49 protein-coding genes (2 of these 49 cut by a window edge) are annotated in these 57,671 nt (G+C 61.0%); 10 read left to right on the top strand and 39 right to left on the bottom strand.

Going from position 1 to position 57,671, the window contains the following annotated elements; translation table 11 throughout:
- The 4 genes from fliD to BBI10_RS05025 form a co-directional block, all read right to left on the bottom strand.
- Positions 1-61, bottom strand: partial view of a flagellar filament capping protein FliD gene (gene fliD / locus BBI10_RS05040; protein WP_065987284.1) — the 5' end (the start) only. Its footprint begins 1,367 nt before the window's first position; 61 of the gene's 1,428 nt are visible here — the first part of the coding sequence; it begins with the start codon at positions 59-61; its stop codon lies off the left edge, out of view.
- Between the two features lie 77 nt (positions 62-138).
- The gene (locus tag BBI10_RS05035) at positions 139-528 is read right to left on the bottom strand and encodes a flagellar protein FlaG (protein ID WP_065987283.1); all 390 of its coding nucleotides are present in this window, start codon (positions 526-528) and stop codon (positions 139-141) included.
- 73 nt (positions 529-601) lie between these two features.
- The gene (locus tag BBI10_RS05030; RefSeq protein ID WP_065987282.1) at positions 602-1,453 is read right to left on the bottom strand and encodes a flagellin domain-containing protein; all 852 of its coding nucleotides are present in this window, start codon (positions 1,451-1,453) and stop codon (positions 602-604) included.
- 299 nt (positions 1,454-1,752) lie between these two features.
- On the bottom strand, positions 1,753-2,889 hold the full coding sequence (locus tag BBI10_RS05025) for a flagellin (protein ID WP_065987281.1): 1,137 nt from the start codon (positions 2,887-2,889) through the stop codon (positions 1,753-1,755).
- Between the two features lie 423 nt (positions 2,890-3,312).
- Between BBI10_RS05025 and BBI10_RS27110 the strand changes: the two genes are divergently transcribed.
- On the top strand, positions 3,313-3,708 hold the full coding sequence (locus BBI10_RS27110) for a hypothetical protein (protein ID WP_141695121.1): 396 nt from the start codon (positions 3,313-3,315) through the stop codon (positions 3,706-3,708).
- 118 nt (positions 3,709-3,826) lie between these two features.
- Here BBI10_RS27110 and BBI10_RS05020 read toward each other — a convergent pair whose 3' ends face one another.
- The 9 genes from BBI10_RS05020 to BBI10_RS04980 form a co-directional block, all read right to left on the bottom strand.
- Positions 3,827-4,087 (bottom strand): hypothetical protein, encoded by a 261-nt coding sequence (locus BBI10_RS05020; protein WP_065987280.1) that lies wholly within the window; start codon positions 4,085-4,087, stop codon positions 3,827-3,829.
- On the bottom strand, positions 4,084-5,379 hold the full coding sequence (locus BBI10_RS05015) for a motility associated factor glycosyltransferase family protein (protein WP_065987279.1): 1,296 nt from the start codon (positions 5,377-5,379) through the stop codon (positions 4,084-4,086). Before BBI10_RS05015 ends, BBI10_RS05020 begins: the two co-directional genes overlap by 4 nt.
- A gap of 101 nt (positions 5,380-5,480) precedes the next feature.
- On the bottom strand, positions 5,481-6,413 hold the full coding sequence (locus BBI10_RS05010) for a ketoacyl-ACP synthase III (protein ID WP_065987278.1): 933 nt from the start codon (positions 6,411-6,413) through the stop codon (positions 5,481-5,483).
- A gap of 873 nt (positions 6,414-7,286) precedes the next feature.
- Positions 7,287-8,339 carry a pseudaminic acid synthase gene (pseI, locus tag BBI10_RS05005; protein ID WP_065987277.1) on the bottom strand — a complete coding sequence of 351 codons (1,053 nt, stop codon included), beginning with the start codon at positions 8,337-8,339 and terminating at the stop codon, positions 7,287-7,289.
- Between the two features lie 70 nt (positions 8,340-8,409).
- On the bottom strand, positions 8,410-9,516 hold the full coding sequence (pseG, locus tag BBI10_RS05000) for a UDP-2,4-diacetamido-2,4,6-trideoxy-beta-L-altropyranose hydrolase (protein ID WP_244160313.1): 1,107 nt from the start codon (positions 9,514-9,516) through the stop codon (positions 8,410-8,412).
- The gene (gene pseF, locus BBI10_RS04995) at positions 9,513-10,211 is read right to left on the bottom strand and encodes a pseudaminic acid cytidylyltransferase (RefSeq protein WP_065987276.1); all 699 of its coding nucleotides are present in this window, start codon (positions 10,209-10,211) and stop codon (positions 9,513-9,515) included. Before pseF ends, pseG begins: the two co-directional genes overlap by 4 nt.
- Before the next feature lie 30 nt (positions 10,212-10,241).
- Entirely contained in the window at positions 10,242-11,420 is a 1,179-nt protein-coding gene (gene pseC / locus BBI10_RS04990) for a UDP-4-amino-4,6-dideoxy-N-acetyl-beta-L-altrosamine transaminase (protein WP_065987275.1), read from the bottom strand.
- Positions 11,417-12,418, bottom strand: coding sequence for a UDP-N-acetylglucosamine 4,6-dehydratase (inverting) (pseB, locus tag BBI10_RS04985; RefSeq protein ID WP_065987274.1), 1,002 nt, complete (start codon positions 12,416-12,418; stop codon positions 11,417-11,419). Before pseB ends, pseC begins: the two co-directional genes overlap by 4 nt.
- Before the next feature lie 25 nt (positions 12,419-12,443).
- Positions 12,444-15,338, bottom strand: coding sequence for a glycosyltransferase family 2 protein (locus BBI10_RS04980; protein ID WP_244160312.1), 2,895 nt, complete (start codon positions 15,336-15,338; stop codon positions 12,444-12,446).
- A gap of 14 nt (positions 15,339-15,352) precedes the next feature.
- Here BBI10_RS04980 and BBI10_RS27105 point away from each other — a divergent pair, with 14 nt between their 5' ends.
- On the top strand, positions 15,353-15,709 hold the full coding sequence (locus BBI10_RS27105) for a hypothetical protein (protein WP_141695120.1): 357 nt from the start codon (positions 15,353-15,355) through the stop codon (positions 15,707-15,709).
- A 55-nt stretch (positions 15,710-15,764) separates the two neighbouring features.
- Here BBI10_RS27105 and BBI10_RS04975 read toward each other — a convergent pair whose 3' ends face one another.
- From BBI10_RS04975 to BBI10_RS04940, 8 genes are all read right to left on the bottom strand, one after another.
- Positions 15,765-19,340, bottom strand: coding sequence for a glycosyltransferase (locus BBI10_RS04975; protein WP_065987272.1), 3,576 nt, complete (start codon positions 19,338-19,340; stop codon positions 15,765-15,767).
- Between the two features lie 120 nt (positions 19,341-19,460).
- Positions 19,461-21,050, bottom strand: coding sequence for a flagellar hook-associated protein 3 (locus BBI10_RS04970; RefSeq protein ID WP_065987271.1), 1,590 nt, complete (start codon positions 21,048-21,050; stop codon positions 19,461-19,463).
- 13 nt (positions 21,051-21,063) lie between these two features.
- The gene (gene flgK / locus BBI10_RS04965) at positions 21,064-23,106 is read right to left on the bottom strand and encodes a flagellar hook-associated protein FlgK (protein ID WP_065987270.1); all 2,043 of its coding nucleotides are present in this window, start codon (positions 23,104-23,106) and stop codon (positions 21,064-21,066) included.
- A gap of 10 nt (positions 23,107-23,116) precedes the next feature.
- Positions 23,117-24,424, bottom strand: coding sequence for a flagellar assembly peptidoglycan hydrolase FlgJ (gene flgJ, locus BBI10_RS04960; RefSeq protein ID WP_065987269.1), 1,308 nt, complete (start codon positions 24,422-24,424; stop codon positions 23,117-23,119).
- Positions 24,425-24,434: 10 nt separating this feature from the next.
- On the bottom strand, positions 24,435-25,544 hold the full coding sequence (locus BBI10_RS04955; protein ID WP_065987268.1) for a flagellar basal body P-ring protein FlgI: 1,110 nt from the start codon (positions 25,542-25,544) through the stop codon (positions 24,435-24,437).
- A gap of 13 nt (positions 25,545-25,557) precedes the next feature.
- Positions 25,558-26,271: a flagellar basal body L-ring protein FlgH gene (gene flgH, locus BBI10_RS04950; RefSeq protein ID WP_065987267.1), complete on the bottom strand. Its 714-nt coding sequence runs from the start codon at positions 26,269-26,271 to the stop codon at positions 25,558-25,560.
- A 97-nt stretch (positions 26,272-26,368) separates the two neighbouring features.
- Complete coding sequence (gene flgG / locus BBI10_RS04945) at positions 26,369-27,157, bottom strand: flagellar basal-body rod protein FlgG (RefSeq protein WP_065987266.1); 789 nt, start codon at positions 27,155-27,157, stop codon at positions 26,369-26,371.
- 47 nt (positions 27,158-27,204) lie between these two features.
- Positions 27,205-27,945: a flagellar basal body rod protein FlgF gene (locus tag BBI10_RS04940; RefSeq protein WP_065987265.1), complete on the bottom strand. Its 741-nt coding sequence runs from the start codon at positions 27,943-27,945 to the stop codon at positions 27,205-27,207.
- 271 nt (positions 27,946-28,216) lie between these two features.
- On the opposite strand from BBI10_RS04940, the gene BBI10_RS04935 reads away from it, so the two are divergent.
- Positions 28,217-28,396: a hypothetical protein gene (locus BBI10_RS04935; RefSeq protein ID WP_065987264.1), complete on the top strand. Its 180-nt coding sequence runs from the start codon at positions 28,217-28,219 to the stop codon at positions 28,394-28,396.
- Positions 28,397-28,588: 192 nt separating this feature from the next.
- Here the strand turns inward: BBI10_RS04935 and BBI10_RS04930 are convergent, their stop codons facing one another.
- From BBI10_RS04930 to BBI10_RS04895, 7 genes are all read right to left on the bottom strand, one after another.
- A complete protein-coding gene (locus BBI10_RS04930) occupies positions 28,589-30,325 on the bottom strand; it encodes a flagellar hook protein FlgE (RefSeq protein WP_065987263.1) in 1,737 nt (578 codons plus the stop codon).
- Positions 30,326-30,581: 256 nt separating this feature from the next.
- Positions 30,582-31,916: a flagellar hook protein FlgE gene (flgE, locus tag BBI10_RS04925; protein WP_065987262.1), complete on the bottom strand. Its 1,335-nt coding sequence runs from the start codon at positions 31,914-31,916 to the stop codon at positions 30,582-30,584.
- Between the two features lie 28 nt (positions 31,917-31,944).
- Positions 31,945-32,670, bottom strand: coding sequence for a flagellar hook assembly protein FlgD (locus BBI10_RS04920; protein ID WP_065987261.1), 726 nt, complete (start codon positions 32,668-32,670; stop codon positions 31,945-31,947).
- Between the two features lie 15 nt (positions 32,671-32,685).
- Positions 32,686-33,129, bottom strand: a complete 444-nt coding sequence (gene flgC / locus BBI10_RS04915; RefSeq protein WP_065987260.1) for a flagellar basal body rod protein FlgC — start codon at positions 33,127-33,129, stop codon at positions 32,686-32,688.
- Between the two features lie 3 nt (positions 33,130-33,132).
- The gene (flgB, locus tag BBI10_RS04910) at positions 33,133-33,540 is read right to left on the bottom strand and encodes a flagellar basal body rod protein FlgB (RefSeq protein WP_065987259.1); all 408 of its coding nucleotides are present in this window, start codon (positions 33,538-33,540) and stop codon (positions 33,133-33,135) included.
- Between the two features lie 1,142 nt (positions 33,541-34,682).
- The gene (cheR, locus tag BBI10_RS04900) at positions 34,683-35,510 is read right to left on the bottom strand and encodes a protein-glutamate O-methyltransferase CheR (protein ID WP_065987257.1); all 828 of its coding nucleotides are present in this window, start codon (positions 35,508-35,510) and stop codon (positions 34,683-34,685) included.
- A 44-nt stretch (positions 35,511-35,554) separates the two neighbouring features.
- Positions 35,555-36,487, bottom strand: a complete 933-nt coding sequence (locus tag BBI10_RS04895; RefSeq protein ID WP_065987256.1) for a chemotaxis protein CheV — start codon at positions 36,485-36,487, stop codon at positions 35,555-35,557.
- 73 nt (positions 36,488-36,560) lie between these two features.
- Between BBI10_RS04895 and flgA the strand changes: the two genes are divergently transcribed.
- The 4 genes from flgA (at position 36,561) to BBI10_RS04875 (ending at position 39,150) form a co-directional block, all read left to right on the top strand.
- Positions 36,561-37,322, top strand: a complete 762-nt coding sequence (gene flgA, locus BBI10_RS04890; RefSeq protein WP_083233028.1) for a flagellar basal body P-ring formation chaperone FlgA — start codon at positions 36,561-36,563, stop codon at positions 37,320-37,322.
- Positions 37,323-37,492: 170 nt separating this feature from the next.
- On the top strand, positions 37,493-37,810 hold the full coding sequence (gene flgM, locus BBI10_RS04885; RefSeq protein WP_065987255.1) for a flagellar biosynthesis anti-sigma factor FlgM: 318 nt from the start codon (positions 37,493-37,495) through the stop codon (positions 37,808-37,810).
- A 49-nt stretch (positions 37,811-37,859) separates the two neighbouring features.
- Complete coding sequence (locus BBI10_RS04880) at positions 37,860-38,327, top strand: flagella synthesis protein FlgN (protein WP_065987254.1); 468 nt, start codon at positions 37,860-37,862, stop codon at positions 38,325-38,327.
- Positions 38,328-38,409: 82 nt separating this feature from the next.
- Positions 38,410-39,150: a flagellar brake protein gene (locus tag BBI10_RS04875; RefSeq protein WP_141695117.1), complete on the top strand. Its 741-nt coding sequence runs from the start codon at positions 38,410-38,412 to the stop codon at positions 39,148-39,150.
- A gap of 251 nt (positions 39,151-39,401) precedes the next feature.
- Here the strand turns inward: BBI10_RS04875 and BBI10_RS04870 are convergent, their stop codons facing one another.
- Both BBI10_RS04870 and BBI10_RS04865 read right to left on the bottom strand, forming a co-directional pair.
- A complete protein-coding gene (locus BBI10_RS04870) occupies positions 39,402-40,880 on the bottom strand; it encodes an MFS transporter (protein WP_083233027.1) in 1,479 nt (492 codons plus the stop codon).
- A 54-nt stretch (positions 40,881-40,934) separates the two neighbouring features.
- Entirely contained in the window at positions 40,935-42,176 is a 1,242-nt protein-coding gene (locus BBI10_RS04865) for a glutamine synthetase family protein (protein ID WP_208600734.1), read from the bottom strand.
- 354 nt (positions 42,177-42,530) lie between these two features.
- Here BBI10_RS04865 and vioA point away from each other — a divergent pair, with 354 nt between their 5' ends.
- Both vioA and BBI10_RS04855 read left to right on the top strand, forming a co-directional pair.
- Positions 42,531-43,649 carry a dTDP-4-amino-4,6-dideoxy-D-glucose aminotransferase VioA gene (gene vioA / locus BBI10_RS04860; protein ID WP_065987252.1) on the top strand — a complete coding sequence of 373 codons (1,119 nt, stop codon included), beginning with the start codon at positions 42,531-42,533 and terminating at the stop codon, positions 43,647-43,649.
- A 77-nt stretch (positions 43,650-43,726) separates the two neighbouring features.
- Entirely contained in the window at positions 43,727-47,257 is a 3,531-nt protein-coding gene (locus BBI10_RS04855; protein ID WP_065987251.1) for a glycosyltransferase, read from the top strand.
- A 78-nt stretch (positions 47,258-47,335) separates the two neighbouring features.
- On the opposite strand, the gene BBI10_RS04850 is transcribed toward BBI10_RS04855, so the two are convergent.
- From BBI10_RS04850 to BBI10_RS04810, 9 genes are all read right to left on the bottom strand, one after another.
- A complete protein-coding gene (locus tag BBI10_RS04850; protein ID WP_065987250.1) occupies positions 47,336-48,355 on the bottom strand; it encodes a ketoacyl-ACP synthase III in 1,020 nt (339 codons plus the stop codon).
- A gap of 7 nt (positions 48,356-48,362) precedes the next feature.
- Entirely contained in the window at positions 48,363-49,004 is a 642-nt protein-coding gene (locus tag BBI10_RS04845) for an acetyltransferase (RefSeq protein ID WP_065987249.1), read from the bottom strand.
- Positions 49,001-49,762, bottom strand: coding sequence for an SDR family NAD(P)-dependent oxidoreductase (locus BBI10_RS04840; RefSeq protein ID WP_065987248.1), 762 nt, complete (start codon positions 49,760-49,762; stop codon positions 49,001-49,003). The genes BBI10_RS04845 and BBI10_RS04840 overlap by 4 nt, the downstream gene beginning before the upstream one ends.
- Positions 49,763-50,866, bottom strand: coding sequence for a ketoacyl-ACP synthase III (locus BBI10_RS04835; RefSeq protein WP_065987247.1), 1,104 nt, complete (start codon positions 50,864-50,866; stop codon positions 49,763-49,765).
- Positions 50,863-51,933, bottom strand: coding sequence for an aromatic ring-hydroxylating oxygenase subunit alpha (locus tag BBI10_RS04830; protein ID WP_065987246.1), 1,071 nt, complete (start codon positions 51,931-51,933; stop codon positions 50,863-50,865). Before BBI10_RS04830 ends, BBI10_RS04835 begins: the two co-directional genes overlap by 4 nt.
- Before the next feature lie 112 nt (positions 51,934-52,045).
- Positions 52,046-52,273, bottom strand: coding sequence for an acyl carrier protein (locus BBI10_RS04825; RefSeq protein ID WP_237254702.1), 228 nt, complete (start codon positions 52,271-52,273; stop codon positions 52,046-52,048).
- A gap of 355 nt (positions 52,274-52,628) precedes the next feature.
- The gene (locus BBI10_RS04820; RefSeq protein WP_065987245.1) at positions 52,629-53,339 is read right to left on the bottom strand and encodes a class I SAM-dependent methyltransferase; all 711 of its coding nucleotides are present in this window, start codon (positions 53,337-53,339) and stop codon (positions 52,629-52,631) included.
- Between the two features lie 134 nt (positions 53,340-53,473).
- Positions 53,474-54,322: a phytanoyl-CoA dioxygenase family protein gene (locus BBI10_RS04815; protein ID WP_208600733.1), complete on the bottom strand. Its 849-nt coding sequence runs from the start codon at positions 54,320-54,322 to the stop codon at positions 53,474-53,476.
- Positions 54,319-54,897 carry a class I SAM-dependent methyltransferase gene (locus BBI10_RS04810; RefSeq protein ID WP_065987244.1) on the bottom strand — a complete coding sequence of 193 codons (579 nt, stop codon included), beginning with the start codon at positions 54,895-54,897 and terminating at the stop codon, positions 54,319-54,321. The genes BBI10_RS04815 and BBI10_RS04810 overlap by 4 nt, the downstream gene beginning before the upstream one ends.
- 354 nt (positions 54,898-55,251) lie before the next feature.
- Here BBI10_RS04810 and BBI10_RS04805 point away from each other — a divergent pair, with 354 nt between their 5' ends.
- Positions 55,252-57,671 carry the 5' portion of a glycosyltransferase family 2 protein gene (locus BBI10_RS04805; RefSeq protein WP_065987243.1) on the top strand. The gene runs 1,135 nt beyond the window's last position, so 2,420 of the gene's 3,555 nt are visible here — the first part of the coding sequence; it begins with the start codon at positions 55,252-55,254; its stop codon lies off the right edge, out of view.

The following is a 57,671-nucleotide window of genomic DNA, read 5'->3' as shown; positions in this document are numbered from 1 at the left end:
CGATTTTGCTGATTTCCAGGCCCGAGCCGAGGCCGGTGGAGGGGGTGATTGGACTAGCCATGTGAGTCTCCTTTCAGTTGTAGTCGGCATTTTGACGAGCACGCCACACCGAAGTGCAGTGTTCACGTTTCATGCCATTTAAACTTTCGCTTCGAACAACAGGCTGTTTGCGTTCTTCAGACTGTCGGCGAGTTTCAACGCCTCAGCAGACGGCAGTTGCCGCACCACTTCTCCGGTTTCCGTGGCGATCACTTTCACTACCACTTTGCCGGACTTGTCGTCGATGGAGAATTCCAGGTTGCGATGAACCGACTGAAAAAACTTTTCCATTTGCTTGACGGCCGCTTGCAGCTCTTCGGTTTTCTTTTCCGGATCTGAGTCTTTACTTGTCGATGTGCCTGACGGCGATGACGCGGCCGGAGCAGGAACGACTTGAGGCGCCACGGCTGGCTTGTCAGCAGCCACAGGCACCGCGGGCAACGACTGGATCACTGGATAAGACACATTCATCCTGTTGCTTATGTCCATGTCCACTCACCTCTTGAAAGTAAAAAGCGGGAGAGCACGCAAGCATACTCCCCCGCCAAAACTCTAGCCGTTATTACTGAAGCAGTTTCAGAACAGCGGATGGCAGCTGGTTAGCCTGGGCCAGAACAGAGGTGGAAGCTTGTTGCAGAGTCTGTTGTTTGGTCAGGTTAGCGGTTTCAGCAGCGAAGTCGGTGTCTTGAATACGGCCCAGTGCAGCAGTGGCGTTTTCGTTAACGTTTTGCAGGTTGGAGATGGTGCTGGTCAGACGGTTCTGCGAAGCACCCAGGCTCGAACGGGTGCTGTTGATCGTTGCCAGAGCCGCGTCGATTGCCGAGATAGCGGCGTCAACGTTGGTGTGAGCAGTGGTGTTGTCGCCGCCGCTGATCGAGCTGCTGCCGCTGGAAACGCCCAGAGCCGATGCAGTGAAGCTGCCAGTCAGAACCAGGTCGATGTGGTTCGAGGTACCGGTGTTCGAGCCAACTTGCAGGGTTACGGTGCTAGCCGAGCCGTCCAGCAGGTTTTTGCCGTTCAGGTTGGTGGACTGAGCGATACGGGTCAGTTCGTCAGACATCTGACCGTATTCGGCGTTCAGCGAGGTACGGTCAGCAGTACCGTTCGTGTCGTTTCGGGACTGAACAGCCAGTTCACGCATACGCTGCAGAATGTTGGTCGATTCTTGCAGAGCGCCTTCAGCGGTCTGAGCGATCGAGATACCGTCGTTGGCGTTCTTGATGGCAACAGTCTGACCGCGGATTTGCGAAGTTTCGCGAGTTGCGATCTGCAGGCCGGCTGCGTCGTCTTTAGCGCTGTTGATTTTCAGACCGGAAGACAGACGAGTCATCGAAGTCGACAGTGCATCGGAAGCTTTGGACAGGTTCTTCTGAACAGCCAGGGAAGCTACGTTGGTGTTTACGCCTAAAGCCATGATGAATTCCTCGTGAGTTGTTTGCTGCGGCTATCCGGCCCTGGCAAGCGCCGGGTGTGGCCTAGAGAACCTACGTAATGTTTATCGTCGCGGTTGCCAGGAGCTTGAGGGCTTTTTCAAATTTATTTGCCACCAGAGCGCCACCCCCGCAGTTTGTTGTCCGGGGATACACAGCGTTTCGGCGCAACCCCTGGAAGCTTTAACCTGACCCGGCGATTTGTTAACCAGTTCTCAAAAACCCGGGCGCGCCCTGCGGCGCGCCCGGGTTTTGGTTGCTCCTATCTATAGAGGCATGTGGGTTATTGCAGCAGCTTGAGGACGGCTGCCGGTAATTGGTTGGCTTGGGCCAGGACTGCCGTGGAGGCTTGCTGGAGGGTTTGTTGTTTAGTCATCTCCGCGGTTTCTGCAGCGAAGTCGACGTCTTCGATCTGGCCTCGGGACGCGGTGGCGTTCTTGGTCATGTTCTGAAGATTTTCCATGGCGCTCATCATGCGATTCTGCTTTGCACCCAGATCGGCACGACCTGAGTTGATCAAACCAATAGCTTTATCAAGAATCTTGACGGTCTCCTCGATATTCTCTATTCGTGCGGGCTTATTGAGCGGATGAAGCTCATCTTTAGCTTGGGTGTCGGAAACCACTTTCTCCGCATCAGCCAGTACCTGTTTTGCGTCAGCCAGAGTTTTCCGGTCGGCATCGGAAGGCGCTGCGATGGCATCAAACGTTTGCTGTGCCGTCGCAAGGTCGATGGTGGCTTTATCCACAGCGTCAGTCATGACGGTAGTCACGGTATTGACGAGATTTCTGAATCCTGTGCCATCAATGGCCAGCGGAGTGTACTCACCTTTAAGCACAGCCTTGGAGCCCGTCGTTGTCGCGTCCGCAAGTACCTCAGCTCGACTCTCCAATGCTGAGAGAATTGACTCAGAGGAAAAATCATCGCTCAACGACAAGGTTATTTTTTCAGTGACGCCAACATTTGCGCCTATTTGGAAACTCAATTCCCCCGCGCTGCCATCCAGCAAATTAAGCTCGGCACCAAACGTAGTTCCCTTGGCTAGACGCGTGACCTCAGCGGTAAGCTGCTGAAATTCGGCATTTAAGGCGCTGCGTTCTTTAGGGCCTTTATCGCCGTTGGCGGCCTGCACCGCTAGATCTCGCATACGTTGAAGATTATTGAGCGATTTATCCATTGCCCCTTCAGCAGTTTGAATAATCGAAATCGCCGCCCCGGCATTGCGCGTCGCCACAGTAAGACCGCGAATCTGGGTGGTCAGACGCGTCGCAAGTTGCATACCCGCAGCATCGTCTTTTGCAGTATTTATCCGCAGCCCTGAAGACAGGCGGGTCATGGCGGTACTCAGTAAGTCCGAGGACCTGTTCAAGTTCCGCTGAACAGACAGCGACGCAATATTGGTATTTACGGTTAAAGCCATTTTTAGTTCCCTCGTTGATAGAAACGGAGAGTTCTCTGATATCGGGGAAGTCCATTTCTCCCGGAGAACCTACCTACTCGCTATCGACAAAGACATAAATCGCTTTAGCTCTAAAATTCGCGTTTCAGCAACTTTCGAAAATGCCATCACTACACATGTAGGGCAATTAATTACCTAAACGAAGGTAATCATAGTAAAAACTGTTTTTTGAATTTTTCTGATAAAAAAATCACAAGCCACTCAATTTGACTACCCACTGCAACCTGATCAAGTCAGTCCTGCTCCGGACAGTAAAAGTCTTCGAGAAATTTCCTACATTAGCTTGGGACATGCCTGTCTTCCCTTTTCAAAGCGAACACGCTTACGTCGAATGGTGGATTAAACATCTGCAAAAATAAAAACTAACGAACGGATTTGAAAACCATGAAACTAAAAAACTTATTTACCTTGACCGTACTGACTACATCTGTGCTCGGGGGAACTGCCAACGCAACTGATGTGGATGTCCATATTCAGAATCTTTCGACTGAAGTTATACAAACATCGGATTCTGGTTTTCCACGATACTTGGCGCCCGGTGAAAGCGGGACGGTCACTCTTAACTTCCCGAACACCGGCAGTTCTGTGAACTTCACCTATACGTCAGCATCGGGCAAGACTTGCAGTTTCAGGGGCGGACACCGTAGTTACGGTGACCGAGCGGAGAGAAAAGCAGATGCCGTTGGCTCTCAGAGCTACAACAACTGCGGGGCAATCGTTACCGCCCGAAAATGGTCAAGTCCATTCCATTATCGGCTGGGATTTTGGATGACCGATTGATACCCACTGAAGCGCTAGATAAGGAAATTGACGGCGTGTACATATAGCGTTCGATGAATCTACGACCAATGTCGCGATTTTTTTGCAGCATTGGTCGTAGGCTACAGCCACGGACGACTCAGACGTGACTCACTATTTCTACCAATTCGACCTGCAGCCAATCCGCCACCCCCAACCAATCCTGCCGCTCCTGGCACGCCAGAATCGCACTCAACACCCTCCCCCATTCAGCCTGTCTTTCCACAGAAGCCCCGTCCATCAGTGGCAGCGACCGGTCAATCAGTTCGACCATTTGCAAGGCCCCTTCAATATCGCGGCCCAGGCGGAACAGCTTCGCGCATTCGCGGGCTTCTTCTACGACGTGTTCAGGCAGGGTCATGGCGCGGTCCAGTCAGGGTCGAAGCTGGCGCCGGCGATCAGCGCACCGTCGCGGCTGGTGTTGAGGAACATGACCTCTGGGTGGCGGGCGATGAAGCGTTCGAGTTCGATGAGGTAGCTGCGGAAATTGAGCTGCGTCTTGACCTTTTGGCCCCGCCCGTCGCGCACCCAGTGTTTGGCGATGCTCAGGGCAGGCCCCAGGTCGCCGTCCTGCCAGCCGGTGTGGGTCTTGCCGCCGGGGAAGGCGAAGTCGGCGCCGAACAGGGTAATCCGCGCGGCGCCCATTTTGACGGCGAGATCGACGGCGGGATGAATGACGCTGCCGCCCACATGCAAGGTGGCCTTGGGGATCTGCTCCCGCAGCCGGGCATACAGCGGGCTGCTGGAATAGCCGACGTAGCGCGGGCCTTGCCATGCCCCCAGCATTCCCGCGTCTTGGCCCGGCACATAGACCAGCGCGATGTGCGCCGAATCCTCGGTGGGGAGATGCCGGGGGGTGATGCGGTGGTCGATGCTCACCACCACGTCCGGCCTGATGCCCTGGTTGCGCAGCGGCACATAGGCCGTGTCGACGCAGATAATCAGCGGCCGGTTGGCGCTGTTTGACGTGCTCAACAGGCGCGGCAAATGCTGTTGCAGACTTGGCCCCGTCGCGATGACGAACACGTCACACCCCGACTGCGTGGCAAACAACGCAGCGACATCGGTGTCCCGCTGCACAAGCGCCCTGCCCTGCTCCAGCAGGCGCGCGTTGTCGGGGGTGTCGGCGGCGAACGCCTGGTTGTTGAAGTTGACGTGTACTTCGCTGACCAGCCGATCGCGGATCCGCGCGCTGCTGTCGTCGGCCAGCACCAGTTCGGCCGGCAGTGCGAAGAATGGCAGCTGAATCTCGCTGCGGGCGTCGGCATAGGCGAGGCTCACGCGGGGGTCGGACAGCCAGTCATCCTGTTCCAGCAGTTGCAGCACCAGGGCAAACAACGCGCCGTTGAGGATGTGGACGTGCAGCGTTTGCAGAGAGGGTTCGGCCAGCAATACCCGCTGCAGATCGCCGAGGGCGGTGCCGTAAAGATGAACGACGGGGCTGTTGGCGGGGAGGCTTTGCGCCTGGGTTTGCGCTTCGGCGAGGCGATCATGGCGGCTGGTGAGCTGAATGCCGCCAATGCTGAGGGTCGATTGTCGGCCTTCGATCAACTGCGCGGGAATGGATTCGACGTTTTCGGCCCGCAACCGCTGGGCCACGTCAGGCCAGCGCTGTTCGATCACGGCGAGGTTGTGCTGGAGAATCTCGCTCATGATGGCAATCCTTTTCCTGGGGGAAGTGCAGAAAGCAAAACGGCGACCTGAGTCATCAGCGTCGCCGTTGTGCAGGCTGGAGGCAGCCCGGTGATTCGCTGTCAGGGACGATAAAGGATCGCCGAGCCCCACGACAAGCCCACGCCGAAACCGCTGACCGCGATGCGCTTCCAGGTGGCGTTCATGACGTGTTTTTCCAGCAGCAGCGGAATGCTGGACGACACCGTGTTGCCGGTCTCGAGCATGTCCTTGACGAACTTCTCCGGCGACTTGCCGTCCTCGAACCGACGGGCGACCGCATCGACGATGGCCGCGCTGCCCTGGTGAATGCAGAACGCATCGACGTCGGAGGATTGCAGGCCGGAGTCTTCGAGCAATTCGTTGAGGTGCGAGGGCACTTTGACCAGCGCGAAGTTGAACACCTGACGCCCGTTCATGTAGAACGCGCCGTCGGTCGTCTTGAGGAACTCTGCGCCGGAGCCGTCGGTGCCAAACTTGGATTTGCCCAACTGCCACGGGGCGTCGTCGCTCATCCAAGTGGCGGTGGAGGCGTCGCCGAAGAGCATGGTGGTGTTGCGGTCTTCCGGGTCGACGATCTTCGAATACGGGTCGGCGGTGACCAGCAGGCCGTTTTTCAGGCCGGTCGCTTCCATGAAGCCTTTCAGCGCATAGATGCCGTAGACGTAGCCCGAGCAACCCAGGGAAATGTCGAACGCGGCGACGTGGGTCGGCAGGCCGAGTTTGTGTTGAACGATGGCGGCCGTGTGCGGCAGGCCTTCTTCGTCACCGTTTTGGGTGACGACGATCAGTGCGTCGATGGCGTCCCGCGAGAGACCGGGGTTGTTGGCGAACAGCTGGTTGACCGCTTCGACGCACAGGTCCGAGGTTTCCTGGGTGTCGTCTTTGCGCGGCAGAAAAGCAGAACCGATCTTGCCAAGGATGAAGTCTTCATCCTTTCCGAATTTGGCACCCTGGGCGTAATTGTCGACGCCGACCGTGGGCACATAACTCGCTATGCTCTTGATGCCAATCATCATGGCTTCCCAATAAAAAACTGCTGAACATCACCCGGCGCGGTTAGGCGGGGCGTTGAAAATCCGGGGCTTGCGGCCTGAAAAAAAGGCAACGTACAGGTCAGGGCGACACCAGAATCGCTCTGGAATCAGCCCGAGGACGTCACGGACCGCCAACACGATACAGTGAAGATGCCCGTTATGACCCACAGGTCACCAAAAGTTTTACAAGCTTTTAGCTGACCGACGGGTGCCGCGCAACATCAGATCGCTGCTCAGACAGGTGATTGACATGAAGATGTCACAGGAATGTGGCGTGTGGTCGAGCTTCAACGCGCTGTTTAGTAGGACCGGCTTTAGCCGGGAAGAGGCCCTGATATGCACCGTCATTTTTGCGGTGTGACGCCTGCCGTCTTCCCGGCTAAAGCCGGTCCTACAGTGGTGCTCACCGCCAATCTCACTGGCTGCACGCGTGCTTTAGTGGGACTGGCTTTAGCCGGGAAGAGGCCCTTATATGCACCCTAGATTTTCGCGGTGTGACGAATGCCGTCTTCCCGGAGAACGCCGGTCCTACATTCGTGTTCACCGCCAATCTCACTGGCTGCACGCGTGCTTCAGTGGGATTGGCTTTAGCCGGGAAGAGGCCCTGATATGCACCGTCATTTTTGCGGTGTGACGCCTGCCGTCTTCCCGGCTAAAGCCGGTCCTACATTCGTGTTCACAACCAATCTCACTGACTGCACGCGTGCTTTAGTGAGACCGGCTTCAGCCGGGAAGAGGCCATTACATGCACCCTCGATTTTGCGGTGTAGCGTATGCCGTCTTCCCGGCTAAAGCCGGTCCCACATTCGTGCTCACAGCGCAATTCCCAAGTGATGCCGGTCCAGCCTTCACTCAACCCACCACATCCCAACTCAACGCGGTCCCGCGGTTCAGTGCGTGTCGGGCTTTGCTCCCCAGCACGGCATCGATGTGTTTGGGCGCCAAACCGAGGCCGGGGCGGATGGCGCGGATGTTGTCCGGGCTGAAAGCCTCGCCCTCGGCGATGTCTCGCACCACGTACAACGAGCGGCGGTATTGCAGCGATTTCTGTTCGGCTTCGGTCGCGCCGTACTGCACGTGGCCCATGCCTTGCCAGGCCCGCTCGGTTTCGATGACCAGGCTGGCCATTTCCGCCGGTTCCAGGGAAAAACTGGCGTCGACCCCGCCATCAGCGCGGTCGAGGGTGAAGTGTTTTTCGATCACCGTCGCACCCATGGCCACTGCCGCCACCGACACGCCGACGCCCATGGTGTGATCCGACAACCCCACCTGGCAGCCAAATAAGCCGGCCATGTGCGGAATCGTGCGCACGTGGCTGTTGGCCGGGGTCGCCGGGTAGGTGCTGGTGCATTTCAGCAGCACCAGATCCTTGCAGCCTGCGGCCCGCGCCGCGCGCACGCTCTCATCCAGCTCGGCGATGCTGGCCATGCCGGTGGAAATGATCATCGGCTTGCCGATCGCCGCCACTTTGCGGATCAGCGGGATGTCGGTGTTTTCAAAGCTGGCGATCTTGTAGGCCGGCACGTCGAGGCTTTCGAGAAAGTCCACGGCGGACTCATCAAAGGGCGTGGAAAACGCCAGCAGCCCCAACTCTTTGGCCCGGGCGAAGATCGGCGCGTGCCACTCCCACGGCGTGTGCGCCTGTTCATACAGCGCATACAGCGAGGTCCCGGCCCACAAACTGTTGGGGTCCTTGATGAAGAACTCACCCTCGGCGATGTCCAGGGTCATGGTATCGGCGGTGTAGGTTTGCAGTTTGAGGGCATGGGCGCCCGCCCTGGCCGCCGCCTCGACGATGCGCAACGCTTGATCCAGCGACTGGTTATGGTTGCCGCTCATCTCGGCGATGATGAACGGCGGCGCGTCGGGGCCGATGGTTCGGGAACCGATCTTGAAAGAAGTCATCGTTGCTCACTCGTTGCAGTGACGTCGGTCGGCCCAAGGCCGGACGATAAAAATAGGAACGGGCAGCGGCTCATGCGCCCTGCCGCGTTACGGCGGTAGCTGGACTGTCTGGGTTGACCAGGGCCGCCAATGCATCAGCGATGCGCCGGGCACCACGGCCATCCACCAACAACCTCGACTGTTCGGCGAAGGACCGGCGTAAAGCGGCATCACCCCACAGCTGCCCGATCGCATCACGCAAACGCCCGGCCTCAAGCTGCACATGGGGCCCGAGGTACACATGCACACCGGCCTCGGCCAGCAATTGCGCATTGAGCTGCTGATTGTTCGCCACCGAAATACAGATCGTCGGCAAACCCAACGCCGCGCGCTCCCAGGTGGTGCCGCCGCCGGCGCCGATAAACAGATCGGCCGCCTGCATCAGCGCGAAAAAATCACCGGTCAGCGTGTGCAAATGCCACTCAGGCCGAGAGGCTGCGAGATCGCTCATCGCCGCCCAGTGGGGGTTGTGCAAACCGGCGACGAAATCCACCTGCAGATCATCGAAGCCTTGAAGCGCCAGCATCGTGGCGTACACCTGCCCGGCCGCATCGAAGCCACCGAAGTTGACCAGCACCCGTTCGACACGCGGCTTGATCGCGATGGGGTCGCACTGAAACTCGTCGCGCAGCAGGGCAAATCGCGGCCCCAGAAACGCCTGGCACTCACGGTCGATCCAGGGGGCGTAGGGCTGATTCAGCGCCTGCGCGCTGTAATTCTGGTCGAGCAACACTTCAACCGAATGGGGCCGGTTGGCCAAGTCGTCGATCGCCATCACTCGATCGGCGAGACCGCGCGCCGCCGTTTCCCAGCGTGCATCCAGACCGTAATGATCAACGATCAGCCAGTCAAAGAGGGGCTCATCCTCAAGCTCTTCGGCCAGGGCAGACAGGTCCGCCTGCCAAGGCAACGCTGCTTCGATGTCCTGGTCTTCCTGCGCGCCATAGCGTGCCGGCAGGGCGTAGGCAACATAGCCCTGATCCGCCAGCCGCTGAAGCAGATGCCCCGGCAATTCGCGGCAGGCAAAGCGCACATCGGCGCCATCTGCACGCAGCGTGTTGGCGAGCGTGAGGCAGCGGGCGATGTGGCCGCTGCCGATGGTCACCGAGGCGTCGGCGCGGATCAGTACGCGCATCATTGCAGCTCCCCACCGGCCTTGAGCGCGGCGTACAGGTATTCCGCGCGCAACCAGTCTTCCGGGCTGTCGATGTCCTGCACCAGATGCCGGGGCAGAATCACCGGCAGGCTGAGCTCGGAAAACACCGTGTCGCCACGCCGCCAGGCGTCGCTGCGGCCCCAGTAGAACTGGCCGGCGTCCTGATAGGCGACGGGCAGATCCTGGGAACGCACGCTGCGAAATTCCGGGTGCATCGCGCACAGGCTGCCGTCGCTGTCGATCAACAACGCACGCTGCACCGGGAAGCCGAAGCTGCACACCGAGAACGCATAGGATTTTGCCGCATCGGCTTCGAGTACTTCCAAGCCATGACGCAAATAACGCGCCTGCAACAGCGGCGCGGTGGCGTAGAGGCAGCAAGCGTAATCAAAGTGCTGATCAAGTGCGCAAAGCGCGTGTTGAATCACTGCCGCCGTGCCAGTGAAAGCGTCGGCCAGGTCCGCCGGGCGCATGAACGGCACGTCAGCGCCACAATCGCGGGCAACATCAGCGATTTCTTCGTCGTCGGTGCTGACCACGATCTGATCAAACACCCCGCTCGCCCGCGCAGCACGAATGGAATACGCGATCATCGGCTCGCCGTTGAACAGCTTGATGTTCTTGCGCGGGATGCGCTGACTGCCGCCCCGTGCGGGGATGATGGCGACGGCGCTCATGCTCGTGGGCCTGTCATGGGTTCGTTCGCATCAAGTGGCCGCCGGGCGCGTTTCGCCGAGCAAACGGTGAAGCTGTTCAACAACGTCATCCTGCTGCGCTTCGGTCATCGCCGGGTACAGCGGCAGGCTGATGGCTTGGGCGTAATAAGCCTCGGCTTCGGGGAAATCACCCGGGTTGAAACCCAGGTCGCGGTAATAGGGCTGCAGATGGACCGGGATGTAGTGCACGTTCACGCCGATGCCTGCCCCGCGCAAGCCTTCGAAGACTTGCCCATGGCTCAACGCAAGCAGGTCGGTCTGCAGGCGCACGACGTACAAGTGCCACGCGGAATCGGCCTCAGCCTGAAGGGTCGGCAAGGTCAGCGGCAGGTCGGCCAGCAGCGTCTGATAGCGCGCCACCAACTGCCGACGCCGGCCCAGAAAACCGTCGAGTTTGTTCAGCTGCGACAGCCCCAGTGCCGCCTGCATGTCGGTCATGCGGTAATTGAAGCCCAGCTCGACTTGCTGGTAATACCAGGGGCCGTGGCTGGGCTCGTCCATCTGCCCCGGGTCACGGGTCATGCCGTGGCTGCGCAGGCGGCGCAAATGTTCGGCCAGTTCAGGGCGATTGGTCAGCACCATGCCGCCTTCGCCGGTGGTGACGATCTTCACCGGATGAAAGCTGAACACCGTCATGTCGGCGAATTCGCCGCAACCTACCGGGCGCCCCGCATAGTCCGCGCCCACCGCGTGGGAGGCGTCTTCGATCACCACAAAACCGTAACGCCGGGCCAGTTCGCCGATGGCGCGCATGTCGCAGCTCTGGCCGGAAAACGCCACCGCCACCAGCACCTTGGGCAGCGTGCCGTTGGATGCCGCCACTTCAAGCTTGCGCGCGAGGGCGTCGGTGTCGAGGTTCCAGGTCAGCGGGTCGATGTCGACAAAATCCACATCGGCGCCGCAATAGCGCCCGCAATTGGCCGAGGCCAGAAACGTATTCGGGCTGGTCCACAGCCAGTCGCCCTGCCCCAGTCCCGCCGCCAGACAGGCAATGTGCAGCGCCGCCGTGGCGTTGCACACGGCCACCGCGAAACCGGCTTCACAGCGCTCGGCCATGGCCGCTTCGAAGCGTTCGAGGGTTGGGCCCTGGGTCAGCCAGTCCGATTTCAACACCTCGACAACGGCGTCGATGTCGGCCTGATCAACGCTCTGCCTGCCGTACGGAATCATGGCTGGACGTCAACGTGCAGCTCGCCGATCTGGCGGATCGACAGGAAGTCCGGGTTGGTGTCGGAGCGGTACTCGAAGTCGTCGTGAACCGCTTTGCCCTGCGCGCCGGTGGCGTCGACGGCGAAGTCGGTGTCGACGTTGTTGAAGCGAATCGACGGCACGATGGTGTAGTGGTCGTCGAATTCCAGGGTCATGCGCGCGTCGTCCTGGGGCACCATCAGCTCGTGGAGTTTTTCCCCGGGACGGATGCCGACGATCTTGTGCGGCAGGTCGGGGGCCATGGCCTGGGCCAGATCGACGATGCGCACCGACGGAATCTTCGGCACGAACACTTCGCCGCCGTGCATGCGCTCGAAGCTCTGCATGACGAAATCCACACCGTGGTCGAGGGTGATCCAGAACCGCGTCATGCGCGGGTCGGTGATCGGCAATTCAGCCGCCCCACCCGCCAGCAGCTTGTTGAAGAACGGCACGATCGAGCCGCGGGAGCCGGCCACGTTGCCGTATCGCACCACGGAAAAACGCGTCTGCTCCTCGCCGCCGATGTTGTTGGCGGCGACGAACAGTTTGTCCGACAGCAGCTTGGTGGCGCCGTACAGATTGATCGGGCTGGCGGCCTTGTCGGTCGACAGCGCGACGACCTTCTTCACGCCGTTGGCGATGGCCGCCGAGATGATGTTTTCGGCGCCATTGACGTTGGTGCGGATGAACTCGGTCGGGTTGTATTCCGCCGCCGGCACATGCTTGAGCGCCGCCGCGTGGACCACGTAATCGATGCCGCGCATGCCCTGCTGCAAGCGATCGGCATCGCGCACGTCGCCGAGGAAATAGCGCATGCAGGGCGCGTTGAATTCCTGCTGCATTTCGTACTGCTTGAGTTCATCGCGGGAGAACACCACCACGCGCCGGGGCTGATAACGCGCCAGCAGCGTGCGGATGAACATGCGGCCGAACGAGCCGGTCGCGCCTGAGATGAACACTGATTTGCCGTTGAACATGACGTAGTCCTTTAACCCGGAGGCCTTAAGCGAGCAGCTCGGCCCAACTGGAACCGTCGGCCTGAGCGAGGGTGAAGCCCTTGCCGGTCAGTTGCAGATTTTTGTTGTACGCCAGGTCGTGCGCAAACGCCCCGGACCATTTGTCTTGCAGCGCGGCCAGCGCCTGTGGCGCGTCGGGCAATGCGCCCGAATGCACGAACTGCACGTGAGGCGTCCACACCGTCAGGTACCCGGCCTGGGCCACCTTCAGGCACAGGTCCACATCGGCGAAGGCGTCGGCAAAATGCCCTTGATCCAGGCCGCCGACGTCATCGAACAGCGCCGAGCGCACCATCAGGCAGGCGTCGGACACCGCCGAATAATTCTGATCCAGCAACAGTCGGCTCATGTAGCCCGCGGCGTCTTTCGCTTCGCCGATGAAGGCCGAACCCACACCGCCGTCCATGCCGAGGATCAAACCGGCCTGACTGACCGTGCCGTTGCGTTCGATCAACTTGGCGCCAACCACGCCGACTTCCGGGCGCATCGCCTGATTGAGCAAGGCGTCGATCCAGTTCGGGCTGATGACTTCACCGTGGGCCGAGAGCAGCGCCAGGTATTCGCCGGTGGCCTGTTCGCGCAGGGCGTTGACCCGCGCTGAATGACTCAACGGTTGATCCATGGCGATCACCCGCACGCGACCTTTGTGCTGGCGACCCAGCCATTCGCTGAGCTCCGCCGAGACACTGTGATCGTCCGCGATCAGCACTTCGTAATTCGCGTAGCGCGTGCGCAACAGGACACTCGCCAGGCAACGCTGCAGCACGGGCAGGTCGTCAACGCCATGGACGACGATCGACACCAGCGGGCGCTGGATGTGGCGGTAGTCGATGCGCCAGGTACCCGGTGCTGCCGGACTGATCTGGGCTTTGAAGCCGCGATTGTTCAGGTGCCGGGTCAGCGCCAGGCGTTGCTGGGCGTTTTCTTCCAGCGGTTGCGCGTCGGTGACCAGCAGCGGCTCGTCCAGATGCGCCAGCCAGCCCATGCCGCCCTGCTCGATGATGCGCAGCAGGAGTTCGAATTCGGCGGCCTGGGCGAAGTCGGCGGAGTAACCGCCGGCCTCAACCAGCACGTCGCGGCGGACCAGCCAGTGGCGGGACATCAGCGTCGGGTTGCTCAGCAACAGGTCGAGGTTGAAGCCCGGGCGCATGACGTGGGTCAGCGCACCGCTGGCCTCACGTTGAACTTCATCGGCGAACACCGCGCGGCAGTCAGGCGCGGCCTGCAGTTCCAGCGAGGCGCGCAGCAGGCCGCCGGCGGTGAACGCATCACCGACTTCGGCCAGCATCAGCCAGTTGCAGGTGGATTGGCGGGCGATCTGATTGACCTTGTCGACCCAGTTGCTCTTGCTGACCTTGACGAAATGCAGGGTGTTTTGCGCGCTGGTCGCCGCCGGTGGCTCGCCGCTGGTGAACACCACGACCTTGAAGGTCTTGCAGTGGCCTTCGACCAGGCTGTCCAGGGTGACCTGGAGTTTGTTCATGTCATCGTCGAGGTCCAGCAACAGAATGCCGAACTGCGGTCCGCCGCCGAGGCTGTCGATGCGGCTGAGGATGGCTCGTGCGTCGCTCGGGCTCGGCTGGCGTGCGTCGAGCCACTGCAACAGCTGACCCGATGGCATGTTGGCGAGGGTCACGCGATGGTCCTGGCGCTGGACCGAATTGAGGCGCTGCAACCAGCGCGACATTTCCAGCGCTTCTTCGGGGTCACCCTGGCGCGCCATGAGACCGGCGAGGGGCTCGACGATGTACGGGTTGAAGATGTTCAGGGCCATCGCTTCCCACATCCGGTTGGCGATGGTTTCGGGGTTGTCGTTGCCGTGGCTGCGCAGCAGCACTTCGTGCTGAACCCAGGTCCCTTCGAGCTGTTCCATCTGCAGCTTGCCGGCCGGCAGCGCGTGGATCAGAAACTCGATCTCGGTCAGCACGTCGAAGAAGGCCTGGTTGTAAAACGGCATTTCGACGAACTGACGGGGACCGAACTGGCGGTCTGCGGGTTTGAACACATCGTTCCAGCGCGACACCACGATGCTGGTCAGGCCCAGGGAACGCTGGTCTTCGAGACAGGCCTGCAGGGCGGCGTAGGCCTTTTTGACCTGCTCGATGCCGTCGGCTGCATTCAGCTCACCGTGGGTGGTGATCAGGGCTGCCAGAAAACTGGCGAATTCGTGGCGCTCGAGGACAGCTGACGGATCGCTGTCACTGAGCTTTTTCAGCATGTGAGTCGGGCGGTCGGAGAGCCGGTGGTTGAGCTCGCGGACCACGTAGGGGATCGGCAGGGTCCGCGCCTTGGCGGCCGAGAGCAGGAAGTAGGCGTGACCGAACTCTTGCAGCTCGCCACTGACGCCTTGGGGCAGCGCGGCGAACCATTGTTGTAGCAGCGCCGTGCGAGTGACGGCGTAGAACGGCGGAATGTAGTGGTCCATGAAGCTCAGGACGCGCTCGCCGCGGTTGTCGGCGGCGAAGTCTTCCTGGCCCTTTTTGTCGCGGCGGAAGTATTCGACCTTGTCGCCGTGGGCCTGGTACATCAGGCAATAGCCGTGGCAGAGGCCGTAGTCCGGGTGGGTCGCCAGAAATTCCACCGACTGGGCCAGCGCGTCATGCATCAGAAAATCTTCGTCGCCCACGAACGCCATGAACGGCGTGGTCACTTGGGTCACGCCATGGACGATCCTGCTCAGGACACCGGTCTCGGCGAACTGCGGCACGTGGCGGTAATCCACCTGCGGGAACAGCGCGGCGATGTCGGCGGCTGACTGCTGCGAAGCATCCAGCACCAGCACGTGGGCCGACGAGGAGCTGTAGTACTGCAATGTCCGGCGCAGGAGTGCGGGCCGGTCATGGGTGAGGACCACAAGCGTCAGTTGGGCATCGAGCGGCATGGTGTTTCCCGGAGATGAATGAGGGTGCATTACGTTTTCCCTGTGATGCGGCCAAGCGTCAAAAAGATGATCAATGGCGATATCGGGGAGACGAAGCAGGAAGCACGCCAACTCTGGATGGCGGGAACTGCGCGCAACGGGCAGGATGGGCTTTAGCCGGGAAGGAGGCTGGCGATGATGCGGCGGACACCGGTCATGTGGGAGTGAGCTTGCTCACGAAGGAGACATCTCTACCGATGGATATTCGGCGGATGTGCCGGCTTATTCGCGAGCAAGCTCGCTCCCACAAGTTCTTGACCTGCCGGAAGATCGGCGACGTCTGGATGTTCGACAAGCGCTGGGGCCGTCCTGGCGTCACGCCGCGGGATTGAGGGTGCACATGCAGGCCCCTACCCTGCTGAAGCCGGTCCCACTAAAACAGCGCAGTTAATCCGCCAGCCAGCCGTTGACCCAGTGCTGAAGGTTGTCGCCGCGCAGGACGTAGTCGCGCATGACCACTTCTTTCAGCTCATCGCCCATGCGGTAGCTGGCGTCGGGGTCGGCCAGGTGCATGCGGATCGCTTCGAGCCATTCGGCGGTGCTGTTGGTCATAACACGAGTACATGGCAGGTAGCCGTCGTAGGCCCGGGTGTCGGTGCAGATCACCGGGTAGCCGCAGGCGCCGTATTCCAGCAGGCGCAGGTTGCTCTTGCAGTCGTTGAAAATGTGGTGCTCCAGCGGCGCCAGCGCGAGGTCGAGGTTCAACGCCGCCAGTTTCGCCGGATAGGCCAGCAAGCCCACGGACGGATGGAACTCGTGCACGTACGGGCGCAACGACTCGGGGCACATGCCGAAGAACACCCACTCGACCTGATCGGCGAGCTCGCGCACGACCTCGGCGATGATCTCCAGATCCCCGGCATGGCTGGTCCCGCCGCCCCAACCGACCCGAGGCTTTTTCGAAGTGCGGCGCTGGCTGCGCAGGCCGGTCCAGAGTTGCGACGCCAGCATGTTCGGCACCACGCGGATGTCGTGGTGCATCCCCGACAGTGCATCGGCCAGCGTCACCGTCGAGACCACCACCCGATCACAGAGGCTGATGCCCAGACGCACCATCGCTTCCATGTTCGATGGCATGCTGCGCAGATGGCCGTTCTTTTTCGGCACGCTGATCACGTAGTCGTCCAGCTCGTAGATGCGCCGGGCGTTGGAGTATGCCTTGAGGCTGGCGACCTGATCGATGGAATTCTGGCTGTAGCGGCACTGCACAATGATCACGTCCGGCGACTGACGCTCCAGCTCGATGATCGACGGCAGGTCGTAGCTCATACGTCCGCCGATTCGGCCGTCGGCCTCCAGTTCCAGAAACGGCTGGGACACGCGGTAGTGACCCACCGCCGTGCTGTTGACCGGGATCGCCAGCACATTGGGCAAACGTCGCGATGAATAAGGGTTCCAGCCTTTCTTCAGGCCGGGTTCCAGGCTGTAGAACGAACCGGTCAGGCGCAGGTTGGGGTTGTAGGCCGGGTCACGGGCGAGGATCGGCAGCCAGCGTTTGTAGAAGGCATGCTGATCGTCGACCTGGGATTGTTTATCGCGCAGCTGTTCCGCCGGCGTCGAGGCGCCGATCGCCAACACCGCACGGGGTGCCCAGACCACCAGATGACCGGACTCCCGTACGCGCAGGCAGAAATCCACTTCGCTCAGGCTGCCGCTGAACTCGTCGCCGTTCAGGCCGCCGAGCTGCTCGAACAACGCGCGCCGCACCAGCAGACAGTGCCCGCCCACCGCGCTCAAGTCCTGGGCCGCCTGCAACCGCAGCAGATGACCGGGCGCGTGCAGTGGCTCGCCAAAAAACGCAGGGCCGGCCGGGCCGTGGTAACCCAGAATCAGCCCGGCCTGGAGAATGTAGCCTTCGGGGGTGAACAGCTTGGCGCCGACCACGCCCACTTCTTCGCGCCGCCCGTGATTGACCAGTTCGCCCAGCCACGCGGAATCGGCGACCACCGCATACACACTGAGCATCAGCAAGTGCTCGCCCCGGGCATGGCCAGCGGCGAAGTTGCGCACGTCGGCGCCATTGCCCTGCCCTTCGTAATGCAGGACGCGCAGGGTGTCGCCACCGATCTGCTGCATGTCCGCCAGCCAGGACCGAGCCTCCGGCTGTTGACTGGCGCAGTCGACGATCAGCACTTCGAAATGATCGTAAGGGGTCTTCGACAGCAGCGACTCGACGCAGCGCTGCAACGCCGCCAACTGGTCCTGATGGACGATGATGATCGAGACGAGCGGACGCGCGTCACTCAGGTATTCCACGTGATTGAGCCACTGCCCTTCCACCTCGTGCAGCTGATGAGCAATGCCCATGCGCTGCAGATGTGCGCGGAGCACCGGGGCGTTTTGCGCCATGACCTCATCCAGCGCCAGCCACGCCTGAAACGGGAACTGCGACTCGACGAGGATTTCCGAAACGTGCTGAACCACCACGCCGTGGGCTTCAGTCAGGCGCCAAATGGCGTCATGGGGCGCGAGTTCGCCGTAGGCCGAATCGAAACCGCCGAGCCTGACCAGCGCATCGATCTGAAACGCCAGAACGCGACCGACGTAGGGATAACTGCGCAGCAGGTCGAGGTTGAAGTCAGGCCGGAACACCGGCTCGGCCGATTCGCCTTCGTGCAACGCGCCTTCGTCGCCGTACAGGCACAGCACGTCAGGCGAGTGGGCCGCGCGTTCGGCAAGGATCAGCAACGCGCAATCGGTCAGCCGATCCCCCGCCCGCAGCAAGTAACACCAGTCGCCGCGCTCAAGCTGGGGCAACAGGTCATTGAGTTGCGCCAGCCAGTCGGGCTGCAGCGGCAATGTGAACACGCGGCCGTCGAGCACGGGCGTCTCGCAGGCGCTGGACAGCACCAGGGTCAGTTCGGCGGCATACAACTGTGCGTCGAGACTGCCAAGGGTCATGGCGACTCCGGCGGCACTGGCATGCTCGTCGAGCACCACCGCCACCATCTTCGGCTGCGACGGCCAGGTGGCGACGTTATCCGCCACGCGCAGCCGATCGGCGCCAAACAGGGTTCGGAAGCTCAGCCACTGCTGGTACAGCTCGGCAAAACTTTCGCTGTCGGTGCCGACTCGCCACGGCAAGGAGGCCTGTCGGTCACCGAGCATGCGGCTGAGGGGCAGCTCTTGCCAGACGCGAGGCTGCACCAGCGCCTCAGTCAGCGGCACAAAGCGCACCCAGCCATATTCGGGGGCATCTTCGCCGGTGCGCGCCTTGAGCATCTTGCCCAGCCATTGCCGCTCGTCGCTGATCAGGTCCCTGACCCACTGCTGGCGGCTCAAACGGTCCGGGTGCAAACGTTCGGCGCTGAGGACATCGTTGAGCATGACCATGTTGCCGCGCTTGAGCAGGCACACGTAGAGCACGAAATCCACCAGCGCGGTGAAGCCCTCGCCGACTTCCCTGAGCGCCGGCAGAATCACCTGCACGTCGCTGCGGCGCATCAGTGAGCTGCTGAATCCGCCGAGAAAGTTGGTGGGCGAGATATCGAACACCGAGAGCAGGTCGGCGCCGTAGAACACCGAACTGGATTCGGCGAGCGGCGCGTTCTCGATGCGCACCGGCAACTGAACGTCCTGGGGGTCGCAGAAATAACGCTGGGCCAGCACCAGGCTGACGTCGTCATGCTCCACCAGAATGCTCGCCTGACGCGCGACGGCCGCCGGAAACAGCCGATCGTCGTCGCAGAAGAATTTGATGAACTCACCCTGCGCTTCCTGCAGGCACACCAGCAAGTTGCCGACGAAGCCCTGACGCCTGGGGTTGCGCACATAACGCAGCGGGACCGGGCTTGAGTCGAGGTATTTTTCGACCGTGCGCTGGATCTCGTCGGTCGCGCTGTCGTCGCAGACCACCACTTCAAGGGGCCTATAGGTCTGGGCCAGGGCGTCCAGCAGGGCTCGCTGGAAAAAGCGCGGGTTGTAGGCGGGAATGACGAGGCTGACGAGGGGAGCTGAATTCACGGGCGGGACTCACGAGCGGCGCCGCACCCCGGGGAGAGGATCGGCATAACCGCTGACAATACGGTTGACGCTCAACGGTGGCGACACCTGTTGGTCAGGTGTCGCGCGCCGCTGGGCCGATTACAGCTTGCTGAACAGGTTCAGCGCGGACAGTTGGGTGAACACCAGCTGCGAGGCTTGCAGCATGGTTTTCTGCAGGGTCAGACGGGCGATGGCATCGACCGGGTCGGACGCGGTGATCGTGCCCGATTCGGTGGTGCCGTTGTCGATCATGGTCTGGTTGGTCACGCTCTGATCGGTCGCGGTCTTGGCCCGGGCACCGCCTTCGCTGGTGGCATTGATGATCTGCTCGGCCGCACTTTTCAGGTTGCCGATGGTGGAGGTCATCGTGGCCTGCAGTTTCTGCTGGGCAATCGGGTCGCCATCGACCTTGCCGTTGAGCGCCGTGATGACCTTGGACAAGGTGTTCAGCACGTTCTGGCTTTGCTGGGTCGAAGACTGCGCGGTGAACTGGTCACCTGCCGCCATCGCCGGCGGCGTGCCGCTGAAGGTGAAGGTCACGCCGGAGGCCGTCGCCGTGTTACCGCTCAGCGTGCCGGTGGACACCGCTTTGCTGGTCGCCGGGTCATAGGGCGCTGCGTACAGATTGAAGTTGGTGGCATCCGTGAAGCGCACGACAGCGCCGCCCGACGGGAAGGTTTTGTCGAACGCGGCCTGATCGGTCACCACCGAGCTGGTGATCACATCGGTCGAGGTGTTGGCCGGCAGACGCGAGGTGCTCACGGTGCTGGGGGAAACACCCAGCTGGAAGGTGTGGTCCTTGACGGCCGCGTCGGCGGCGCTGGTGCTTGCGTACTGATCTTTGGTCAGGTTGATGTTCAGGTTCAGTTCCAGGCCCCGGAAGGTGATGGCCTGGTTCGCCGAATTGGTGGACGCAAACTTGCCCGCAGCCGACGCCTCACCTGTCACATCCTGGTTGTTCTTGTCCAGGATGGTATAGGCCGTGCTGCTGGTGAAGGAGATCTTGTAAGGCTGACCGGCGGTGAAACTGGTGTCGTAGGTGGCAGCATTGCTGACGCTGCCGCCGGACAACGAGATCACGCCGTCATCCGCGCCAGCGACCAGGGTCGTTGAGGTGCGCGTGGTGTTGGTCGCTTGTTCGAATGCATCCCAGCCGGTGGTGTTGCTGGCCATGGAGATGCCGGTGCCAACGGCCAGCAGGTTGCGCGTCTGGTCGCCCTGATAGCTGTAGGTGCCGTCGGAGCTGACGGCGTATGGCGCGGTGGTGCCCTTGGACCCGGAGAACAGGTAGGTGCCGTCGGCGTCCTGGCTGTTCATCAGGCCGAGAATCTGCCCCTGCAACTCCTTGAGCTCGGAGGCGTTGGCCTGGCGGTCCTTGTCGGTGAACGAGGTGTTCGCCGCGCCCAGTACCAGCTCTTGCGCGCGCTGAATCGCCGAGGTGATCGACGTCAAGGCCGTCTCGGTCTGCACGACGGTGGTATTGATCGTGTCGATGTTGGATTTGTACTGATTGAGCATCGTGCCCTGCTGCTGCAACTGCAGCACACGGCCCGCGCCGACCGGATCATCGCCGGCGGTGTTGAGCTTGACCTGGCTGGCCACTTCGTCACCGGTTTTGGTGACGTTGGCGTAACTGCGCGAGTAGTTCGTGGCGCTGGTTTCGTAAAACTGGGTCGTTGAGATACGCATGGATTACGATTCCTTAAAGACTGTTGATCAGCGTGCTGAAAATGGCTTGAGCGGCTTTGATGATCTGCGACGAAGCGGTGTAGTACTGCTGATACTTGACCAGGTTGGCGGCTTCTTCATCCAGCGAAACACCGGAAACGCTGTCGCGCGCACTCTTGGCCTGGGTAAGAACAGCGGTGGTGGCCGTCGAATCATTCTTGCCCTGCGCCGCCTTGCTGCCGACGGTGGTAATCATGTTGGCGTTGGCGCCGCTCAGGCTCATACCCGTGCCATTGCCGGCTGCGCTGTCGAGGGTCTGTTTGGTCTGCAGGGTACCGACCGAGGTCGCGTTGCGGTTGTCCAGAGACCCGGCGCCAGTCATGGCGATGCTGTAGGTGTCGCCACTGTTGGCCGAGCCGGCGAGGGTCATGCCGAACTTGAACGACTGCGCGGTGCCCGACGAGTCGGTGTAACCCACTTCCAGACTGATGTCGTTGGACTGGCCTGGAACAATTGAACCCTTGATCGCATTACCAGATTTGTCTTTGACCTCGGCGCCCTGTGCATCGACCAGCGAATAGCTCTGAGCACCATTGGTGACATCGCCCATGAGCAAACGCATCGGCGTCGAGGCCGTCAGCGCGTTTCGCAGATCGGCCGTCGCGGTCGGGTTGTAGATGTCGGCCTGGGTCGACAAGACAGGCTGGGTGAACGTGCCCGAGCCTTTGCTCACGATGGAGCTGCCGGTCAGCGGACTGGCAGAGGCGATGGCTTTCGGGTCGGTCATCACCACCTTGATACCGTCGGCACCGGTCTTGGTCGGGCTGATCTTGAAGCTGTCACCCTCGGTGGAGGTGCCATTGAATTTCAGCGAGAAGCCGTCGATGACCGGCGCAGTGGTGGCGCTGGTGTTGTACGAACCCATGTCCCTGCCGTCCGGCAGCCGCTTGACGCTGTACTGGCCGCTGGCATCGGTGAAGGTCACCTGATAATCGTTGGTCTGCAGCGCGCCGCTGTTGGCAATGGACACCGCGAAGTTGCCCGAAGACTGATCGTTGGTGGTGTTGGCAAGGCTGCGCTGGCTGGTCAGGCTCGGGTCATTGACGCTGATAAACAGGTTGCTGCCGAAGTTGCCGTTGGCGTCCACACCCTGGTTGAGCTGGCTGTTGATCTGGTCGGAAGCGACCACCGCCAGACGGCCCAGCTCGCTGGCGGCCGGCTGCAGCACGTCGCTGCGATAACGCAGCAACCCGCCAAGCGAGCCACCGGTTACCACACTGGAGACATCAACTTCGTTGTTCTGATATTTCAGTTTCAGCGCATACACGCTGGGGTCGCTGTCACTGGGCACGGCGCTCAGGGTATTGGCGGTGGTGCCGGTGACCAGCGGCTGGCCGGTGCCGATGTACACGTCATAGCTGCCGTTGTTTTCAACGACCTTGGCGCCGACCAGTTCATTGAGCTGACGTACCGCCTCGGTCCGCGAATCGAGCAGCGTGTTGGGCTGACCGCCGGAAGCCTGGGTCTCGGTGATCTGCTTGTTGAGGACGGCAATGGACGACGCCAGTGCATTCACCTGCCCTGTTGCCGTGGTCAGTTGGGTATTGATGCTGGCGTTCTGGTCCTTCATCTGCGCCGAGATGGTGTTGAACTGACCGGCCAACGCCGATGCACTGGTCAGAAATGTCGTGCGCGCAGCCGTGTCAGTCGGCCCGGACGCCAGAGCGCTCAGGTCAGTGAAGAACTTCGCCAGCACCGTGCTCACGCCGGTCGAGCTGTCGGACAGCATCGAGTCGAGCTTGCTGGCCTGGCTCAGGTACGCGGTGGCGTCGGCGTTGAGCGATGTGCTGGTCTGCAATTGGTTATCGAGGTAGCCGTTGTAGATGCGGCGCACGTCGGACAACGTCGTACCGGTGCCGATGAAACCGACGCCGATGTTCTGCTGAGCCCCGGCGGCGGTCATCACTTGCTGACGCGAGTAGCCCTGCGTGTCGACGTTGGCAGTGTTGTTGCCGATCGTCGTCAATGCTGCGCTGCTGGCGGTGAGTCCCGAAAGCCCGATTGAGATCAGTGACATGGTTCAAACCTTATAAAGTCGTGGAAGAGCCCGAGGCGGATGCGTAGGTCTGGTAACTCTTCATCTGTTTCGCTATCTGAGAAATCTTGCTGGCATAAGACGGGTCGGTTGCGTAGCCGGCCTTCTGCAGCTCTTTCACAAACTGTTCCGGGTTATCGGCGGATTTCAGGGTTTCTTGATAGCGATTGTTGTTCTGCAGGAAGCTCACCAGGTCGTGGAAGCTGCTGGCGTACGAGTCGTAGGCGCGGAAGTCCGCGGTTTCCTTGACCATCTGGCCGTCGCGGAACTCGCTGGTGATCGCACGGGCTTCCGGCCCTTTCCAGCCGCCCTGGGCCTTGATGCCGAACAGGTTGTGGCTGCTGCCGCCATCGGACTGACGCATGATCGATTTGCCCCAGCCGGTTTCCAGCGCCGCCTGGGCCACCAGCACGCTCGGATCGACACCGATGCGCGCAGCGGCGTCCTTGGCCAGCGGCATCATCGTGGCGACGAAGTCATCACGGTTGGCGAATGCACTCTTGCCCGGCGCGAGCGGCGTCTGCACGCGGCTGCGCACATAAGCGTCGGCGTCGGCGGCGTACTGCGGCCCGACCGTCCAGTCGCCATTTTCCTTGGAACCTGCGCTTTTCGCGGCGGCCACGGCATTGGAGACGGCAATGCGGTTCTTCAGTGTGGTAGCGCTGGTGCTCGCGTCCTGGCCGGCGGCGGTGGCGGTGTTCGGGACGATGCCGGCCATGATGCGGTCGCTGAGTTTGCTCGGCAGCGACAGGCGACGGGAATTGAGCGCCGCCACGTCGCTATGCACGGTACCGTCGCCGGCCTCCGGCGCGGTCACCGAACGGGTGGCCCACAGCGGACGCTGGGCAATGCGCGTGGCCAGGCCGGCCTGTGCAGGCGCGTCGGCTTTGCCGTCGGCCTTCGCCTCCGTTTTGCCGCCGGCGACAAGCCCGGTGCTGGCCGGCGCGATTTCGGCACCTTTGTTTTTCGACAGCTGACGCATGAGCACGTCCTGCAGACCAATACCGCCACCCTCGCGCGACATGCTCACCGACAGTTGCTGGTCGTACATGTCCTGATACTGCCGCGTCGCCGCGGTGTTCATCGGGTTGTCCTTGGCCAGCACTTCGTTGGCCGAACGCATGGCCTTGAGCATCTGGCTGACGAACAGCGACTCGAATTCCTGCGCGACTTTCTTGAGGTTGCCCTCGCTGTCGCGATCACCGGTTTTCATGGCGGTCAGACGGTTGAGGTCGGTATACGCCCCTGAATCACCTGAACCTGCCTTTGAGACAGTCGTGCCGCCGCTTGGAATGCTCATGAGTCCGCCCTTAAATCACGATCAGGTCGGCTTGCAACGCGCCAGCCTGTTTCAGTGCTTCGAGAATCGCCATCAAGTCGCCTGGCGCTGCGCCCACCTGGTTAACCGCTCGGACAATTTCATCCAGCGTGGTGCCCGGACCGAACTTGAACATCGGGTGCATTTCCTGCTGGGCGTTGATCTTCGAACGCGGGACCACAGCGGTCTGGCCGTTGGAGAACGCGCCCGGCTGGCTGACCACCGGATCTTCAGTGATGGTCACGGTCAGGCTGCCGTGGGTGACGGCTGCCGGCGAGACCTTGACGTTCTGGCCGATAACGATGGTGCCGGTCCGCGAGTTGATGATGACTTTGGCGGAGGTCTGGCCCGGATCGATTTCCAGGTTTTCCAGCACCGACAGGTAATCAACACGCTGGTTGGGGTCCAGCGGCGCGGTCACCCGCACAGAGCCGCCGTCCAGCGCTTGAGCGACGCCAGGGCCGAGCATGTCGTTGATCTTGTCGACGATGCGCTTGGCGGTGGTGAAGTCGTTGCGATTGAGGTTCAGGGTCAGCGAGTTGCCCTGGTTGAAGCCACTCGGCACGGCACGTTCAACCGATGCGCCGCCCGGGATACGGCCGGAAGACGGCACGTTGACGGTGATCTTCGAACCGTCGCGGCCTTCGGCATCAAAGCCGCCGACCACCAGGTTGCCCTGGGCCACGGCATAGACGTTGCCGTCGATACCCTTCATCGGGGTCATCAACAGGGCACCGCCGCGCAGGCTTTTCGAGTTACCGATGGACGACACGGTGATGTCGATCTGCTGGCCCGGCTTGGCGAAAGGCGGCAGGTCGGCGTACACGGCCACGGCCGCGACGTTTTTCAGCTGCACGGTGCCAGAACCTGACGGCACCTTGATGCCGAACTGCGAGAGCATGTTGTTGAAGGTCTGCAGGGTGAACGGCGTCTGGGTGGTCTGGTCACCCGTGCCGTTGAGCCCCACCACCAGACCGTAACCGATCAACTGGTTGGTCCGTACGCCGGAAATGCTGGCGATGTCCTTCAGGCGCTCGGCGTGGGCGCCCAGTGCGGTGGTGAACAGCAGCGCTGCCGCTATCAGTTGCTTGAACGTGATCATGGCTATCCCGCTATCAGAAAGGGAACAACGGGCTGAGGAAGAATCGGTCGAACCAGCCTGGCTGACTGGAATCGGCAAACGCGCCTGTACCGGAATAAGTGATGCGTGCATCGGCGATACGGGTCGACGACACGGTGTTGTCGGTGGCGATGTCGTCGGCGCGAATCAGGCCGGCGATGCGCACCAGTTCGTCACCGGTGTTCAGGGTCATCCACTTCTCGCCGCGCACCAGCAAAATGCCGTTAGGCATGACGTCAGCCACGGTCACGGTGATCGAGCCGGTCAGGCTGTTGCTCTGCGCGGCCTTGCCGTCGCCCTTGGTGGCGCGGTCGCCGGTGTAGCCGGCGTCCAGGCTGAGGTTGCCGCCACCGACCGGGTTGTTGGTGCTGACGCCAGCGCCAAACAGCGAGGTCAGGCCAAGGCTGGTTTTACTGGTCTTGCTGATCCCGGAGCTGGCGGCTTTGCTGGCGGCCATCTTCTCGGAAAGCGTGATGGTGATGATGTCACCGACGCGATAGGCCTTGCGATCGCCATACAGGTTTTGCTCGAAACCGGCCTGATAAATCGATCCGTTGCTGGCCGCTGAAGGCAGCGGCGTGCGCGGCAACACCGGCGCGTAATAAGGGTCATTGGGTTTGGCCGCAGGCGCAACGCAGCCGGTCAGCAGCGCGATACCGCACACAGGAGCTGCCAACAGGGAAAGCCGCAATACAGAGAGCCGTTTCATGACACTTAAAACCTCGCGGTGTAGCAGGCGTTTTTCAGGCGCCCCTCGTAATTGATCAGGTGTTTCACAGCAGGACATCAGGCGTTTCAAGAGCGGTTTACAGGTTCTGGGTCACGTACTGGAGCATCGAGTCAGCGGTCGAGATCACTTTGGAGTTCATCTCGTAGGCACGCTGGGTGGTGATCATGTTCACCAGTTCTTCGACGGTGCTGACGTTGGAGTTTTCCAGTGTGTTCTGCTTGACCACGCCCAGACCGTTGAGACCCGGAGTACCGACCTGCGGAGCGCCGCTGGAAGCGGTTTCCAGGTACAGGTTGCCGCCCTGGGATTGCAGGCCGGCCGGGTTGATGAAGTCGGCGGTCTGCACGTTGCCGATGATCTGTGGGGTCGCGGTGTTGGCCGAGGTGGTGATCGACACGGTGCCGTCTTCGCCAACGGTGAAGGTCTGCGAGTCTTGCGGCACGACGATCGCCGGCTCCAGCGCGTAGCCGTTGGCGGTCACGATCTGGCCGTTGCTGTCCAGGTGAAACGTACCGTCGCGGGTGTACGCCAAGGTGCCGTCAGGCTGACGGATCTGGAAGAAACCGCGGCCGTTGACCGCCATGTCCAGCGGCTGGTTGGTGGTCTGCAGGCTGCCGGCGGTGAAGTTTTTCTGGGTGCCGACGATGCGCACACCGGTACCCAGTTGCAGGCCCGATGGCAGCTCGCTGTCCTGAGTGGACTGGGCGCCTGGCTGACGCTTGATCTGGTAGAGCAAGTCCTGGAATTCCGCGCGGTCGCTTTTGAAACCGGTGGTCGAAACGTTGGCCAGGTTGTTGGAAATGGTCGTCAGGTTGGTGTCCTGGGCGGCCAGACCGGTTTTAGCAACATAGAGTGCCGGAAGCATGTTTGAATCTCCTCGAGCGCCTGTTTATCGGCGCAAGCTGTCAGTCATTAGCCCATTTGCAAGACGCGAGCCATCGACTCGTCATCCTGCTCGGCGGTCTTCATCATCTTGATGTGCAGTTCGAATTGGCGGGACAGCGCCAGCACCGAGGTCATCTCGTCAACGGCGTTTACGTTGCTGGCCTGCAGAAACCCGGACTCGACCTGCACGTCGGCATCGGCCTGGGCCGGCCTGCCGCTCTTGGTGTGCATGAGACCGTCAGGGCCTTTTTCCATGGTGGTCTGGTCGCCCTTGACCAGCTTGATGCGGTCAATCTGGGCCATGACCTGCGGGCTCTCACCCAGCGAACGAACGCTGATGGTGCCATCGGCGCCGATCTCGATCTGCTGCTGCGGAGGCACGGCAATCGGCCCGCTGTTGCCCATGACCGGCAAACCATTGCCATCACGCAACACGCCGAGGGCGTCGATGTTCATGCTGGAGGTGCGGGTGTAGGCTTCACCGCCGTCGGCTGTCTGCACCGCCATCCAGCCATTGCCTTTGACGGCGACGTCCAGATCACGACCGGTGTCGACCATCGCGCCCTGGCTGAAGTCGGTCCCGGGACGTTCGCTCATGGCGTACGCCCGGGACGGGTTGACCTCGCCGAACACGGGCATTGAGCGCGCCTGCTCGAGGTCGCGCTGAAACCCGTTGGTCGAAACGTTCGCCAGGTTGTTGGCATGGGCCTTTTGGGCGATGGCGTTTTCCGACGCTCCGCTCATGGCCACGTATAGCAACTTGTCCACAGTCTTCCTCCTCCGACAGACGCTTGCCGTCTGTAGCTGTACTAAACAGGTCATAGCAATAATCGAACCAGTTTTTCAGCGGTGATACAAAGCGTTGATTCTTCAATGATTCCGGCCGGATTTAGCGGACTGGGATCCGGTTTGAGCCGCTGCGCGACAGCGGACCGCCGGTTTCCTGCAAATCGACGGCAGCGAGCGCCAGAAAACTCTCCATGGGGTGCGAAACTTGCAGCGTTTTGTGAATTCGCTTCAGTCGCTACGGAAAACCGTCATGGGTCTGCGCACCGCCCTGCTCCTTACATTGATTGCCTGCTCGTTTGCCGCCTGGGCGGCGCCGGCACCTTATTTCCTCTGGCAAGGCGCCCACCGCACGGTCTGCGCCCAGACCAGCCCCGGCGAAGGCTGGACGCGGATCAGCGCCGCGTATGTGAAGTCGGATTGCTCGATTTGAGTTGTTTCGTTTGGACCGTGACGGACTGATCGTCTGACACGCCGCCTTCCCGGCTAAAGCCGGTCCTACGTTAGCGTTCACACCCAATCTCACTGATTGCGCGTCGCTTGTGTAGGACCGGCTTCAGCCGGGAAGAGGCCGGTGAGGCTGCCGAGGTTCATTCCCGCATCGCGATTTTCGGCGGGCGCGCAATCAAGTTGCGCGTATCAACGTCTGCATCAGTTCCGCCTCCGTCGACAGGGTTTTCGAGTTCGCCTGATAAGCCGTCTGCGCCTGGATCAGTTCAACCAGTTCATTGGTCAACGTGACATTGGAGCCCTCCAGCGAGTGCCCGATGACACTGCCCAAGGTGCCGACACCCGGCATGTCGTAATTGGCCACGCCAGAGGCCAGGGTTTCGACCCAGCGCGTGTCGCTCACCGGCTGCAGCCCCTGGTTGTTGGCGAAGCTGGCGAGCATGACCTGACCGACATTGCGGTGCAGGCCATTGCTGAAGCCGATCATCAGCATGCCGCTCTTGTCGATCGTCAGCTGGTTCGCCTGCCCTGCCGTGTGGCCATCGATCACGATGTTGCTGCTGCCGGTGGCGGCGTTGTGCTGACTGAGCTTGTTGAAGTCCATGACAATGCCGTCGGCATTTCCCACCGCGCCATTCGCGCCCCAACGCCCGCCCGGTTTGTTGCCGTCCAGCGGTTTGGCCGGCACCCAGCCTTCGAGGGTCAGGGTGTTGTTGGCGGCGGTCAGCCATTGACTGCCGATCAGCGATTGCAGCGAGCCGCCGGAGTCGAACAGCATGCTCGCCGTCGAGGGCGCCGTGCTGGTCGGGTCCTGCGGGTTGCGCCCGTCAATCAGCGTATGCATCTTCCAGCTGTTGCTGCCGTCTTTGACAAAATACTGGGTCATTTCGTGGCGCATGCCGAGGCTGTCGAACACGCCATAGGTGGACGCCTTGGTGTAGGTGGTGATGTCCGCAGGATTGAAGGTCGGCACGGGCCGCGGCATGAGCGGATCGGCCGGGTCGAGCACCGGCAGGCCGCCGTCCAGCAACGGCAGTGAGATCGGTCCTGGAGACGGCGCGGGGCTGGCGGTCCAGGTGCCGTTGACGTTCACCGCCGGGCGCCATGTCTGCAGGGACAACTCGGTGTCGGAAATCATCTTCACCGCCGCCGTCGGGCCGGTGAGCGAAAGCCTCCCCGCCGCAGACACCTGCAAACCGATCTCCAGAGGCGCGGTGCTGGTGGGGTCCAGCGGATTGACGCCGTCGACGAGAATGTACGACGTCCAGTTGTCGTCTTCAGTCTTGACGAAGTACTGCTTGAGCTCGTGATCCGTTGGCGGAACGCCGGCATCCTGAATCAGCCGTCCCGTTACCCGCGTGTAGGTAGTCGGGTCGCCAGGATCGAACCGCGGGAGGGCGCCAAGTGACGCCGACGCCGCGTTCAGGTTGAGGGTCTGCTCCATCTTGCCCGTGGCCTTGGGCGACATGTCGGCCGCGTCGATCTTCAGATCCGTACGAACGCCGCTGATCACCTCCCCGGCGTCTGTCACCCCGTAGCCTTGCAAGCGGCTGCCGTGGGCGTCGACGACAAAATTCTGCGCATCCTTGATGAACGCCCCGGACCGGCCGTAACTGATGGAACCGGCGTCACTCATGACAAAAAAACCGCTGCCCTGAATGCGCATGTCGAGCGCCCTGCCCTCGCTGGTGATGACCCCGCCGGGGGCAAAATTCTGCGAAACGTTGGCCACTTGCACCCCATCCCCCGAGGCCGTGCGGCTGCCACCGAGCATAGAGGAGGAATAGACCGCCGAGAATTCGGCGCGAGAGGATTTAAAACCGGAGGTGTGGACGTTGGCGATGTTGTTGCCGGCCACTTCCATGCGCTTGTGCGCCGCGTGCAAACCTGAAACCGCTGTGTTGAATGACATGAACACTCCCTGAGTCGTTGTTCAACGACACGCTCGTCGATGCATCGAGATCGCGGGCAAAGGAATGCAATCGAACGGGCCGCATAAACGGCGCCGCTCAATGGCATTTATTTGTCAGCGAACTTGATTCTCGCAAAGACGAAAGTAGGAAGTTTCCAGTTGTAGAGTGGGATGGCTCTCGATATTTCCATCAAAAAAAACCATGAAAAAAAGCCCCTCAGAGAGGGGCTTCGTTGACCGTGTCCAGCGACCGTTATCAGGTCATCTGAATGATGGTCTGCATGATGGTGCTCTGGGTCGAAATGGTCTTGGCGTTTGCCTGGTAGTTGCTTTGCGCCTTGATCAGGTTGACCAGCTCACCGGTCAGGTCGACGTTGGATTCTTCCAGCGCCTGCCCGGTCAAGTAACCCAGCGTACCCGACTGTGGAGCGCCCGTGACCGGGATGCCCGACGAAGCCGATTCGCGCCAGTTGGTGCCGCCCGCCGGGGACAGGCCCTGAACGTTGGCGAAGTTGGTCAGCGACACCTGACCGATCACCTTGGACTGACCGTTGGTGTAGGTCGCGAACATGTTGCCGGTGGCGTCGATGTTCATGGCCGTGATCTGGCCGGTGGCGTAACCGTCCTGGGTCTTGCTGATCGCACCCGACACGGCGTTGGTCTGGGTGGTCGCCAGCATGTTGAGCTTGATCCCGCCCGCGTTCGCGGCCGCACCATTGCTCGCCCAGGTGGTGGTGCTGCCAACAGTTGTCTTGGCGGCCGGCACCCAGTTGTTGATGGAGAAAACACCGTCCGTACCAATGCTCACGTTGGGCGAGTTGGTGGTGTCCGGACTGCCGGTACCGCTGGTGATCAAGCCACCCGACGAATCGAAGGTCACTGCGGTCGCGTCAGCGGTAGTGGACGTTGGATCGTTGATGCTGCGGCCATCGACCAGACTGTACATGGTCCAGGTATTGGTGCCCGTCTTCGCGAAATACTGGTCGAGGGTGTGCTGGTTACCCTGACTGTCGTACATCGGCGTGCTGTAGGTCGTGGTGTAGCTGCTGGTGTCCGACGGCGAAAATGTCGACACCGTCGGCACGGTCGACGAGGAGTTCAGGTTGGAGGCGACGGTAATCAAACTGGTGCTTTTCGGCGCCAGGTTCGACGAATCGACGCGCAGGTTGCTCAGCACGCCCGTGGCGACATTGCCCTGACCGTCAACGCTGTAGCCCTGCAGATTGTTGCCCGATTCGTTGACGATGTAGCCATCGGAATCGGTGTGAAATGCACCGGCGCGGGTGTAGAGCTTCTCGCCGTTGTTGCTCATCATGAAGAAGCCGTTGCCGTTGATCGCCAGGTCCAGGCTGCGACCGGTACCGGTGTTCAGCGTGCCCTGGGTGAACTGCTGAGAAACGGCGGCGGTGGTGACGCCACTGCCGGTGTTGGTGCTACCGGAGGTGCCGCGAATCGATTGGGCGTACTGGTCAGCAAACTCCGCACGGGAAGATTTGAAACCGGTGGTCGCGACGTTGGCAATGTTGTTGCCGGTGACGTCCAGACTTTTGTTTGCGGCGTAGAGCCCACTAAGACCAACATTGAAAGACATGATTAACTCCTGCGCCGTCTAGTCGGCTCTAAATTCCGATTTGCTTGATTTTTGCCAGTGCCACTTGGGTGCCGCCGGCGAGGTTCAACGTCATGTCAGAGCCCGTTGTGCCCATGGTCACGCTGTTCACTGTCGCCGGCAGATAGGTGCTCAGCTGAGTGGCGGTGCCGTTGAGGCTGCCGTTGGCGACGAAACTGTAATTGCCCGCTGCCACCGCTGCGCCGCTGTCATCCGTGCCATCCCAGCTAAAGGAGGTGGTACCGGACGCTTGAGTGCCCAGGTCGATGGTGCGCACGACGTTGGTACCGGTGCTGTCGTAGACCTTCACCGTGGTGTCGGTGCTGGACGATGGCAGCACCACCGAACCTGTCATCGCCTTGCTGGTGTCGACGTAGGTCGAACCGGCGTCCACGGTCACCGAGCGGCCAACCAGCGACGAGGCCTGCAACGCCTGGGACGACTGATACATGGTGCTGATCGAGTCGACCGAGGTGCTCAGGTTCTGCATGGTTTCCAGGCTGCTGAACTGAGCCAGCTGGGCCACGAACTCGCTGTTGTCCTGAGGATCGAGCGGGTTCTGGTTCTGCATTTGCGTCACGAGCAATTGCAGGAATGAATCCTTACCCAGGGAACTTGAGCCGGTGAGGCTGCTGGTGTCGGTGCTGGATTTGGTGCTAGTGCCTGTGGTCCCGGGGGTCGTGCTTTGCAGCCCTTTGAGGAACGTCGAGGTAGCGTCTGTGCTTGAGACCGTCATGGATTTCGCCCTTTATCACTGACCCAGGGTCAGGACCTTCTGCATCATTGTTTTCGCGGTGTTCATGATTTCCGCGTTGGTCTGGAACGAACGACTGGCCGAGATCATGTCGGCCATCTCGTTGACGACGTTGACGTTCGGGTAATAGACGTAGCCGTTTTTGTCAGCCGAGGGGTGGTTTGGCTCGTAACGTGCTTCGAGGTTTGAGGCGTCTTCGATGATGCCGGAAACCTGTACGCCGGTGCCGGCCTGGCCCTGGTCTTCGAACAGCGAGGCGCTGCCGCCGGATTCCTGACCCTGGAAGACCGTGGCGAACACCGGATGGCGGGCGCGGTAGGTCTTGTCCATGCTGGAGGACACGGTTTCGGCGTTGGCGATGTTGCTGGCCACGGTGTTGAGACGAGTGTTCTGGGCACTCATGCCGCTACCGGCAATATTGAAAACACTGGACAGGGACATGGATTACTCTCCGCGCAGGGCTGCAACGAGCCCTTTGAATTTGCTGTTGAGCAAGGTGAAGCTGGCCTGAAAACCGATGGCGTTTTCGGCGTAGTTGGCATTTTCGACTTGGGAGTCGACGGTGTTCTGGTCCAGCGACGGCTGCGACGGGGTGCGGTAGAGCAGGCTGGCTTCGCCATCGCTCATGCCTTCGGCTTCGATGTGACGGCTGTTGGTCATGTCGAGGGCGAAGTGGCCGTTTTTGCTTTTGTCGCTTTCGGCGGCCAGGACTTTGGAGAAGTCGAGGTCACGGGCCTTGTAGTTGGGGGTGTCGGCGTTGGTGATGTTGTTGGCCAGCACTTCAGCACGCTGGGCGCGGAAGTTGAGCGCTTTTTCGTGGATGCCGAGGGCGTTTTCAAAACTGATGCTCATGTCGGGACCTTTGAGGGCTGACCAGATGTACGTGCAGGAGTTATAGCAAGGTGCGTGCCACTTGCTGAAAGTGCCGTTTTTAGCGGGCTGCAGGGGTGTTGGTGTTGGGGGATGACAGAAAAGCGGCAAGGGATTTCCGCTCGATGGGACGAAAGCGGCAAGGGCGGTGCCGTTTTTTTGCCGTTACATGGGTCCGTGCTCGGCCCTGCTGACCGGTTAACAGCATCTGCCTAACGGCAGATATTTCGCCTTCGGCGAGTTACTTGGAAAAGCACCCCAAGTAACCAAGGGTGCTTGCTCCTGGTTGGGCCCTTCCTTCGTCAGGGTTCCTTCACTCCGGTCTCGCTCCGTGGGCCCGCCGCCATCCGCCATCCATGGCGGGGGGCGGCTCTCGCGGCATCCATGCCGCTCGGCCCACGGAGCGAGACCTGCGTTCAGCCTGCACCCAAGTCGCGACGGGTGTCGTCTGGGCTGGCTGTGCATGAAGATCAAGAGCAGATCAAAGGCTTCCCGGCTGAAGCCGGTCCTACTAATACACCGCGTGCAGTCAGTGATGATCGTTCCCACGCTCCGCGTGGGAATGCCGCTCCGGACGCTCCGCGTCCCGCAGACGACGCACATTCAGGCCGTGGAAGTGACGCAGAGCGTCACGGGATACATACCTACGCGGAGCGTGGGAACGATCAGATATCTCTGACACGGCGCGCACGTCGTAGGACCGGCTTCAGCCGGGAAGCCTTTGATCTGCTTCTGATCTGCTTTTGATCTTGATCTTCATACGCAAAAGGCTCAAACACCGCAAAACGCGACTTGGGTGCAGGCTGAACGCAGGTTTCGCGCAGTGGGCCGAGCCGCATGGATGCGGCGAGAGCGCCGTCAGGGCATGGATGCCCGTTCGGCGCGGGCCCACGGAGCGAGACCGAAGTGAGGGTATTCCGACGGAGGAGGAACCCAACCAGGAGCAAGCACCCTTGGTTACTTGGGGTGCTTTTCCAAGTAACTCGCCGAAGGCGAAATGTCTGCCATTAGGCAGACCAAACTCAGCGCCACCACAATTAACCCGCTGCCAAAAATACAAGCGCCAACACAAAACAAAAAACCCCGCCTAAGCGGGGTTCTCATCAAATCAAAAGCGCAGCCAATCACTTGGCCTGATAGATAATCCCGGGACTGCACTGCACCATCTGATAATGATCCGGTAACCCGTTCAACGCCTCCGACGCCCCAAGGAACAAATACCCCCCAGGCTTCAACGTCGAATGAATCCGCAACAGAATGTCCTTCTTCACATCCGCCGAAAAATAAATCAGCACGTTCCGACAGAACACGATATCGAACTTGCCCAACGCCGCATAACTGTCCAACAAATTGAACGAACGGAACTCCACACGGCTCTTGATCGGCGCCTTCACCGTCCAGCGCCCTGGCGTCTTCTGATCGAAAAAACGCTGCAGACGGTCCGGCGACAAACCCCGGCCGATGGCCAGACTGTCGTACTCACCCGTCTTGCAATTGTTCAACATCAAACCCGACAAATCCGTCGCCACAATCTGCACACCCGACTTCAACTGCCCCGGGTTACTGCGCTCGAACTCATCGATCGACATCGACAGCGAATACGGTTCCTGCCCCGAAGAACAGGCCGCCGACCAGATGCGCAAACGCTGGTTGGGGCTGGCCTTCATCGCCTCAGGCAAGACCTTGTTCTTCAGCACCTCGAAGGGGTACGTATCGCGAAACCACAACGTCTCGTTGGTCGTCATCGCATCGACCACCTGCTCGCGCAAGCCACTGCGCGGCTGGGTCTGGATACGCTGGATAAGCTCGCCCAACGACTTGATGGACTGCTGCTCCATCAACTTGTTGAGGCGGCTGGAGACCAGATACTGTTTATTTTCACCCAGCAAAATGCCACAGGCTTTTTCCAGGAATACCCGGAACTGATCAAAATCCAAATTACCTGTAGACATGCCGCCCCTCAAATCATGTGAACAGCAAGGAGGAAAATCCCTCCTCAGCTGATATCCGCCGCCTTGATACGATCCACTACCCTCGCCGCCAGATCATCCGGCCGGAACTTGGCCAGGAAATCATCAGCGCCGACCTTCTTGACCATCGCCTGGTTGAACACGCCCGACAGCGAGGTGTGCAACACGATATGCAGCTTCTGCATGCGCGGGTCGCTGCGAATCTCCGCAGTGAGGGTATAGCCATCCATCTCCGGCATTTCAATGTCGGAAATCATCATCAGGAATTCTTCTTCGGGCTTTTTGCCCTCTTCCACCAGTTTGCGCAGGTAATCGAGTGCCTGACGACCGTCATTCAACGCCGTGACTTCCACGCCGACGGTTTGCAGGCAACGCGTCACCTGTTTGCGCGCCACGGAAGAGTCATCGACCGTCAACACGCGCAAGGACAACGCCTTGTGCTGCACCTCCGCCGTGACCACGCCGACCGAGATGTTCTCGGAGACCGGCGCCACTTCGGCGAGGATCTTCTCGACGTCGATGATCTCCACCAACTGATTGTCGAGACGCGTCACCGCCGTGAGGTAGTGATCGCGGCCCGTGCCCTTGGGTGGCGGATGAATGTCTTCCCAGTTCATGTTGACGATGCGTTCCACCGCATGCACCAGGAAGCCCTGAATCTTGGTGTTGTACTCCGTGATGATCACGAATGAATTGGCAATGTCAGACAGCGGCTTGCCGCCGGTCGCCAATGCCAGATCGAGGATCGGGATGGTCCCGCCACGAATGTTTGCCACTCCGCGCACAATCGGACTGGATTTGGGCATGTGGGTAAGTTTCGGGCACTGAAGCACCTCTTTTACCTTGAACACGTTGATCCCATACAACTGCTTGCCGTCCAACCGGAACAGCAACAGTTCAAGGCGGTTCTGCCCTACCAGTTGAGTGCGCTGGTTTACTGAATCCATCACACCAGCCATGCACCACTCCTCCCAAAACGACCAATTGCGCTACCGGATCGGTAAGCGGCACGGGCCTTGCTATTTACTCATCATGAACACACAAACGACAGTATCCCGACGCCCGGCACCCGCAACCCGCAGCTTTCTCTGCGTGCTGGTCGCGCTGTGTCTGTTGTGTGCTGCCAGCCTGGGCCGCGCAGACAACATGACCCTGCCTGAAACACTTATCGGCGTGACCCAGGGCTTTCTTGAATTCACAGTTGAAGACTACATGTCGACCAACCAAACCGCCGGCCGCTACGAGATCGAAGTCAAGCAGCTGGATCCGCGTCTGCGTATGCCGCTGTGTGACAAGGATTTGACAGCATCACTGGAAAGCCCGGCCCAGCCCATCGGCCGCGTCACCGTGAAGATACGCTGCGAAGGCACCTCGCCGTGGACGGTGTTCGTGCCGGCCCAGGTCCATCTTTACCGCAATGTGGTCACGGCCGTGCGGCCAATGAAGCGCGACGCGATCGTGACTGAAAACGATGTGGCGCTGCGCGAACGTGACGTGAGCCTGCTGGGGCAAGGCTTCCTGGATTCAGTCGATCAGGCAGTCGGGCAGAAAGTTGTCCGACCAACGGTCATCGACCAGATCCTGACGCCCGTCCATCTCGACCAACCGCAAATGGTCCACAAGGGCGATCAGGTCGTCATCAGCGCGCGCAGCGGCTCAATGAGCGTGCGCATGCCGGGCGAGGCGTTGTCCGACGGCGGTTTCAACGAGCAAATACGGGTGAAGAACCTCAATTCGCAACGGGTGATCAAGGCCAACATCGTTGCGCCCGGGCAAGTTGAGGTTGCTATGTAACTCACATGTGAAGGTAAGACCTCTGGCGCTGCGCTTGCGCTTTTCCTACACTCGGAACCCCAGTGCTCCGCGCGACGTCCATTCGAGACTGTTTTCGCGCGAGCCCTAAAGTTATTCCGGGTATGGCCGAAACCAAGGCAAGCGTCCTAGAACCCAGAGGTTTTTCAATCATGGTCATCGACTTCAATCGTTTGAATAGCTCCACTCCCGTTGGCGGTACAACACGTACTGCCAGCACCAAGGAAGCCAGCAAAACCGAAGCTACGGCAGCGGTCAGCGGCACCTCGAGCGTGCCCGGCAGTGGTGAGGCAGTACATTTGAGCAGCGAAGCTCAACAGTTGCAGAAGATCAGTGATTCGTTGCGTGATCAGCCTGTCGTCAACAGCGCCCGTGTGGCTGAGTTGAAGCAGGCGGTCGCCGACGGCAGCTATAAGGTCGACAGCAATCGTGTTGCTAGCAAACTGCTTAACTTCGAAGCCCAGCGCTAGCCCCAGGTCTGCGCAGGGGCTTCTGGACGCTTAAACACCAGGGCATGCGATGCAAGACACTACATTGCTTCAACTGATCACGGACGACATTGCGCCAACCCGGCATCTGCTGGACATCCTGAAGGCCGAGTCAGTGGCGCTTCACGGGCGCAATATGGTCGAGATGGAACACATCCTGGCGCAGAAACAGGCGCTGGTGATCGTGCTCGAGCAGCATGGACGCCGACGTACCCAGCTGATGACCAGCCTGGGTCTGCCCGCCAATCGTGCGGGACTCGAAGAAGTGGCGAAACATTCGTCAGTGGGTGAAGCCCTGTTAACCGCAGGTGATGAACTCAGCACACTGATGAGTGAATGCCAGGCCGCCAACGAACAGAACGGCAGCCTTATCCAGCTCCAGCAACTCACCACGGCACAGCAGTTGAGGATTCTCAACGGCGGCGACACCCCGACGCTGTATGACAGCCGCGGTTCGACGTCGGGCAAGGCCAGGCCACGTCCGCTCAGCCAGGCGTAAGTTCTTGTATCAAGGTGCGCACCGTGATGGCAATATGCCGCACGCTGAACGCTGCCGTTATTTGCCTGGAGATGGATAGACCGTGAATGCCTCAAGCGCGGAAGATGTTCCGCAGCCCCCGAAGGTACTGACCACCCCGTTGGAAATCGCCGCCAATCTGCGGCTGCTGATGGAAAGTCATGACCCGTTGATCATCACGTTTCACGAGCGCACCCAGCGGTTTCAGAGCTACGTGATCGACGTCAATCGCGACACCAACGAGATGATTTTCGACGAGATGATCCCCCGTGACGGTGAGCGTTTCCTCGCCAGCGGTGAGCCCTTCCGGGTCGAAGGTTTTCACGACGGCGTGCGCATCGCCTGGGAAAGCAAAGACCAACTGACCGTCATTGCAGAGCCGCGCAGCTATCGCGGGCCTCTGCCCCAAGAAGTGGTTTATCACCAGCGCCGCAACGCGTTCCGCGCGGCGCTCAAGCTCGCGTCCCTGATCGATGTAGAGATCGGTGGCGACCGGCTTAAATTCCCGTTGCGCGGCAAGCTGCTGGATGTCTCTGCCACCGGCTGCAAGCTACGGTTTGAAGGCGATGTCTCGGAGCGCATGCAGTTGGGTCAGGTCTATGAGCGGTTCATCGCTTCCCTGCCCTTCGGCAACATGACCACCCCGGTGGAACTGCGCCATCTGCACTTCGAAGAAAGAATCAACACCACATTCGCCGGTGTGCGCTTTCACAACATGAGTGGATTGGTGCAGCGCCAGGTCGAGCGTTTTGTGTATCAACTGCAGCGCGAAGCGCGACGCTTCGACAAAGACGACGATTTCTGATCGTTGTCGGTGGCTCGGCTGGCGCGTTTCAGGGCGTGCCGGCGGGTGAAGCAGGACCGTCCTCAGACGGGAATAGACGCTTGAGTACACCCTCAATTTTGCGGTGTAATGAATGATGCCTTCCCGGCTAAAGCCAGTCCTACTGAGGGTACGCGGTGTGACAGTAGGACCGGCTTCAGCCGGGAAGACGTCCTCGTGGCCACCCTCGGTTTTGCGGTGTCGCGGCGGTCTCGGGAGGGACCGCCCCCCCATCACAAAGGCCGATCCACCCCAACATCCCGACGCACCTCAACCGACTCCTCCGGCCCAGCCGCACTAGGTTCAGCAGCCACTTCCTCATCCATAATCGCCACCGGCCGCACAACGCCCTCACCCGACGCCACAACCCGCTCCACCATCTCTGGCTGTACTTCTGCATCGGCCGCCGCATCCGGCGCAACCTCTGACGAAACCTCTGGCTCGGGCTCAACGTCCTGCATCTGATCCTGCACCACCTGCTCATCAACCCGAGGGTCAAGGGCGACCACCAGCGGCGAGCTGGACATGCTGTCGGGCATGGCAATGTGGTGCAGCGGGGCGTCTTCGACCTGGTGCAGGTTGGTGACGGCTTTCGGACGGATACGCAGCACTAGCACCAGCGCCACGAAGCAGACAAAGGCATAGAGCATGTTGCTGCCGAACATCTTCATCAGCACGCCGGACACCAGCGGGCCGATACTCGCGCCGACGCCATAGGTCATCAGCAGCATGGCGGTCAGCGATACGCGCCGCTCGCCTTCGACATGGTCGTTGGAAAACGCCACGGCCAACGGGTACAGCGAAAACTGCAGCAGGGATGCCAGGAAACCCACCGCCAGCAGCAGCTCCATCGGCACACTCGGGAGGATCGCCAGAGGCAGCGATGCCAGCACCAGCAAGCCGGCGACGCCACGGATCAGCCAGGCACGGTCATAGCGGTCCGAGAGTTTGCCCAGCGGACCTTGCACGATAAGGCCCGCGCCGATGCAGCTGGCCATGAACAGACCGACATGCTCGGTGGACAGTCCCTGTTGCGCGGCATACAGCGGCGCAAGGCCGTAGAACGAGCCGATAATCATGCCGGCGCTCAACACCGTGGTCAGCGACTGCGGCACACGGCGCATGAAGAACAGCGGCTCCAGCGGTGCCGGGTGCATGGGCGCCGGGTGAATGCTGCGGGTCATTGCCACCGGCACCAGGCACAGCGCAAAGCACATCGCCACGAGCATCAGCAGTTCAGGGCCGAGCTGCGGGTGGATGACCAGAATCAGCTGGCCGAGCACCAGCCCCAGGTACGAGGCGATCATGTAAAGGCTGAACACGGTACCACGCTGCTTGGGCGAGGCCTGCTCGTTGAGCCAGCTCTCGATGACCATGTACTGGCACATCATGCCCAGGCCGACGATCATCCGCAGGAAGATCCACGCCGGGAGATAGTCGAACAGCCCGTGGCCCAGCACCGCGGCGCCGACGATACCGGCGCACGTGGCGTACGCACGGATGTGCCCGATCCGGCCGATCAGGCGGTGGCCGATCTTGCCGCCCAGGGCCAGACCGACATAGTTCGCCGCCATCAACGCACCCACCCACAGGCCATCGACCTGATCGGCGGCCAGACGCAAGGCAAGGTAGGTGCTGAGCAGGCCCGAGCCGATCAACATCATCAGCGAGGCAAAATACAGCGCTCGAAAGGACTTCCAGATTTGGCGCATAGCTTTCCAAAAGACGGAAACCCTCGGTTTCAGAGGATTTCCGAACAGCGATTCTTAAGCCTGAGCGGCCAGAACGCGGCGCTCCCAGGGGGTGATTTCGTTGAAGAAGCTGGTCAGTTCCAGGGTCTTCGATGCGACGTAGCCTTCGATGAATTCGGCACCAAACAGTTCCTTGGCCAGCGAGCTGCGAGTCAGACGTTCCAGAGCAGCGTGCAAGGTACATGGCAACGACAGATTATCGGGCACGACGAACTCACCTTGAATCGGTGGCGACGGTTCGAGCCTGTGCTCAATACCATGAAGCCCCGCAGCCAGACTGGCCGCAATGGCCAGATACGGGTTGGCGTCGGCGCCGGGCAGACGGTTCTCGACCCGACGGGCGACCGGTGCGCTGGCCGGAATGCGCAGGCCCGCCGCGCGGTTGTCGTGGGACCAGCAAGCATTGTTCGGCGAAGCAAACGGATGGCACAGGCGCTGATAGGAATTGACGTTCGGCGCGAACAGCGCGGTGAAGTCGGCCATCGCCGCCTGCTGCCCACCGATGAAGTGATGGAACAGCTCGGTGGCCTCGCCCTGATCGTCGCTGAAGATGTTCCGGCCGGTGGCGGTCTCGACCACGCTCTGGTGAATGTGCATTGAGCTGCCGGGGGTGTGCGCCAGCGGTTTGGCCATGCACACCACGATCAAGCCGTGCTTGAGCGCGACCTCCTTGAGCATGTGCTTGAACAGGAACGTCTGGTCGGCCAGCAACAACGGATCGCCGTGCAGCAGATTGATCTCGAACTGGCTGACGCCCATCTCGTGCATGACGGTGTCGCGGGGCAGACCCAGCGCCGCCATGCAGGCATAGACCTCTTTGAAGAACGGCCGCAGGCCGTTGTTGGAACTGATGCTGAACGCCGACTGGCCGTCTTCGCGACGACCGTCCAGACCGACCGGCGGCTGGAAGGGCTGGCTCGGATCGGAGTTGGGCGCGAAGACAAAGAATTCCAGTTCGGTGGCCACCACCGGTGACCAGCCATGGCGGGCATAGCGGGCAATCACCGATTTGAGCTGACCGCGGGTGGACAGCGGCGACGGTTGGCCGTCCAGCTCGTCGGCGTCGCAGATTGCGAGGGCGCGCGGCTCGTCGCTCCACGGCAGACGATGGGTCTGCTGCGGGTCGGCGATCAGGGCCAGATCGCCATCGTCGCTGCCGTAGAATTTCGACGGCGGGTAGCCGCCCATGATGCATTGCAGCAGCACACCCCGCGCCAGCTGCAACCGACGGCCTTCGAGAAAGCCCTCGCCGGACATCACCTTCCCTCGTGGCACGCCGTTCAGATCCGGCGTGACGCATTCAATTTCATCAATGCCCATCAGTCGCTGCGCGAGTGAATGGTGGTCATCGCTGCTCATGACTCAAATCCTTTTTCGTGGGGCACGCCGCAGTGCGGCAAGGCGTACAAAATAAGCGTCGGGCGTTCGGAATATCAAGCGCATCTTCGCAGCACGGCGGGTTGGCCGGGTTCTTGCTTTTTCGGTGCCATAGCGCCGCAAACGCCATTTCGATGACGGCGAGCGTTCGACGACGCCAGCCAACACAGCGCGGGCGTTCCGCCGTGCGTCCACGAGCACAGCCCGCAGCGCGTCAGAGAGCACAGGAAGCTTATGAGTAAAACGATCCCGGTCACCCAGCCTTTGCTGCCGCCGCTGGAAGAGTTCATGCCTTATCTGCAGCAGATATGGGACAGCAAGCGCCTGACCAACGCCGGCCCGTTCCATGAAAAGCTGGAGAAGGACCTGGCCGCGTACCTGGGCGTCGATCATTTGTGCCTGTTTTCCAACGGCACACTGGCGCTGCTGACCGCATTGCAGGCCTTGCGCGTGACTGGCGAAGTCATCACCACGCCCTACTCGTTTGTCGCCACCGCCCATTCGCTGCTGTGGAACGGGCTCAAACCGGTGTTCGTCGACATCGCGCCGGGCACCTTCAACCTCGACCCAGACCGCATCGAAGAGGCCATCACCCCGGCAACCACCGCGATCATGCCGGTGCATTGCTATGGCATGCCGTGTGACGTCGACCGCATTCAGCAGATCGCCGACCGTTATGGCCTGAAGGTGATTTACGACGCCGCTCACGCCTTCGGTGTGCAGCACCAGGGGCAGAGCCTGTTGCGCAACGGCGACCTGTCGGTGCTCAGCTTCCACGCCACCAAAGTCTTCAACACCTTCGAAGGCGGCGCGATCGTCTGCCCGGACGCTAAAACCAAAAAGCGCATCGATTACCTGAAGAACTTCGGTTTTGCCGATGAAGTGACCGTCGTCGCCCCCGGCATCAACGGCAAGATGAGCGAGATCAACGCCGCGTTCGGCCTGTTGCAGCTCAACTACATCGACGGCGCGCTGGAACGCAGAAAGCAGATCGACACGATGTACCGTGAAGCCCTGACGCAGATACCCGGCATCGATTTGCTCTGGAGCCCCGGCGAGCACCACAACTATTCCTACTTCCCGGTGCTGGTGAGCGACGCCTTCCCCATCAGCCGCGACGCCTTGTTCGAGCGCTTTCGCGAGCAGGACATTCTGGTCCGGCGCTATTTCTATCCGCTGATCTCATCGTTCCCGATGTACCGCAGCCTGGAGTCGGCCAAACCGGACCGCCTGCAGGTGGCGAGCGATGTGTCGAATCGGGTTCTGTGCCTGCCGATCTTCGATAGCCTGACCCCGGATGAATTCGCCCGCATTATCGCGATCATGCAGACGGTGCTGGCCGAGCACCGCTGAGCCGCGCCCACATTCACATCGCCGGTCCGCACCCATGAGCGCAAACCGGCGCCCGTCATCCGTCGCAAGGTAACCCGATGAGCGCTTCACGCCTGGTCAGCATCGTCATTCCCGCCTACAAACCCACGTACTTCGAGTTGGCGCTGCGCAGCGCATTTGCCCAGGACTACGATCAGCTGGAGATCGTGATCTGCGACGACTGTCGTGACGGCGGCATTCGCGCGCTGGTGGATCAGTTGACGCCGGAAAGCCCGTTCCCGATTCGTTATTTCTTCAACGAACATTCGCTGGGCGAAGCGCTGAACGTCGCGCGCGGCATCAAGGAGGCACGCGGGGCGTACATCAAGTTTCTCTACGATGACGACCTGCTGGAACCCGAGTGTGTCAGTGCGCTGGTCGAGCTGCTGCATGGCCATCCGGACATCACCCTCGCGGCGGCAACCCGTCGCCTGATCAACGAAAACGGCGAGTTCCTGCGGGAGAACATGCTGACGGTGTTCCCGTTCAAGGAAGACGTGGTCATCCACGGGCCGGAGCTGGTGGCCCTGCTGTCGGAACTGCCGTTGACGTTTATGGGCGAACCCAGTTCGGTCATGTGCCGGCGTGACAGCGCGCTGGCCTATGGTCAGGACCTGATGGCGCTCAAGGGTCTGCCGATCCACTGGCTTGGCGATATCACCCTGTACGTCAAACTGCTGCGTGAGGGCAATCTGGCGTTCATCAGCCGTCCGCTGTCGCGCTTTCGCATGACCGACACCCAGAGCAGCAGCATTGCGCGGGCCACGCCGCAGATCGCCAAAGAAGGTCACGCCAACTATTACCGCATCACCAAAGAGCTTGAGTGGCTTCGCCCGCTGGCCGACAACGGCGACGTCAAGGTCGCGCCGCTGCATGATCGGGAGAACTTCGTCCCCTTCAATCTGCGTGCCTGGTTCTTGCAGAAGTCGGCAACGGAGGTCCGCCACGACCAGATCCAGGAGTGGGCCTGGCAGCGTCGCCCCGCCGGGCCGCAGAAGCCGCACATCGTGCAGTACTTCCAGCAGCACAACGGCGCGCCGACCTTCGCGATCATCGTCTCCGATCTGCATAACCGCCAGCAGGCACTGGTCAAGACCCTGGTGAGTGTCGAGGCGGCCACCCGCGGCTGGATGCCGCCACGGGTGTTCGTGCTCTACGACGGCAGCCGCGAGACGCCGCAACAAGTGGCGGACAACCCGGCTGTGTATGTGCCGGTCACGGGGCGCAACTGCGCAGCGCCGCTCAACCGGCTGATGGATGAGCAAGGGTTCGACTGGTTTCTGATGCTCGATGCCGGCGCGACAGTCAATGTCGCCGGGCTGTTCAAAGCGGCGGTCAAAATCAGCGAAGGGCCGACCACCCGGGCCCTGTTCGCCGATGAAATCGCCCAGACCCAGGACGACACGTCGGAAGTCATGCTGCGGCCGGACTTCAGCCTCGATTACCTGCTCAGCTGCCCGGGGGTGACCAGCAAGCACTGGATCTTCAACCGCTACTCGGTCATTGATGCCGGGCGGTTCGATGCGCACTACCCCCAGGCGCTTGAACTGGACCTGATCCTGCGCCTGATCGAGCACGATGGCATGGGTGGCCTCGAACACATTGCCGAGCCCCTCGTCACCCATCGACCGCAAGCGCGGGAGTCGAACCTCGATGAAGCGCGAACGCTGCAGCGCCACTTGCTCGCCCGAGGCTATGAAAACGGCCAGGTGATCGAGACACGCCCTCGGCAGTACCAGATCAAGTACGGCCACGCGGGTCAGCCCAGGGTCTCGATCATCATTGCCACTCGGGACCAGATCCTGCTCATGCAGCGTTGCGTCGAGAGCATTCTGGAGAAAACCACGTACCCGAATTACGAGATCCTCATCGTCGACAACGACAGCCAGACGTCTGAGGCCATTGACTGGCTGAACGGCGTCGCGGCCATGGGCCTGGAGCAGGTGCGCGTGCTGCGCCATCCGGGCGAATTCGACCGCTCGGCCCTCTACAACAGTGCGGCACGCGAGGCGACCGGCGATTACGTGTTGCTGCTCGACACCAGCACCGCGGTGTTGCACGGCGACTGGCTCGACAACCTGCTCAATCATGCGCAACGGCCCGAAGTCGGCATCGTCGGCGCAAAACTGCTGGCGCCGGACAACACGATCCGCCACGCGGGCCTGATCCTCGGCTTGCACGAGCCTGTCACCCCGATCTTCAGCGGCCAGAGCGGCGCCAGCGAAGGCTACATGCAGCGGCTGGCGGTGGATCAGAATTACAGCGCGGTCAGCGACGCCTGCCTGATGATCAGCCGGGCGCTGTTCGAAGCGGCGGACGGGCTGGACGAGGGTGAGCTGAACAACACTTATCGCGGCGTCGACCTGTGCCTGCGCGTGAAGGAGTCCGGGCGGTTGATCGTCTGGACGCCCCACGTGGTGCTGCTTCACGAACCCCGAGCTGAAGACAGTGCCCGGATCAAAGCACCAGACGAACAGGCAAACCCTGCGCTGTACCGCAAATGGCTGAAGTACATCGCCCATGACCCGGCGTACAACGACAACTTTTCGGCCCGCGCCCAGGGCTTGCAACTCGAAACCAACACGGCACTGACCTGGCGGCCGCTGAGCTGGCGCCCTGTGCCGATTGTGCTGTCCCACCTGAACGACCGCTGCCCGGCGAGCCAACGCCTGAACGGTGCGCTGGACACCCTCGCTGACGCACTGCTGATCGAGCCTGTGTCCGTGCCTGACGTCCTGACCCTCGGCGAGTTCGCCCGCCTGCGCCCGGAAGCGGTGATCCTCCAATGCCCCTTGAGCGAAGCGTCCCTTGACGACATCCGCACGATCAAGGCGCACACCCAGGCGCTGCGCCTCTGCGACATGGATCAATACCCGCCGTCAGCCGAGCGATTGCCCGGCGCGCCTCTAGCCCAACAACTGCGTGACGGTCTTGAGGCCAGTCTGGCGCTGATGCACAAGGTGGTGGTGTCCAGCCCAGGGCTGGCCAATGAACTGAGCGCGCTGCATCCGCACATCGAGGTCATCGAAACCCGCTTGAGCGAACGCTGGCAGCGGGTGCAGTGCCATTCGCTGCCCCATGACAAGCCACGGGTCGGCTGGGTCGGCACGCAGGCGGAAGTAAACGATCTGGCGCTGATTGCGGACGTGATCGAAGCATTCGCCGACCGGGTCGAGTGGATCATCATGGGCCCGTGCCCGCAGGCCCTGCGCCCTTATGTTCATGAATGGCGCAGCCCGGTGGAAGGTGTCCTGTATCCCGGCGTGCTGGCGTGTCTGGACCTGGACGTCGCCCTGATTCCCGCTGACCACGATGTGTTTGGCGAACACAGAAGCTGCCGCCTGGCGCTGGAGTTCGGCGCCTGTGGCTATCCGGTCATCGCCACCGACGTGCAGGGCCTGCGCAACAACCTGCCGCTGACGCGGGTGCAAAACACAACGGCCGCCTGGACCGACGCCATCGACCAGCACCTCAACGATCTGCACGAATCAAAACGACTCGGGCAGGCCTTGAAACAACGCGTGATGAGTGACTGGACGATGGATGAGGCGTATCTGCAGCGCTGGCGCCAAGTGTTGCTGGACCGCTGAATAAAAAGGGCTCCTTCGTGGAGCCCTTTTTTGTACCGGTGAACAGGCACTTTACGCGCTTGAGGGTGACCCATTCGCTCACCAGCGAATCACGCACCCACCCCACGAATACCCCACGCCGAAACCCACCGCCGTGATCACGCTGCCGGGTTGCACCTGGCCTTTCTTCAGCGCCTCTTTCAGCGCGATGGGAATGCTGCACGACACCGTATTGCCGCAGTGCTTGAACTCGGTGATGAATTTCTCCGGCGCCAGCTTCAGCCGGCGGCGCAGGGCTTCGAGCATGAACTGGTTGGCCTGGTGAAAAACGAACAGGTCGGAATGCTCGACCGTGAATTGCTCGTCGAACAGGGAGGCGAACAATGCCGGGACCCGGGTCATGGAGAATTCGAAGATCGCCGGGCCGTTCATGTACAGGTCCGCGTCCGAACGGACATTGCCGCTGTCGTCTTCGTACTCGACGGGCATGTGTTCCGCGTCGAACGGCCGGCGGGCAGCGCCCATGGGCACGATCAGGTTGTTCGCGCCGGCGCCGTCGCTGCCGTAACGGAAGCGATCGAGGCAAGGCCCCTCCTCGTCCGACGCTTTGATCAACGTGGCGGCCGCCGCATCGCCGAACAGCGTACGCACGCTCTTGTCCTGGGGGTTGATGTAGCGGCTGTAGGTTTCGGCGGTGATCAGCAGCACGTTCTTGCACTGTCCGGATTCGATGAAACCTTTGGCAATGCCCAGCCCGTAGATAAACCCCGAACAACCCTGATTGAAATCGAACGCGGCGCAGTGCTGCGGCAGTTGCAGGCGATGCTGCAGGATGCAGGCGGTGGCCGGGAGCATGTGATCGGGGCTTTGGGTGCAGTAGATCAGGCAGTCGATCTGCTCGCGCGGCGTGGCGCTGGTGGCGAAGAGTTTTTCGCAGGCGCGAAACGCGAGGTCCGAGGCGGTCTCGTCGTCGGCAACGATGTGCCGCTGACTGATCCCGGTCTTCTGGAAAATCTTGTCGACGTCCCACTCCGGAAATGCGTCGGCCAGCATCTGGTTGTCGAGCACGCGCTCAGGCAGTTCGTATTCGATCTCGGCGATTCGAGCGTAGGTAGGCATGTCGTTTTTATCCTGAGATGCACTTGGCCGGCACACCGAAAACCACGCTGCCGGGTTTGACCGCCCGCAGCACCACGCTGCCGGCGCCGACCACAGCCCCTTTGCCGACGCGCACCTTGGGCAGCACGGAGGCACGCGAACCGAGGAACACCTCGTCTTCGAGCACGGCGCCACCGGTTAGATCACAGTGCCCGCTGAGGGTCGAGAACTGGCCGATGACGGTGTCATGGCCGACGGTACACAGCGAATTGATCGTGACGAAATCGCCAACGACCAGGTCCACCGACAACACCGAAAACGGGCACACCAGCACGCCCCGCCCGATGGTCACGTTCTCGCCGACGATGGCCGTGGGGTGAATCAGCGTGAAAAACGCCGCGCCCTTGGCCAGCAGCTTTTCCACCACGTATTTCTTGTCAGCGGGCTTGCCGATGGCGCAGAGCAGCAGCTCATCGTCGGCCGGTTCGTAGGCGTCGATGGTCGAGATAATGTCGGCGTAATGACTGAAGCGATTGAGGGACAGGCTGCCATCATCGATGAAGCCGCCGATGACGTAATCCGGGTTGTGCTCGACCCAGTCCTTGAGCCAGGAATGGACCTCCCGGCCCAGACCGCCTGCGCCGACGATAATGAGTTTTGTGGTGTTCATTCGGCCAGGTAACCTCCATCGACAACCAGCGAAGTACCCGTGACCCAGCGCGCGGCCGGTGACAGCAGATAATTGACGGCGTAGGCCACGTCCAGCGGATGACCGAGCCCCAGCGGATGTTTGCGTTCGATGGCGGCCATGGCGTCTTCGCCGACCAGGCCTTCGAGCTTCTGCGCCATTTCGGTCTTGATCACGCCAGGTGCGATGGCGTTGACGCGGATGCCTTCCCGCGCCAGCTCAAGGGCGGCGGCGCGGACCATGGATTCGACCGCGCCCTTGCTCGCGCAGTAACCGATCAACGCGGGTTGAGCGACCTGAGCCATGACCGAGGACAGCATGACGATGCTCGACGGGTTGCGGCACACGCCTTTTTGCCGGAACGCCTTGATCAGGGAAAACCCGGACGTGACGTTGGTGGCAAAGATGGTTTCCCAGTGGTCCAGGCCCATGGCCCGAATCGGCAACGGTAATTGCACGCCCGCGGCATGCACCAGACCGTCGAACGGCGAGCCGTTGCGGGACAGGCCTTTCAGCCAGGCGGAAACATCGCCGCCACCCAGAAAATCGAACACCTCGACCGAGTGACCTTCGCCGTGCAGCTGCCCGAGGGTTTCCTCCAGGCGCTGAGTGTCACGGGCCACGGCGACGATGCGCGCGCCCTGCCGGCTCAGCCAGATGGCGACTTCACGGCCGATTCCGGAGGACGCGCCCGTGACCAGGATGGACATGCCGTCCAGTGAGAAAGGATTGCTCTGCACTTACGCCTCGCTACTGTCTGTGCCGACCAGCGTCAGCGGGCTGATCCACGTGTTGTCGAGATCGACGACGCACCCGGCCCACGAATACCCCACGCCGAAACCGGCGAGCAGGTGCTGGCCGTGCAGGGTCGAGCCGCTGTCGGCCGTGGCCGCGTTGGCGCTGAGACTCAACGCCAGGGGAATCGACGCGCTGCTGGTGTTGCCGACGTTCTGCAGATTGAGCACGACCTTTTCCGCCGGCAATTTAGTCTTCTTCGCCAGGTGCTCGAGCATGAAGCGGTTGGCTTGGTGGAACACATAGTTGTCGATGGGGCGTTGCTGCTCCTCGGCGTGTTGTTCCAGCGTACGCACCAGCCCCGGCACGCGGGCCAGGGTGAAGGCGAAGATCTCGGTGCCGTTCATGTACAGGTCGAACGGCCCGCGCACGTTGTCTTCACGGGTGGAGCCATCGGCCCCCTTGCGGTCACGAAACCCGCCGCCGGGGACGATGAGGTTCTTCTCGCCACGGCCGTCGGTGCCGAGCACGAACGGTACGCCCGCAACAGTACTGTCGTGGTCGAGCAACGTGGCGGAACCGGCATCGCCAAACAGCGCGGCCACCGAGCGATCACCCGGCGCCACCAGTTTGCTGATGGTGTCGCCGACCAATAGCAACACCCGTCGGCTGCCGCCACCGGCGATCATCGCCGACGCCATCCATAAACCGTACACGTAACCGGAGCAGCCCATATTGACGTCGAACGCTGCGGTGGTGACCGGCAAACCCAGACGGCGCTGCAAGGTGCAGGCGGTGGCCGGGAGCACGTAGTCCGGGGTCTGGGTGATGAAGATCAGCGTGTCGATGGACGACTTGTCGATGCCCAGATCCGCCAACAGACGCTCGGCCGCCTCGACACACAGGTCCGAGGTGCACTGGCCCTGCACCACATGCCGGCGTTCGATGCCGGTGCTGGCCATGATCTTGGCGATGCTCTCGTCGCCGAAGCGCCCGGTCAGGTCCGCGACATCCGACACGGCCTTGGGCAGCGCACAGGCGATGCCCCTGATTTTGACGTTGGCAATGCTGCGCACTGCGTCAGCGTTACTGCCCGTGACGCTACTCATACCCGTTCCTCGCCAACCGTTGTAGCGGCACCGGCCTGTCGTGCCCACTCCGCGCAGGACGCCCGAAAATGCAGAAGCTTGGCTTCCAGCGAGCTGTAATAACGCGGGGCATGCCAGGACCAGGTGTCGCCAGGAATTCTCTTGCAGATAGTGTGATCTTCTTCAAAAACGGTCCGGTTGTTGTCGGCCGTGGAGGTCATGAACGTGGACACGATCTCGTCGTATCGCTCGGACGCGGCACGCAGCGGGTACAGCTGGCTGGTGAACCAGGTCCGGTCGGGTTGGGCAGAAGGAAAGAAATTCTGCATCGACCACGAATAACCGTAGGTCGAGGACAGCATCGAAAACGGATACAGAAAAAGGCTCACGTACCCTGCGTAGGCCTCCCGCGGGGCGAAAAAGCGCGACAGGCTTTCCAGCCGCCGGGCGACCTTTTCATTCTCTACCGGGGCGTACCAGATGGAGTTCTCGCCGTAGAACACATTCTCGCCGATGCCCAGTTTCAGGGTCGCCAGGGTGTCCCGGTGCACGAGGGGGATGTGGTACGGCTCGAGGGCGTTTTCCAGGGAAATCGGCCAGTCGGCTTCGAAAACGTAGCGATTGAAGTCCGAAGGCTTGTTCAAATTCGGCGTTGTCTGCTCAAGCAGCGTGAAGATGTGCTGACCCAACTGGTCAAGCAGCGACGCCCGGGGCTCGATGGCAAAAAACACCAGCTCGCCGCAGGTCGCCAACTTGAAGAAGTTCAGGCTGGCGCTGCCGATGTCACAGCCGACAAAACGCTTGGCATCCGGGATGCGCAGCTGTCCGTCGGCGTAGTTCCAGCCGTGGTAGGGGCAGAGAATCCGCTGATGGCCGGCGTCTTCGGTGAAAAACCGCGTCCCTCGGTGGGGGCAGCGGTTGTCGAAGGCGATCAGATTGCCCGCGTCGTTGAACACCACGACTTCGAAATCCAGCACGTTGAAGCGCACAAAATCCTTGTCGTCGGCCACTTGCGACTTCAGGCAAAGCGGATGCCAGTAGGCTTTCACCAGGTCCGGCGCGATCCGTTGTGAGGCTGTGCACGTCATGAGTCTGTCCAGAAAACGGGGGACACGCTTCAGAGCGCCACACCGAGGGCCGCATGGCGGCCCGGATGATGAAACGCTTACGCCTGGAAGCGCTGGATTCGGATACCGGGGGTTATTCCGAAACGAGCGTGATGACGTCCCGGACGGTTTCGCACTTGTTCAGGCGCGAAGCCGAAATGGTTTTCTCCAGGCGCTCGTCGACCAGGGCCATGAAGGTGACCAGGGCAATCGAATCCCAGTCCAGCGGCTGGTCAACCTTGAGGGTGCCCTCATCGGCTTCCATCGCTTCTTCGATCAGCGCGACGACTTGCTCTTCCAGTGCCACTGCTTGCTCTACCATCTCTCGCCACTCCACAGAACTTGATCGGACGCCTTCGCCGATGCGTGGTGGGACTGAAGCAAGTTCCGAACCAGAACCCGAAAAGCAGGCGGCGGAGCCCTGAATACAAGGGCTGCAGGCCATGTGAGTAAAAACGCGGAATTCAGGCGAGACAAAAAAACGGCGCGCTCGAGATGCGACCAGGCCGCTGTATCTGGATTGACTGCAGCCAACGACGTAGGTCAGGCGTTCTGCGATCAATTGTGGGAGCCAGCTTGCTCGCGAAGACGCCGGTACACTCCGTCAATCTCCAGCGGCGAAATGCCGTCTTTGCAGGCCACTATTGTGGCCCGCGCTGGATCAGCGCCCACCGTCATTACTCTGCAGTTCTTTCGTCACCGATTGTCGCGCCACGCATGTGGAACACCAGCATCGTGCCTTCGATGTGGTACAGCTCCAGGCTGCTGGCCAGCTCTTCCAGGTAGCGAGTCAGCTCCGGGAATTGCGGGTTACCGTAGTCGTGCCAGACGATGCAACTGCTGTCGCCACCCAGCATCTTCAGCGAGTTTTCGGTGTCGCGCTTGACGTACTCATACTCGTGGTTGGCATCGACGAAGATGAAGTCGAACTTGCCCGCGTAGGGCGACGGATCGAAGGCCATGGAGTCCTGCAGAATCTGCCGAACCATTGCCTTCTTCGGCGACTGATTGTACTTGCGGCTCGACAGCACGGCCTTTTCGGCAAGCAGTTTGTCATCGCCCTGGAACACGATACCGTCGGTGTCCGGCAGGTCCAGCGTGTAAATGCGTGGCTCGCTGTCGCCGTTGTCCGGCAGGTCTTCCAGCACCAATCGGGTGGTGCGCCCGTCGAAGGTGCCGAACTCGAAGACGAAGTCCGGGTTGATGGCGCGGACCAGCTTGAGCAGCATGACCGACTCAAATGCCGTCAGGCTGCCTGCGCCGTCGGCGGGGGGCATGAAGAATTTGACCTCTTCTTCCCGGCCGTCCTCGATGCTCAGCACACGGTAGGGCCGAATGTGCATCAGCGCTGAAGGGGCGTACGTCCGGGTCGCGAGACAGGTATCCATTTTCTCTCCTCAAGTCGGGTCTGGCGCTGAGCAATGCGCGGTGCGCAGAGGCCGATAAGCCTCGTCAGCTTTAACAATGTTCGGGGTCAATAACGACTGATCACGGCAACGCGCGAACCGTACGCCGCATTGAGTCATTCGGTGGTACCGCTCGCCCTGTGTACGGCGTCGGCCTTCAACTGCGCCAGTTCTTTCTCGTAGTTAACGATTTTCAGAATGCGCGAGTTAACGAAGTGGCGGGTGATGTCCTTCGGCGAAAAAAAGACATCGGTCTGCCATTCGCCGCAGATGAGTTCTTGCCCGGTAGGGTCGTCGGCCGGCTGAATAATCATGTCGGCCAGGATGCGATCAACCCCTGAAATGTTCGGTCCCGACTCATGCCACAGGCGACTGTCCATGATCACGAAATCGCCCGGCGCCAGTTCGGGGGTGACGGTCGGCCACTGCGCATCGAAACTCGCTGGATTGATTTCACCGGCATCGCCGAGCGAGCCCAAGGCATGGGAGCCCACATGAAAAGTCATGCCGCCGTTGTCTTTGTTCACCGCACTGATTGCCACAAAAACGCTGCACTTGTTGCTATTGCCAGCGTGATAACAACTGTCCTGGTGCAGGAACACTTTGTTGGCACTCAGCGCGTCTTTGATGACAAAGCGATGGTTATACAACGCGATGTGCTCGCCCATGAGCGGTTTGAGCGTCGAGGCAAAAACCGGCTCGCGGTACATGTGCGCGAGGCCTTCAGGCAATTGTTCGTTGAGCGATACCGGGTTGGCGCGATTGACGTCCCGCCCCTTTTCCAGCACCTCCCTGTAAAAACGTTTCCACTCGTTCTGCCATGCATCAACCACGTCCCGGGGCACGGCATTACGCACCACAAAAACGCCCGTCTTGCGAAACACGTCAACGTCGAATGCCTCGGACGAGAGCCGGGGAATCAGCGCGTCGAGGGATTTCACGCTGTTGTGCACGGCGCTGTTCATATGAAGCGGAACGTCAGTTCGCTGTCTTTGGTTTCCTTGAACTTGTTGCAACGGGCAAGGACGTTATACCGAATCGGGAACAGTTCACGGTCCGGGGATTCAAGGATATCGATCTCGACGATATCGAAATCGCGTAGCAACGCATTCCAGCCATGTTCGGTGATGCGCCAGCAGTCCGGGCTCGGGCCATGGATGCGCCAGTTCAGCGGTGCGGAAATCAGCAAATAACCCTCGTGTTTGAGGATGCGGCGAATTTCCTTGATGGTGTCGAACGGGTTCAGCGTGTGCTCGATGACTTCCATACAGACGACGCAGTCATAGGCGCTGTCGGCAATGAATTCGTTCTTGCGGGTTATATCGCCAACAAGGGTCGGGCCATAAGTGTCAACGATGTCGAAGGTATCAACGGCAAACTGGGTGAAGCTTTCCCTGACCAGCGAACGTTCCTGGGGGCCGACTTCCAATAAACGTCCGGTCTGTTCGTGGAGCGACTCGGCGGTCTTCTTGACGAAGTGCTGCAGGTGATCACGGGCCAGCTGGAAGGTGTCGTTATCGAATTTCGAAGGTGTCGCCATGATAAGTCCCGCTGTCTGCCTGGGGCAGTGATTGGAAGATAACCGGCGTTAAGCAAAGACGCCTGTCTTTCGAGTATCGGCATGAATCCGACGATCATTAATCTACTCAAGCACGCTTTCCATCAGGCCTCAAGACCTATCACGCGAGCACAACTGGCCACCCCCACAGGGCCACTAATTGGCCAGTAACTTCGAGTTTCACGACGAAACCTGATGCCCATCCGTTGGCCGGGATATTGCTTCACCGGATGTTCATGCCCGAGGCGTCATTTTCATGACGGGTCGCTTGCGCCCCCCGTTCTCCTGTCAATGCGAAGATGTTCGAGGCACGTTTTTTAACTACCGGATACCCCCATGGATTCTCAACGACTGGTTAGCGTCGTCATCGCCGTCTGCCGCACCGAGTTTTTTGAAACCGCGCTGAGCAGCGTGATCGGGCAGACCCACGATGCCATTGAAATCGTGATCTGCGACGACGCCACCGACGGTCTGGCTGAAACCGTGACGGATCTGTACCGGGCGTCTTGCCAGTGGCCGATTCGCTACCTGCGCAACGAATCTCCACTGGGCGCTGACGCCTGTTTCAACCGCGCCGTTGCGGAAGCTTCCGGGCGGTACATCAAGTTCATGGCCGGTGACGCCGTGCTGGCGCCGGACTGCATTCAGCAGATGGTCGCGGCGCTGGAGGTCAATCCTCAGGCCTCACTGGTGGCGGCGCACCGCCAATGGTTGAACGCCGAGGGCGCGGCGCTGCAAGAGAATCTGGCGACCCGTTTTCGCGTCAGCGAGCCCACGGTATTCAACGGGCCTGACATCGTCGGGCTGCTGGGGGAGTTCACCTGCCATTTCATCGGTGAGTTGAGCAGCGTGCTGTGTCGCCGCGACGACCTGCTGGCGTTGGGCGCCGACCTGTTCGCCCTCAACGGCGAGTCCGTGGGTCCGCTGGGCAATCTGGCGCTGTACGCCACCTTATTGCACGACGCCGAATTGATCATGCTGCCCGCCACGCTGACGGGCACGCGCATCGCGCCGCAGCAGTTGACCCAGCAGGGCATCGAAATTGTTGGCACGGACAGCGATCATCTGCCCGCGTTTCACCGGCTGATCCGTGAAGCCGGGTGGGCCAGCACCTCGCTGGACAACGGCTGGGTCGGCGCCCGCCCGTTGTCGGCAACCCAGGGCTTTACCGATTTCAATCTGCTCGCGCAGTTGTCCGCGCCGTTGCCGCAACGGTTGAACCCGCAGCAGGTCGAGGCCTGGCTCGGTCATCGCGTCCCGAAGGCCGAACAGCAGACGCAGATCGATCGGCATCTGACGGAAGTCGGCGGGCCTTCGTTGTTGGTGGTGATCAAGGATTTTGCCAACGCCCCGGAGAAAGTTCAGCGCAGCCTCGACAGCCTCGCTTCCCACGGCGCCCTGCACGCCGCGATGAACGTGGTGGTGTTGACGGACGCGACCGTGCTCCCGACCCTCGCCCTCGGAGTTCGATTGAACACGGTGGCCATCGGCAACCTGAACACCGCCGCACTGCTCAACCAAGTGATTGAAACCCAGCGTTTCGACTGGCTCATCGTGATCGACGCCGGCACCCAATTCACGCCATTCGGCCTGACTGCCAGCGCGCTGAAGCTGCTCGAATCCCCGGACGCCCGCGCTGCTTTCGCCGACGAAATGCACCGGCGGCCTCGGGGTGGTCTGAGTTCGGCCATGCGCCCGGACTTCAACCTCGACTACCTGCTGAGCTACCCGCTGCTGACCGCAGGTCACTGGCTGTTCCGACGGGAGACGATTCTGGCCGTCGGCGGCTTCGACGACCGCTTCGCGGATGCTGCTGAATTCGACCTGATCTTGCGGTTGTATGAGCGTGAAGGCGCCGGGCAGATCATCCACATCAGCGAACCCCTGCTGGTCTGTGACCTGCCGGAAGCGGTGGACAATCCCGACGAAATCGAGACGCTGCAGCGCCATCTGCAGGTGCGCGGCTACCCCCGGGCGACCATCGAACACACCCTGCCCCGCCGCTACCACGTGCAGTACGGCCACAGCGATCAACCGTTGGTGTCGATCATCGTCCCGACCAAGGATCAGCTGCCGTTTTTGCAGCGTTGCGTCGAAACCCTGCTGCACATCACCCGCTACCTGAATTACGAACTGCTGATCGTCGATAACAACAGCGAGACCCCCGAAGCCCTTGAATGGCTGGCGCGCATCGACGCGTTGGGCTCGGCGCAGGTGCGCGTGCTGCGTTACCCGCACCCGTTCAACTATTCCCGCATCAATAACGTCGCTGCGGCCCAAGCCAAGGGCGAGTACCTGGTGCTGCTGAACAACGACACCGCCATCGTCCACAGCCGTTGGCTCGATGAATTGCTCAATCACGCGCTCCGACCTGAAGTCGGCGTGGTCGGCGCCAAGCTGCTGTTCCCCAACGGACGCATGCAGCATGCCGGCGTGCGCCTGGGCATGGACGGGCCGGCCGGTCATCAGCACATCGGTGAGCCCGGTCACATTCAGGGCTACATGCAGCGCGTGCAGGTGGATCAGGATTTGAGCGCGGTGACGGCGGCGTGCCTGATGGTCCGCCGCTCGATTTACGAAGAGGTGGGCGGGCTGGATGAAGAGGCATTCGTCGTGTCCTACAACGACGTCGATCTGTGCATGAAAGTTGGCGCCCTCGGCTACCTGAACGTCTGGACGCCCCATTCGGTGTTGATCCACGAGGGCAGCGTCAGCCAGACCCACGTCGACACCGCCACGCAGCAGGCCAAGCGTAA

It is taken from the genome of Pseudomonas graminis (assembly GCF_001705435.1).
Classification (GTDB): Bacteria; Pseudomonadota; Gammaproteobacteria; order Pseudomonadales; family Pseudomonadaceae; genus Aquipseudomonas; species Aquipseudomonas graminis_B.
The sequence above is the reverse complement of the archived record's forward strand: the minus strand, read 5'-3'. Positions and strand labels throughout refer to the sequence as shown.

Bases quoted from the DNA above. Each gene is read 5' to 3' on its own strand.
- BBI10_RS05030 (WP_065987282.1), bottom strand. From the start codon at position 1,453: ATGGCTTTAGGCGTAAACACCAACGTAGCTTCCCTGGCTGTTCAGAAG.
- BBI10_RS04980 (WP_244160312.1), bottom strand. From the start codon at position 15,338: ATGCCGCTCGATGCCCAACTGACGCTTGTGGTCCTCACCCATGACCGG.
- flgE (WP_065987262.1), bottom strand. From the start codon at position 31,916: ATGTCTTTCAATGTTGGTCTTAGTGGGCTCTACGCCGCAAACAAAAGT.
- pseB (WP_065987274.1), bottom strand. From the start codon at position 12,418: ATGTTCAACGGCAAATCAGTGTTCATCTCAGGCGCGACCGGCTCGTTC.
- pseI (WP_065987277.1), bottom strand. From the start codon at position 8,339: ATGACTTCTTTCAAGATCGGTTCCCGAACCATCGGCCCCGACGCGCCG.
- flgM (WP_065987255.1), top strand. From the start codon at position 37,493: ATGGTCATCGACTTCAATCGTTTGAATAGCTCCACTCCCGTTGGCGGT.
- BBI10_RS04825 (WP_237254702.1), bottom strand. From the start codon at position 52,273: ATGGTAGAGCAAGCAGTGGCACTGGAAGAGCAAGTCGTCGCGCTGATC.
- cheR (WP_065987257.1), bottom strand. From the start codon at position 35,510: ATGTCTACAGGTAATTTGGATTTTGATCAGTTCCGGGTATTCCTGGAA.
- flgJ (WP_065987269.1), bottom strand. From the start codon at position 24,424: ATGAGCATTCCAAGCGGCGGCACGACTGTCTCAAAGGCAGGTTCAGGT.
- BBI10_RS05015 (WP_065987279.1), bottom strand. From the start codon at position 5,379: ATGAGCGAGATTCTCCAGCACAACCTCGCCGTGATCGAACAGCGCTGG.
- BBI10_RS04845 (WP_065987249.1), bottom strand. From the start codon at position 49,004: ATGAACACCACAAAACTCATTATCGTCGGCGCAGGCGGTCTGGGCCGG.
- BBI10_RS04850 (WP_065987250.1), bottom strand. From the start codon at position 48,355: ATGCCTACCTACGCTCGAATCGCCGAGATCGAATACGAACTGCCTGAG.
- BBI10_RS04870 (WP_083233027.1), bottom strand. From the start codon at position 40,880: ATGCGCCAAATCTGGAAGTCCTTTCGAGCGCTGTATTTTGCCTCGCTG.
- BBI10_RS04970 (WP_065987271.1), bottom strand. From the start codon at position 21,050: ATGCGTATCTCAACGACCCAGTTTTACGAAACCAGCGCCACGAACTAC.
- flgC (WP_065987260.1), bottom strand. From the start codon at position 33,129: ATGTCCCTGTCCAGTGTTTTCAATATTGCCGGTAGCGGCATGAGTGCC.
- flgA (WP_083233028.1), top strand. From the start codon at position 36,561: ATGAACACACAAACGACAGTATCCCGACGCCCGGCACCCGCAACCCGC.
- BBI10_RS27105 (WP_141695120.1), top strand. From the start codon at position 15,353: ATGAATGAGGGTGCATTACGTTTTCCCTGTGATGCGGCCAAGCGTCAA.
- BBI10_RS04830 (WP_065987246.1), bottom strand. From the start codon at position 51,933: ATGACGTGCACAGCCTCACAACGGATCGCGCCGGACCTGGTGAAAGCC.
- pseG (WP_244160313.1), bottom strand. From the start codon at position 9,516: ATGATGCGCGTACTGATCCGCGCCGACGCCTCGGTGACCATCGGCAGC.
- flgB (WP_065987259.1), bottom strand. From the start codon at position 33,540: ATGAGCATCAGTTTTGAAAACGCCCTCGGCATCCACGAAAAAGCGCTC.
- BBI10_RS04820 (WP_065987245.1), bottom strand. From the start codon at position 53,339: ATGGATACCTGTCTCGCGACCCGGACGTACGCCCCTTCAGCGCTGATG.
- BBI10_RS04815 (WP_208600733.1), bottom strand. From the start codon at position 54,322: ATGAACAGCGCCGTGCACAACAGCGTGAAATCCCTCGACGCGCTGATT.
- BBI10_RS04810 (WP_065987244.1), bottom strand. From the start codon at position 54,897: ATGGCGACACCTTCGAAATTCGATAACGACACCTTCCAGCTGGCCCGT.
- BBI10_RS04920 (WP_065987261.1), bottom strand. From the start codon at position 32,670: ATGACGGTCTCAAGCACAGACGCTACCTCGACGTTCCTCAAAGGGCTG.
- pseF (WP_065987276.1), bottom strand. From the start codon at position 10,211: ATGAGCGCCGTCGCCATCATCCCCGCACGGGGCGGCAGTCAGCGCATC.
- BBI10_RS04835 (WP_065987247.1), bottom strand. From the start codon at position 50,866: ATGAGTAGCGTCACGGGCAGTAACGCTGACGCAGTGCGCAGCATTGCC.
- BBI10_RS04855 (WP_065987251.1), top strand. From the start codon at position 43,727: ATGAGCGCTTCACGCCTGGTCAGCATCGTCATTCCCGCCTACAAACCC.
- BBI10_RS27110 (WP_141695121.1), top strand. From the start codon at position 3,313: ATGAAACTAAAAAACTTATTTACCTTGACCGTACTGACTACATCTGTG.
- pseC (WP_065987275.1), bottom strand. From the start codon at position 11,420: ATGATTCCGTACGGCAGGCAGAGCGTTGATCAGGCCGACATCGACGCC.
- flgH (WP_065987267.1), bottom strand. From the start codon at position 26,271: ATGAAACGGCTCTCTGTATTGCGGCTTTCCCTGTTGGCAGCTCCTGTG.
- BBI10_RS04880 (WP_065987254.1), top strand. From the start codon at position 37,860: ATGCAAGACACTACATTGCTTCAACTGATCACGGACGACATTGCGCCA.
- BBI10_RS04935 (WP_065987264.1), top strand. From the start codon at position 28,217: ATGGGTCTGCGCACCGCCCTGCTCCTTACATTGATTGCCTGCTCGTTT.
- flgG (WP_065987266.1), bottom strand. From the start codon at position 27,157: ATGCTTCCGGCACTCTATGTTGCTAAAACCGGTCTGGCCGCCCAGGAC.
- BBI10_RS04930 (WP_065987263.1), bottom strand. From the start codon at position 30,325: ATGTCATTCAACACAGCGGTTTCAGGTTTGCACGCGGCGCACAAGCGC.
- BBI10_RS05010 (WP_065987278.1), bottom strand. From the start codon at position 6,413: ATGATTGGCATCAAGAGCATAGCGAGTTATGTGCCCACGGTCGGCGTC.
- BBI10_RS04955 (WP_065987268.1), bottom strand. From the start codon at position 25,544: ATGATCACGTTCAAGCAACTGATAGCGGCAGCGCTGCTGTTCACCACC.
- vioA (WP_065987252.1), top strand. From the start codon at position 42,531: ATGAGTAAAACGATCCCGGTCACCCAGCCTTTGCTGCCGCCGCTGGAA.
- BBI10_RS04865 (WP_208600734.1), bottom strand. From the start codon at position 42,176: ATGTCCGGCGAGGGCTTTCTCGAAGGCCGTCGGTTGCAGCTGGCGCGG.
- BBI10_RS05025 (WP_065987281.1), bottom strand. From the start codon at position 2,889: ATGGCTTTAACCGTAAATACCAATATTGCGTCGCTGTCTGTTCAGCGG.
- BBI10_RS05035 (WP_065987283.1), bottom strand. From the start codon at position 528: ATGGACATAAGCAACAGGATGAATGTGTCTTATCCAGTGATCCAGTCG.
- flgK (WP_065987270.1), bottom strand. From the start codon at position 23,106: ATGTCACTGATCTCAATCGGGCTTTCGGGACTCACCGCCAGCAGCGCA.
- BBI10_RS04895 (WP_065987256.1), bottom strand. From the start codon at position 36,487: ATGGCTGGTGTGATGGATTCAGTAAACCAGCGCACTCAACTGGTAGGG.
- BBI10_RS05020 (WP_065987280.1), bottom strand. From the start codon at position 4,087: ATGACCCTGCCTGAACACGTCGTAGAAGAAGCCCGCGAATGCGCGAAG.